Below are 57671 nucleotides of genomic sequence, written 5' to 3' on the forward strand. Positions count from 1 at the left end.
ACGTGTCGAGGGATCACGGGCGCCGGGTCCGTGCCAGGGAACCGTACTCATTCTATGTGACGTGTGCGGGCAAGCCGGGCAGGCACGGTTTGCACATCTGCGTCCGGCACTGAATTATGCTCGATGTGACGTCCATTACGTCAGCTTGCTGTTTTTGGTGCCCGCTCAGACACTGAAGGTTGATGCGGTCACTGGTTCCGTCCACTCGCAACGATGCAGGAGTGCAATGTTCTCGAAGATTCTGGTTGCCAACCGCGGCGAAATCGCCATTCGCGCCTTCCGGGCGGCCTATGAGCTCGGCGCGAAGACGGTGGCGGTATTTCCGCATGAGGACCGTAACTCAATCCACCGCCAAAAGGCGGACGAGGCGTACCTGATCGGCAGCGAAGGACATCCCGTCCGTGCCTACCTCGACGTAGACGAAATCATCCGGGTTGCCCGGGAAGCCGGCTGCGACGCCATCTATCCCGGATACGGTTTCCTGTCGGAGAACCCCCAGCTGGCACGTGCAGCCAAGGCTGCGGGCATCACCTTCATCGGTCCGGATGCGGACATTCTGGAGCTCGCCGGCCACAAGGTGCACGCCCTGAACGCCGCGCGGGAGGCGGGGATTCCGGTCCTGCGCTCCACTGCCCCCAGCTCCGACCCGGAGGAGCTCCTCGCCGAGGCCGAGGAGATCGGCTTCCCCATCTTCGTCAAAGCCGTGGCCGGCGGCGGCGGACGCGGCATGCGCCGGGTGGACACCGCCAGCGACCTGCCTGAAGCACTGAACGCCGCCATGCGGGAGGCTGACACGGCCTTCGGCGACCCCACGGTCTTCCTGGAGCAGGCGGTGCTGCGCCCGCGTCACATCGAGGTGCAGATCCTTGCCGACGGCGAAGGCAACATCATCCATCTCTTCGAACGGGACTGCTCCCTCCAGCGCCGTCACCAGAAAGTCATTGAGATCGCTCCTGCTCCGAACCTCGACGAAGAGATCCGGCAGGCACTCTACCGGGACGCCGTGAAGTTCGCGAAGGCGCTGAAGTACGTCAACGCCGGCACCGTCGAGTTCCTGGTGGACACTGTCGGGGAACGCGCCGGACAGCACGTGTTCATCGAAATGAACCCCCGCATCCAGGTGGAGCACACCGTCACCGAGGAAATCACCGACGTCGACCTGGTGCAGTCCCAGATGCGCATTGCGGCGGGGGAGACCCTGGCGGATCTTGGCCTGGCCCAGGACGAACTGCGGATCCGCGGCGCGGCCCTGCAGTGCCGTATTACCACCGAGGATCCGGCTAACGGCTTCCGGCCCGACGTCGGCAAGATCAGCGCCTACCGTTCCGCCGGCGGCGCCGGTGTCCGGCTGGACGGCGGCACCGTGTACGCGGGTGCGGACATCAGCCCGCACTTTGATTCGATGCTGGTCAAGCTCACCTGCCGGGGGAGGACCTACCCCGCAGCGGTGAACCGTGCCCGCCGGGCGCTGGCCGAGTTCCGGATCCGCGGGGTTTCGAGCAACATTTCCTTCCTGCAGGCTGTCCTGGAAGATCCGGACTTTGTGGCCGGGGATGTCGCGACATCCTTCATCGAGGAACGGCCCGAACTGCTGAACGCCCGCGGACCCGCTGACCGCGGCACCAAGCTGCTGAACTGGCTCGCCGACGTCACCGTGCACAAGCCGCATGGAGAGCCCGACGCGCAGATCGATCCCCGGGAGAAGCTTCCGCAGGACCTGCCCGAGCCTAAGCCGGGCTCACGGCAGCGGCTGCAGGAGCTGGGCCCCGAGCGGTTCGCCGCGGAACTGCGTGCCCAGCAGGCCCTCGCGGTGACGGACACAACCTTCCGCGACGCGCACCAGTCCCTCCTCGCCACGCGGGTACGCACCCGTGACCTGGTGGGTGCGGCACCCGCCGTGGCTGCCCTGACGCCGGAACTGCTGTCCGTGGAAGCCTGGGGCGGAGCTACCTACGACGTTGCGCTCCGCTTCCTGGGCGAAGACCCCTGGGAGCGGCTGGACGCGCTGCGCCAGGCCCTCCCGAACATCTGCATCCAGATGCTGCTCCGCGGCCGGAACACGGTGGGCTATACGCCTTATCCCACGGAAGTCACCGATGCCTTCGTCGAGGAAGCCGCTGCCGCCGGCGTCGACATTTTCCGTATCTTCGACGCGCTGAATGACGTGGAGCAGATGGCGCCCGCCATTGCGGCCGTGCGCCGGACCGGAACCGCCGTCGCCGAGGTCGCCCTCTGCTACACCGCGGACATGATGGATCCGGAGGAAAAGCTCTACACCCTGGACTATTACCTGGGTCTGGCCCAGAAGATGGTCGACGCCGGTGCCCACATCCTGGCAATCAAGGACATGGCCGGCCTGCTGCGTCCGGCGGCCGCCGCCAAGCTGGTTGCCGCACTGCGGGAACGCTTCGACCTGCCCGTCCACCTGCACACCCATGACACCGCAGGCGGCCAGCTGGCCACGCTCCTGGCAGCCGCCGAAGCCGGAGTCGATGCCGTGGACGTCGCCAGTGCCACGCTTGCCGGCACCACCAGCCAGCCCTCGGCGTCGTCGCTTGTCGCAGCCCTGGCCCACACCGAGCGGGACACCGGCCTCAGCCTGAAGGCGGTCAGCTCCCTGGAGCCGTACTGGGAAGCGGTCCGGCGGGTTTACGCACCGTTCGAATCCGGACTGGCCGGTCCTACGGGGCGTGTCTACAGCCACGAAATCCCCGGCGGACAGCTGTCGAACCTCCGCCAGCAGGCAATTGCGCTCGGCCTGGGCCAGCGGTTTGAAGCGATCGAGGACATGTACACGGCCGCTGACCGGATCCTGGGACGCCTGGTCAAGGTGACTCCCTCGTCCAAGGTGGTCGGGGACCTGGCCCTGCAGCTGGTGGGCGGGAACGTCTCTCCCGAAGACTTCGAGGAGAATCCGCAGAACTACGACATCCCGGATTCGGTGATCGGCTTCCTGAGCGGGGAACTGGGCGATCCGCCCGGAGGCTGGCCGGAACCCTTCCGCACCAAGGCGCTGCAGGGCCGCAAGCCCAAGCCCCGCCACGTGGAGCTCACCGAGGTAGATGAGCAGGGACTGGCCGGTGACTCCGCGACGCGCCGGGCCACCCTCAACCGTCTGCTCTTTGCGGGTCCTGCCCGCGAATTCGCCACTACGCGGGAGACCTTCGGGGACCTCTCGGTGCTGGATACCCGGGACTACCTGTACGGCCTTCGCCCCGGAGTGGAGCACGTCGTCGAGCTGGAGAAGGGCGTACGGCTGATCGCAACGCTCGAAGCCGTGTCGGAACCGGATGACAAGGGCATGCGCACGGTCATGGCGACCTTGAACGGTCAGATGCGTCCGGTCATGGTGCGTGACCGGAACGTCACCACGGACACGAAGGTGGCAGAGCGGGCCGATCCCTCGAAGCCGGGAGAGGTGGCGGCACCCTTCGCCGGCGCAGTGACGGTGACCGTTGAAGAAGGCGCTGACGTAGCGGCCGGGGAGACCGTTGCCACGATTGAAGCGATGAAGATGGAAGCCTCCATCACTGCCCCGGTCACCGGGAAGGTGAAGCGGCTGGCGGTCAGCGCCGTCCAGCAGGTTGACGGCGGGGACCTGCTGGTGGTGATCGAACCCAGCTAGCGTCCGGCCGCGGAGGAGGCCGGGGCCGGCGCCGATAGACTGGAGGGGTGACTCATTACGACCTCGCCATCATCGGCTCCGGCTCCGGCAACTCTGTCATCACTCCCGAATGGGACGACCGGAAGGTAGCCGTCATTGACGGCGGGACCTTTGGAGGCACGTGCCTCAATGTGGGTTGCATTCCCACGAAAATGTTTGTGTATCCGGCGCAGCTGGCAGCCCAGGCCTCAGAAGCGGCCCGGCTCGGCGTCGATTCGCGGCTCGAAGGCGTCCGCTGGCGCGAGATCCGGGACCGGATTTTCGGCCGGATCGACTCGATCTCCGAGGGCGGGAAACGCTACCGGGACGAGGAGCTGGAGAACGTCACCCTGTACAGCGAGTTCGTCCGGTTTACGGGACCGCACCGCCTGGAGACAGCGTCCGGAGCCGAAATCACAGCCGACCAGATCGTCATCGCCGCCGGATCCCGCCCCGTCCTTCCGGATATCCCCGGGATTGACCTGCCACAGGTACATACCTCCGACACCGTGATGCGCGTCGAAGAACTGCCCGAACGGGTCCTCATCCTGGGCGGCGGCTACATCGCGGCCGAGTTTGGCTTCGTCTTTTCTGCGTTCGGCTCCCGCGTGACCATGGCCGTCCGCTCCGGGGCCCTGCTGCGGGCCCAGGACGAAACCGTTTCGGAGCGTTTCACCGAGGCTGCCGCCGGCCAGTGGGATCTCCGGCTGAACACCACAGTCCAGTCCCTGGTGGAAAACCCCGACGGTTCCGTGCGGGCCATGCTGTCCGGACCCGCGGGCGCTTCAGCGCTCGACGTCGACCTGATCCTGGTGGCCACCGGACGCGTCCCCAATACCGACCGCCTGGACACGGCAGCTGCAGGCTTTGACCTGGAGCCGGACCGCCGCCTCGCCGTGGATGAGTACCAGCGGGTCCTGAGCCAGGGCGAGCCGGTGCCCGGCATCTGGGCGCTCGGTGATGTCAGCAGTGAGCACCAGCTCAAACACGTCGCCAACCTTGAGGCCCGCACGGTGACGCACAACCTGCTGCACCCCGATGACCTGCAGGCAGCCTCGCACCGCTTTGTCCCCGCAGCAGTCTTCAGCCATCCCCAGATCGCCTCGGTGGGCCTCACTGAAGCGCAGGCCAGGGCGTACGCCCTGGAGCACGGGATGGACCTGGTGATGGCAGTCCAGGAATACGGTTCGACGGCGTACGGCTGGGCCATGGAAGACGTCACGGGATTCGTGAAGCTGCTGGCGGACCGCACTTCCGGCCGGTTGCTGGGGGCCCACATCATGGGACATGAAGCTTCCATGCTGCTCCAGCCCCTGGTCCAGGCCATGGCCTTCGACCTGGACGCGTACACCATGGCCCGCGGACAGTACTGGATCCATCCGGCCCTGACTGAGGTAGTCGAAAATGCCCTGCTGTCTCTGGGCACCGACCCGCAGGACACGACTCTCCGGGCGTAGCGCGCAGAGTCCAGGAGCATACAAACGGGAGCCCGGCACCTGGCCGGGCTCCCGTTTGTGGTTTAACCGTGTGCTGCTAGACGCGCTGGCCTGAATAGATGTCCTCGACGACGTCCGAGTAGTCCTTGAGGACCTGGGCCCGCTTGATCTTCAAGGAGGGAGTGAGGTGTCCGCTGGCTTCGGTGAAGTCGGTGGTCACCACGCGGAACACCTTGATTGCCTCGGCCTGTGAAACGGCCTTGTTGGCCCGGTCCACCAGGGCCTGCAGCTCGTCCTGCAGTTTCTGGGACTGGGCTGCTTCAGCCACGCTCGTGCCGGCCGGCATGCCGTGCCGTTCCAGCCAGCCCGGAAGGGCTTCCTCATCGATGGTGATCAGGGCGGAGATGAACGGACGCTGGTCACCGACAACAACGCACTGGGAAACGATGGCGTCCGCGCGGATCGAGTCTTCGAGCATGGCGGGTACAACGTTCTTGCCGCCGGCGGTCACGATGATTTCCTTCTTGCGGCCCGTGATCCTCAGGTACCCGTCGGAATCGAGCTGGCCGATGTCACCGGTGCGGAACCAGCCGTCTATGAAGTTGTCCTCCGTGAGGTCCGGCCGCTTGAAGTAGCCCTTCATGACGGAGACGCCCTTGGTGAGGATTTCGCCGTCGTCCGCAATCTTGACCGAGTTGCCCGGAAGCGGTGCGCCAACGGTGCCGATCTTGATCAGTTTCGGGGTGTTGACGCTGATGGGGGCAGTGGTCTCGGTCAGGCCGTAGCCTTCCAGCACCACTACGCCGATGCCGTGGAAGAAGTGGCCAAGCCGGTCTCCCAGGGGTGCTCCGCCGGAGATGGCGTACTTCACCCGTCCGCCCATGGCGGTGCGGATCTTGGTGTAGAGCAGCTTGTCGAAGAGGGCATGCCGCAGCTTCAGTCCGAGCGGAATCTTGCCCGTTTCCGCAGCCTTAGACCACTCAATGGCGGTCTTGGCTCCGGCATGGAAGATCTTGCCCTTGCCGCCGTCTTCGGCCTTCAGCATGGATGAGTTGTAGACCTTTTCGAAGACGCGCGGAACTACCAGCAGGAAGGTCGGCTTGTAGCTCTGCAGATCCGGGAGCAGGTTCTTGACGTCCGCCGTGTGTGCGACGGTGGAGCCGGCGGCCACTGCCAGCACCGAGATGAACCGGGCGAAGACGTGAGCCAGCGGCAGGAACATGATGGTCTGGGCGCCTTCTTTGGCGACCTCGGGAAGGGCCATGGTGGAGTTCCGGGAGAGCTCAACGAAGTTGCTGTGCGTGAGTTCGCAGCCCTTGGGCTTGCCCGTGGTTCCGGAGGTGTAGATGATCGTGGCGGTGTCTTCGAGGTTGGCCGCGGAACGCCGGGCTTCAAGTTCCTCGTCGGAGACGTCCTTACCGGCTTCCCGGAGCGTGTCGAGGCCGCCGCCGTCCATCTGCCACACATGCTTGACGCCGGAGAGATCTTCGTCGGCAGCAGCCTGGCGCACGATGTTCTCATGGCGGGCAGCTTCCACGACCACGCCGGCTGCCTCCGAGTCGCCGAGGATCCAGGCGACCTGCGCGGGGGACGACGTTTCGTAGACCGGGACGGAAACGGCTCCGGCAAACCAGATGGCGAAGTCGACCAGGGTCCACTCGTAGCGGGTGCGGGCCATGATGCCCACGCGGTCGCCGGCGCCGATGCCGGAAGCAATCAGCCCTTTGGCAATCTTGGAGACATCGGCAAGGAACTCCGTCGCGGTGATGTTCTGCCAGGTGTCACCGGTTGAGCGCACGGCGAAAAGAGCGGGATTGGACGGCTTGGCTGCCTGTTCCAGCAGCAGATCCGTAGTGTTCGTCTCAGGCGGTGATTCCACCAGGACGGGAACGCTGTATTCGCGCACGATAGCTCCTTCGATATCTGTTCGGACGGCGGGATGTGATCCCTACCCTATAACCTGGATCACATTTTCGTACTGGAGGGTAACTTGCGAAAGGATAACGGTTGGCCCGCAGAGGGTTGCGCTTTGCCTAGAATAGGTTTTTGATGTCTCCCCTTAATCCAGCCCCCGTCCCCCCTTCCCCCGCAGCACGGTGGCCCCGGCGCCCTGCGGACCCGTTCCGGCCACGCCGGACGGTCCGGCTCTCCAGTCCCATGCGGCGGCGCGGACTGGCGATCGGGATCGACATCGGCGGAACAAAAGTCGCTGCCGGACTGGTTGACTCAAGCGGCCGGGTGCTGGCTGAGGTCCGCCGTTCCACTCCGGGGCAGGACCCGCGTGAGGTCGAACAGGTCATTGTCGAACTCGTCCATGAACTCTCCCGCGACAAGCACGTGTGGTCGGTGGGCATCGGCGCGGCCGGCTGGATGGACCTGGCCGGCAGCACTGTCCTCTTCAGTCCGCATCTGGCCTGGCGCAACGAACCGCTGCAGCAGAACCTGGAGCGGCTGCTGAAGCGGCGGGTGTATCTGGCCAATGACGCCGACGGCGCGGCCTGGGCCGAGTGGCGCTTTGGTGCCGGGGTGGGCGAGAGCCGGCTGGTCTGCATCACGCTCGGTACCGGAATCGGCGGCGCCATGATCATGGACGGGAGGCTGGAACGCGGCCGCTTTGGGGTGGCGGGGGAGTTCGGCCACCAGATCATCATGCCGCAGGGCCAGCGGTGCGAATGCGGCAACCGGGGCTGCTGGGAGCAGTACGCTTCCGGGAACGCGCTGGGCCGGGAGGCCCGGGAACTCGCTGCCGCAAATTCTCCGGTAGCCCAGGAACTGCTGCGGAGCGTCGAAGGCCGGATTCCCGATATCACCGGTGCAGTCGTGACACACCTGGCGCTGGAGGGTGACCGGACCGCCATCGAGCTTGTCGGTGAGGTGGGCGAGTGGCTCGGACTCGGCCTGGCCAACCTGGCGGCAGCCCTGGACCCCGGAATGTTTGTTATCGGCGGCGGTCTCAGTTCCGCCGGTGAACTGCTGCTGGAACCCGCCCGCCGAGCGTATTCACGCAACCTGACGGGCAGGGGGTTCCGTCCCGAAGCGAGAATCGAGCAGGCGGCCCTGGGCCCTGCCGCCGGCATGATCGGCGCCGCTGACCTGTCCCGGGTTGCTGCCCGGCACTGAGGTTCCCTGCCGCGGTTATACGGCAGCGCCGTCGTCGTCCTCATCCCGGTTCTGCGGCAGGCGGAACAGGAGATAGCCGGAGGAGGCGATGAAGATGGTGACGATTCCCAGGACTACCGGCAGCGGGGCGCTCCGCCAGAACATGGCGAAGAGCAGAAGCATCAGCGGCCCGCCTGCGGCGCCAAGCCAGGCCAGGATGACCAGCGGTTCACCGCTGCCCAGGGGAGGCGGCTCCTCGGGGATGAAGCGGCCGTCGGACTCGTCGTCGGCCGGCGAGTAGTCGCGCGGGCCTGGTTCCGGGGGCTGGGTCCTGTGCAGCGGCTGGTTCTCGAATATTGCCCGGGTGCGTTCGGCAGGCGTCCGGGGGTCCGCAGCGCCGCTGTCCTCCGGAGACGCCGGAGCCGGTCCCGCAGCAGGCTTTCCAGTTTCCCGGCCGGGTGCCCCGTCGCCGTCACCCCGCGGGTCGGCGTCGGGAGTCTCCTGGAGGCGTGCCACCAGATCCAGCCACGTGGCCTCGTCGGTGGAATCATTGCGGTCCGGTTCGCGGTCGCTCATGCCGGCGTACCTGCACTCAACCGCTGGATGAATTCGTGGGAACGGGCAAAGATCAGCGGCGCGTCGTGGTCCATGGTCGCCACATGGTAGCTGTTGGGGAGGGGGACAACTTCCAGCTCGCGACACAACCGCCGGAGCACATCCATGCTCGACTCGGGGACCACCGGGTCAACGGCAGAGCGGAAAGCGATGACCGGGGCGCTGAGAAGGGGCAGGAGGTCCGTGGTGTCCTTGAAGAGCTTCAGCACTTCGGCGACGGCGCCTACAGGCGTGCGTGAGTACGCGCCTTCGTCCTGTCCCTGGAGCTTGATGTTGTTCCCAATCGCGGGAACTGAGGGCAAAACGTACTTGAGCAGGTGCGCATAGCGGGCCCGCGGGTCCGCCACGGTGAGTCCGGGGTTTACGACGGCGACACCGGCAACCGGCTGCTTCGCTGCCAACCGCAGAGCCAGGGTTCCGCCCATTGAGAGGCCGGCCGCAAAAACCCTCTCGGTACGGCCGGCGAGTTCGGTGTACGCATCTTCATAACCCCGGTACCAGTGCTCCCAGGGCGTGCGTGCCAGATCCTGCCAGGTCGTCCCGTGGCCGGGAAGCAAAGGGAGGCTGACCGCATAGCCGGCGTCCGCGAGGTACCGGGCCCAGCCCAGAAGGCTCATGGTCGACCCGGTGAAGCCATGGCTGAGCAGTACGCCGGTGGAGGCGTTCGGCCCACTGCCGGGGCTCGAAAAGGGAGCCGGAGGCGCGGAGAAAGTCATGAGTCAATAGTTGCATTTAGCCGCCGATTTTCCACCCCGAGGGAAACAAAGTCTCCGTCCGTGCCGCGGCAGAAACTTTGCCCTGCCGCCGGGGCGCATAGAGTAGTACCTAGGGGAGCCAAACAGGTTCCCCGCATTGTTTGTCCGACGGGAGAGCTGGCCGCGTGTTCTATTGGGTGATGAAGACGATTTTCATCGGACCGGTGGTGAATCTTCTGTTCCGGCCGTGGGTCAAAGGCATGGATAACGTGCCGACCACAGGGCCGGCGATCCTCGTGAGCAACCACCTCTCGTTTTCCGATTCGATCTTCCTCCCGCTGGCGGTTCCCCGGCCCGTCAGCTTCCTGGCCAAGTCGGAGTACTTCACCGGACGCGGCCTCAAAGGCAAGCTCACGGCCGCTTTCTTCCGCTTGACCAACCAGCTGCCGATCGACCGTTCCGGCGGGGCGGCTTCTGAAGCAGCGCTGCGGGCGGGCGTCAAGGTCCTGGAATCAGGGAACCTGCTGGGCATCTATCCCGAGGGGACACGCAGCCCTGACGGACGGCTGTACCGCGGCAAGACCGGCGTGGCCAAGATGGCGCTCCAGACCGGTGTTCCGGTGATTCCGGTAGCCATGATCGGGACGGACAAGGTCCAGCCCATCGGACGGCGCATCCCCAACATCCGGCGTATCGGAATCATCGTCGGTGAGCCGCTGGACTTTTCGCGTTACGCCGGACTGGAAAACGACCGCTTCGTACAGCGCTCGGTTACTGACGAGATCATGTATGAACTGATGCGTCTTTCCGGACAGGAATACGTAGACGTATATGCCAGCACCGTAAAGGACAAGATGTCCGCGGCGCGCAAGATGTCCAAGGCAGCGGAGAACCGCAGTGCTGCGGTCCGGCTCCCTCAATCCGAGTCGCCCGAGCCCGGCGTCGGACCTTCCGCCGGCCGACGCGGCGGCCATAAGGAACCGGGCGAAATCACGGTGATCGGCGCCCCGGGAACGGCCGCGCCCAAGGAACCGGCCGCAGGCCAGGACCGGGCCGGTTCAGCGACTGACGCTGACGGACAGCAGGAGACTCCGCACAGCGCCTAGTGTCGGGCGGGCCGGCGGCCGGTGTGAAGTACGTAACAGGACGCATTGGATCGCCGGGTTGGTCCGGCTGGACGTAGGCTTTAATCGTGAGCCAAAAACGTGCTGAACTCGATCCCAGTTTCCCGCCATCTTCCGGTGCAGCCGTCTACCCTGGACTCGATGACTGGCGGGACCTTCCTGTCTCCCAGCAACCGGTCTGGCATGACGATCCCGGTTATGAGGCCGCCGTCGCGGAACTGTCGATGGTTCCGCCGCTCGTTTTTGCCGGCGAAGTGGACATTCTCCGTGACCGGCTGGCACAGGCCGCCCAGGGCAAAGCCTTCCTGCTCCAGGGCGGGGACTGCGCCGAGACGTTCGAAGCCGCCACTGCCGACAAGATCAGCGCCCGCGTGCGCACCATCCTGCAGATGTCCGTGGTGCTCACCTACGGTGCCTCGCTGCCCGTGATCAAAATGGGCCGCATGGCCGGACAGTTTGCGAAGCCCCGCTCCTCGAACGAGGAAACCCGCAACGGCGTGACTCTTCCGGCCTACCGCGGGGACATGGTCAACGGCTTCGAATTCACTCCCGAGTCGCGGCGGCACGACCCGGCACGCATGGTCCGGGCCTACCACACCTCCGCTTCCACGCTAAACCTGATCCGCGCCTTCACGCAGGGTGGTTTTGCAGACCTGCGCCTGGTGCATCACTGGAACCGCGGCTTCACTGCCAACCCCGCCCATTCACGCTATGAATCCCTGGCCCGGGACATTGACCGGGCAGTGCGTTTCATGGACGTCTGCGGCGCGGACTTCGAGGCGCTGAAACGGGTGGAGTTCTTTGCGAGCCACGAAGCCCTTCTCCTGGACTACGAGCGCGCGCTGACCCGGATCGACTCCCGCACCGGGTATCCCTACGACACCTCCGCGCATTTCCTCTGGATCGGTGAGCGGACGCGGAACCTCGATTCCGCCCACGTTGATTTCCTGTCCCGCGTCCGCAACCCCATCGGCGTGAAGCTCGGCCCGAACACCACCCCGGAAGATGCCCTGGCGCTGATCGAGAAGCTGGACCCCAACCGGGAACCCGGACGCCTGACTTTCATCACCCGGATGGGTGCGCAGAACATCCGCACGAAGCTGCCGAACCTGGTGGAAAAAGTCACGGCCTCCGGTGCCCAGGTCCTGTGGGTCACGGATCCAATGCACGGAAACACGGTGACGTCTCCCAACGGGTACAAGACGCGCAATTTCGACGATGTCATGGACGAGGTTCGCGGATTCTTTGAGGTGCACAACTCCCTGGGCACCTTCCCCGGCGGCCTGCACGTGGAAATGACCGGCGACGACGTCGCCGAGTGCCTGGGCGGTGCCGACCCCGTGGACCAGGAGGCCTTCGTGGAAGGCTACGAGTCGGTCTGCGACCCGCGGCTGAACCACATGCAGTCCCTGGAGATGGCTTTCCTGGTCGCGGGTGCGCTGGCTGAAAAGAGCTAGACGACCGTCAAGGTGATGACCGCGCCTTCGGGCGCGGTCCCGCCGGACGGATCCTGCGCGCGGACGGTTCCAAAGAACCCGCCCAGGATTTCGTTGACCTGCACTTCGAAGCCGAGGTCTTCCAGCTCCTTGCGTGCGGTGTCTGCCTGTTTCCCCACGTAGCTGGGGACCTGGACCATCCGCGGCCCGTCCGAGATGGTCAGCGTGACCGTCCCGCCGCGCTCCAGCAGTCCGCCCTCAGGGGACTGGACGGCCACGGAGCCTTTGGCGATGTCACGGCTGTTGACCCGCTCCGGCTCGACGGCGGCTTCCAGGCCGGCGGCTTCGATGCGCTTGACTGCCTCGTCCTGGGAAAGTCCTGCCACCGCTGGAACCTCGACAGGCGCCGGACCCTTCGAGACCGTGAGGTCCACAGGGGTTCCGCGGCGAAGCTCCGCATCGGCGGCCGGAACCTGGGCAAGAACTTGCCCTGCCGGGATGTCCTCGCTGAATTCCTCGGTGACGGTTCCGACGGCGAGCCCGGCATCCGTGAGCTGCTCCCCGGCGTCTTCCTGGGTCCGCTGGATGACGTTCGGTACGGCAAAGAGCTCCGGGCCGCGGGAAACGAGCAGTGTCACCGGCTGAAACCGGCGGATCTCCTCAGCGGCACCGGGTTCGGTGCCGATTGCCAGTCCGGCGGCCACCACCTCGTCATACACCTCGTCCGTGGTGTACCTCAGTCCTTCTTCCCCGAGGCGTGCGCCGGCGGCCTCCACCGACGTGTTGGAAACATCGGGGACGGCTACCAGGGCTCCGGGCCCCGCCCCGAAGAACCAGCCGGCGAAGGCAGCGGCGGCAATCAGCAGCGTCAGCAGCAGTGCCAGCAGTACTCCGCGCCTGCGCGGACGTCCTGAGCGAAGCGAAACCTCGGGGCGCTGGGCATCCCTGCTGGACTGTTTCTGGCGCGCCTTGAAGTCCCTGCGCGCCTGCCGCCGCCCCGCCCGGGGCGAAACATAGTCCTCGTCTCCCTCGTCGTCATAGCCGGCGTCCTGGTCCTGTTCCTGGTGCCCCGCTGTGGAAAGGACCGTCGTGGCGTTGTCGGCGCGCTGGAGTATTTCAGTGGCGTTGGGTTCGGTCCGTCCCACGGCTTCGGTGCGGCGGAGAACCTCCGTAGCGCCGGACGGCGGACGGATCACGGTGGTGGCATCGGTCTGTCCGGGCAGCTGCGGCGCCGTGGTCCCGGGCGCGTGGAAGTCGAGTTGTTCGTCGGTGAGGGAGGTGCGGATATGCCGCAGTTCCCCCAGCAGGGCACTGCCGTCCACCGGACGTTCTTCCGGATCCTGGGCCGTGCACCACTGGACCAGTTCGTCGAGGTCCTGGGCAAGGCCGGGGCAGAGGGCAGACGGAGCCGGCACCGTCGAGTGGACATGGGCAAAGGCCACTTGGATGGGGACCTCACCGGTGAAGGGCTGCACGCCGGTAAGCATTTCGTACAGCATGATGCCGGCCGAGTAGATGTCGCTGCGGGCGTCCGCCCCGGCCCCGGTGACGAGCTCCGGCGCCAGGTAGGCCACAGTGCCGACCAAGGTTCCGGTATTCGTGCTGGTGGTGACGGCCCGGGCCAGGCCGAAGTCGGCGATCTTGATCGCTCCGCTGCCCGCCAGCAGCACGTTTTCGGGCTTGACGTCGCGGTGCACCAAACCAGCTTCGTGCGCTGCAGCCAATCCGTCGACCACCGCGTCCATCATGGCCAGCGCCAGCCGCGGCGTGAGGACAGTGCGCTCGTTCAGCACATCACGCAGTGTCCGGCCCGGGACATATTCCATGACCAGATAGGCAAGCGAACCCTCAATGCCCTGGTCCAGTACGCCAACGACATGGGGGTGGGAGAGCCTGGCCGCAGACTTCGCTTCCCGCTCGAACCTGTCCAGGAATCCGCGGTCGGCCGCGAGGTGGGGATAGAGGACCTTCAGCGCCACGTCCCGGTCCAGGCGTGTGTCAGTGGCGAGGTAGACCGTGGACATGCCGCCGCGGGCAATGCGGGAGCGCACCTGGTAGCGGCCATCTACCAAGGTCTCCAGAAGTGGGTCATTCACGGGCTCATGCACCCTTTGATCCTATAAGCGGAAGCGGGCAGGAGGCGGATCGACACCCGATCCGCCTCCTGCCCGCTGGTGTGGTGGAGCCTAGAAAGTGGCCCGGTGCGCCAGCACGGAGGCTACGTAACGCTCCGTATCGGGGTACATGCCCTGGGTCGTTACCGAGTACTGGCCCTGGTAGTAGGAGGCAATCGCGACCTCAAGGCTCGGGCTGGTGCGGACCAGTGCACGGATGATGGCGACGCCGGCCGTGACGTTGTCCTGCGGGTCCAGCAGGTTCAGCTGGCGGCCCACAAGGTCCGAAGCCCACTCGCCGGAGGAGGGGATGACCTGCATGGTTCCGATGGCGTTGGCGGGGGAGACGGCACGCTGGTCGAACCCGGACTCCTGCAGGGCGAATGCCTGGGCCAGTGCCGGATCCACGCCCATGGAAGCGGCGGTCTCGGCAACCAGCTGCTGCATCTGGGCACGGGAAGGAACATTCATCCCGTTCAGTGCCTGCTTGTTGAGGTTGGCGTTGGCCACAACGTGCTGCGGGTAGGTGTAGTGCAGGAAGGTGCTTGGCACCAGGTCGGTCGGAGCCTCGGCCGGTGCGGCGGGCGCTGCGGGTGCGGCGGGGGTGGCCAGGGTGGTGACGCCGGATCCGGAACCCAGGGCAATGCTCTGGCCGGGCCGGATAACGGAGGTCATGCTCAGGTTGTTTGCCTCAAGTACTGACTTCAGCGACACGCCATGCTTGGCTGCAATGGCTCCGAGGGTGTCGCCGGGGACGACGGTGTAGCTTCCGGCCGCCTCAGGGGCAGCGGCCGGCGCTGCGGGTGCCGGTGCAGCGGGCGCGGGAGCGCTCGAGGCCGTGGTGACCGGGGCATCCGATCCCGAACCGACGGAGATCTTCTGTCCCGGGTGAATGATCGAGGACATGCCCAGGTTGTTCTGCTCCAGCACCGATGCCAGGGAGACGCCGTGCTTTGCGGCAATGGCGCTGAGTGTGTCGCCCGGAACCACGGTATAGGTGCCGGTGGCCGGCGCAGGTGCTGCGGAAGGTGCCGCAGGGGCTTCCGGAGCCTTCGCGGATCCGGTGAGGACCAGTTCCTTGCCGGCGTAGATGATCGAGCTCAGCTGAAGGTTGTTGATGCGCAGGAGTTCATTCATATCCAGCCCGTAGCGGGCGGCAATCGAGCTGACCGTGTCGCCGGGCACGATCCGGTGCTTCTCCGGAACCGCAGACTCGGCTGCAACGGTGGCGGGGACCTGAGCGGCCAGCTGGGCTGCGGGAATGGACCCTCCCGCAGGGAAGTTCTTCTTGGCCTGCAGCGGCATCTGGGGGAACAGCGCCTTAGCCGGAGCCTGGGGCGCTGCTTCTGCCGGCTCGGCAAGGGCGAGGGAAGACATCATGACGGCAGGAATCGCTGCCGTAGTGACAGCGACGCTCAGTTTGCGGGGCATGCCCGCGGAGGCGGAACGCACCCGCGGTTTGGGCTGCACGGTCATAACGTGTTGTTTCCTCATCTGTAAGCGTTGCGGCCTCTACCGCAATCCGTGTGACAAAAAACAAGTAGAGATACGAGTGTTACACATGTGAATAGTGTGACTAATGAGAATTTACACGAGAATGTGCATTCTGCAATACCAAGTAGCGACTTAGGGGCTGCCGGGGCCCCTGCTGGCAGTGCCGACTGGCTTGGTCCGTGTAATACGTGGCAACCTTGGGAACGTGAATGAACTCGAGGAACTGGTTTCCGACTGGCTGACCCTGCCCGATGTGGCTGAACAATTGGATCTATCAATCAGCAAGGTGCACAGCCTGCTGGAAGAACGTGCGCTCCTGGCCGTGAGGCTCGGGGAGCGGAAGATACGCAGCGTGCCTGCCGCGTTTATTAACGACGGCGCGATCCTCGACAGCCTCAAGGGGACAATCTCGGTGCTGACTGACGCCGGGTTTACCGATGAGGAAATGATCCGCTGGCTCTTTACAGCGGATGAGACCCTGCCGGGCCGGCCCGTGGATGCGTTGAAGGAAGGGCGCAAGACCGAGATTCGGCGCCGCGCCCAGGCACTGGCCTGGTAGGAAGCTCTTCCTAGGCCGTCCTGGTGACGGCTGCATGCGCCAGGGAGCCCAGCGCCGAGCGGGTCGTTTCATCCACTGCCAGTTTGGCCAGTGTATTGAAGGCCTGCTCGGTATGCTCGGCGATCAGCGCCTCCGTGGTGGCCAGCGCACCGCTGTCCGCAATAACCCCGCGGAGTGAGGCCACTGCGTCGTCGTCCAGGTCGGGCCGTCCCAGCGCGGCCGTGATCTCCTGCCGGGCAGCCGCAGAACCCGAGCTGAGCGCATAGGCGATCAGCACGGTGCGCTTGCCTTCGCGCAGGTCATCGCCTGCAGGCTTCCCGGTAAGTGCCGGGTCCCCGAATACCCCCAGCACGTCGTCGCGCAGCTGGAAGGCTTCCCCCAGGGGAAGCGAGAACTCCGAATAGGAGGCCAGGAGCTCCTCGGATGCTCCTGCCAGTGCTCCTCCGATGGCCAGCGGGTGTTCGATGCTGTATTTCGCCGACTTGTAGCGCAGGATATTCCGGGCCCGCACCACGGCGCGCTCGGGCTCATGCCCGGGACCCACCACTTCTTCCAGGATGTCCAGGTACTGTCCCGCCATGACCTCGGTACGCATGCGGTTGAATACCGCCCGGGCCCGCGTATCGTAACCGGCACGCGCGCCCACCGAGGTGAAAGCCTCCTCGCTCAGGGACAGGCAAAGGTCCCCGGCGAGGATTGCTGCCGAGGAACCGAAGTGCGTCCCGTCCAGGAACCAGGCGGCCTCCGCATGCCGGTTGCTGAAGTGGCGGTGGACGCTCGGTGCCCCGCGGCGGGTATCCGAGCGGTCAATGATGTCGTCATGGATCAGCGCGGCGCTCTGGAAAAGCTCCAGGGCGACTCCGGCGCGAACCGGGGCAAGCCCGTGCGCTTCGCCTCCGGCGCCCCGCCAGCCCCAGTAGTTCAGGAGTGCCCGGAGCCGCTTGCCGCCCTGGGCCAGGGCATGGACCGCACTGAGCAGGGGAACGGATTCTTCCGAGACCTCCAGCAGGACCTCCCGCTGCCGGCCCAGGAAATCCTCCAGGTCGGAGGAGAGGCGTGCCCGGTAGCTTGCCTGTTCCCGGGCCGCCGGGTCCGCATCCGATGCTGCGTTCACGGGTGCCTGGCTCATGATGCTGTCCTACTCTGCGGTCGCGGGAAGCACATTGGCCCCGACGGTGTAGACGGATTCACCGTCGCGCGTCACGACCGACACGTTGACGGTTTCGGTTTCTTCTCCAGTGGTACGGGCCAGGTCCTTGGTGGGGGTTGAGTCCACGGACTCGCCTTCGAGTGCGGTGAATCCCTTCGCCTCGAAGTGGGCAACATAGAAGGAGATAATTTCCTCCGGGGCAGCCGTCGACGTCGCTGTGAGCGAGGCAGTCAGCAGCTCGCTGTCTTCGGCAAAGCTCGACGCCGTGGCTTCGGAGCCTGCATAGAGCGGAAGAAGGGCTTCGGGGAAGCCTTCCGCGATGGCCGGAGTCTCGGATGGTGCGGCGGCGGGTGACGCCGTCGTGGCCGGCGCAGCGGGGGAGGAGGCAGAGCTGGAGCTCTGTGTAGCCGACGGAGTGGATCCCGGCGATGTTCCGTCTCCGGAACCGCATCCGGCGACAGCCGCCAAAACGGCAGCACTGCAGGCGAGGGCAAGGAGTTTCTTCATGAGAATCCGCATCGACGAAGGGTCAGGGCCTGTTTCCAGTCTAGGTGACCGGCAAGGAGGCCCCGGTGGTGTCTACGATGAAGACGTGGGAACAGAGCCGGAAGCAGTTCAGGCACACCGCGACTGCACCATCATGCACGTGGACATGGATGCCTTCTACGTCTCCGTCGAACTGCTCCGGCGCCCGGACCTTGTTGGTGTTCCGGTCATAGTCGGCGGTCTCGGCGGACGGTCGGTCGTGCTCTCAGCTTCCTATGAGGCCCGGCGGTACGGGGTGCGCTCTGCCATGCCCATGGCCACGGCCCGCCGCCTGTGTCCCCAGGCGCAGGTCCTCGAGCCGCACCAGGACGTCTACCGCCGCGTCTCCGCGCGGCTGATGGAGATCTTCGAATCCATCACACCGCTGGTCGAACCCCTCAGTGTGGACGAGGCGTTCCTGGACATAGCCGGTTCCATGCGGCGTCTTGGACCGCCGCGTACGATCGGCGAACTCATCAGGACGCGGGTCCGCACGGAACTTGGCATCACGGCAAGCGTAGGGATCGCCTCGACAAAGTTCGTTGCCAAGATAGCCTCCACGCGTTCCAAGCCGGACGGGCTGCTGCTGGTTCCCAAGGACGGGACCATTTCCTTCCTGCATGCCCTCGACGTGTCAGCGCTGTGGGGCGTCGGCACCAAGACCCGGGAAGCACTGGCCCGGGTGGGCATTTCGACCGTGGCCGACGTCGCGAACACGCCCCCGGCAGTCCTCCAGCGTCTCCTGGGTGCAACGGGCCTGCACGTCCATGAGCTGTCCTGGGGGCGCGACCCGCGCGCCGTGACACCCGTCCGCGTAGAGAAGAGCATTGGCGCTGAGGAGACATTCGCGACCGACGTCGACGACGACGAGGCCCTGGAAACCGAACTCCTCAGGCTGGCGCACCGCACCGCCGCCCGGATGCGCAGCGCAGGCCTGCAGTGCCGTTCCGTGTCGCTGAAGCTGCGCTACGCGGATTTCTCCACGCTCACCCGCACCCGCACGCTTGCCGAACCTGTCGACAGTGCACAGCTGCTCTACGAGGCGGTCCGGGGTCTGCTTGCCGGACTGGGCCGGCGTCCCATGAGCGTCCGCCTGGTGGGGCTGAGGGCTGAGCACCTGGAGTCTGCGGAAGGCGCGGCGCAGCAACTGACCCTGGATGGCAGGGACGACAACTGGCGCTCCGCGGAAGACGCACTGGACCGGATCAACCGGCGCTTTGGAAACGGCGGGATCATGCCTGCGCGGCTGCTGCGGCCGGAGAACCAGGAGACCAGGCGTACCGGGGACAAGCATGCGTAGGCGCGGCTTTCCCCCGGCCCGAATGCAATCTATCCTTGTCCTAAGTGCAGATCAGCGTCGAAACCTCCGCGGGAACCACCACCACGCCGGGTTCGTTGCTAGGTTTACAGGGCACATTTGGATCCCAAGGAGACAGTAATGGCACTCTCAGAACACGAGCAGCGCTTGCTTGACCAGCTGGAGCAGCAATTACACGCCGAAGACCCGAAATTCGCCAACTCCATGGCGTCATCGGGCGGCCGTGGAGTGTCGACCCGGCGCATCGTGCTGGGCGCGCTCGTGGCAGTCGCGGGAATAGCAGTACTGATCCTGGGGATATCACTGCAGAGTCCGTTCAACATCCTGGTCGGCATCCTCGGATTCGTCGTCATGGGTGCCGGCATGTACTACGCGACCACCAAGGGCAAAAAGGCCGAGTCGTCGCCGGTTCCCACAGGAAGAAAAGAACGTGAAGCTGCTCCGCGCGGGTTCATGAGCAATCTCGAGAACAAATGGGACGAGCGCAAGCGGGACCAGCCCTAGGGGCCCCACTTTCCTCCCCGAGGTTCCCCAAGAACCGGAAAAGACCCGCTGAGGCGGGTCTTTTTTTGTGTCCAGGGTCCGGCGGCCGCCGTTTCCCTCCACCGGGTCTCCCCGCCCGGCATCCCTCGGCAGTGCTGGGAACCCGGGGTGCGACGCGCCCAAAAACGTTATCGAATTGCGTTGACTGTGGAGGGAAGTGGAGTAAAGTGGGGGGCGTAAGAGGGTAGGGGCAGTGCAGGAGGGGACAATCTCCCGAATCGGACAGGTGGTGGCTGGTGTTCCTCGGAACTCATTCACCGCGCCTGGACGAGAAGGGCAGGCTCATCCTTCCCGCCAAGTTCCGTGACGAGCTGGCCGACGGGCTGGTTCTGACGCGGGGCCAGGAACGCTGTATCTACGTCTTCAGCCAGAAAGAGTTCGAAAAGGTCCACGAGCAGATGAGGCAGGCACCCCTGTCTTCACGCCAGGCCCGTGACTACATTCGCGTTTTCCTGTCTGGAGCCTCAGACGAAGTTCCGGACAAGCAGGGACGGGTCACCATTCCGCCGGCCCTGCGCTCGTATGCCGGGCTCGGTCGTGAACTCGCCGTCATTGGCGCTGGCACCCGGGCCGAGATCTGGGACGCCGCAGCATGGCAGGAGTACCTGGAGGAGAAGGAAAACGCATTCTCGGAGACGGATGAAGACGCGTTTCCCGGATTCCTCTGACCGTTGCACAGCAGGAAAATAAGTACAGCACCACCAAGGAAGACCCAGACCGGGAAGCCGGCGGGATCTTGAACGAGATCTCCAGCCGCCCCGCGGAGTCCTCCTGGCTCACCTTCCCCGGAGCCAGGCTGACAACGTGAGGCGCGGATGGGGATCTGGTCCAAGAACCCGCCGCATCCTGCCAGCAGCGGAAGGAGAGACCACATGACTGAAGAACGACCCACAGAAGACCGGCATATCCCGGTCCTGCGTGACCGCTGCATCAACCTCCTGGCTCCCGCTATCGAAGCGGCGGAAGCCGCGGGCCGCACCGCCGTCGTCGTTGATGCCACCTTGGGCATGGGTGGACACACCGAGTCCATGCTGGAGCGCTTCCCCAAGCTCCATGTCATCGGCATTGACCGCGACCAGCAGGCCCTTGCGCTGGCAGGGGAGCGCCTTGCCGCCTACCAGGACCGCACTGACCTGGTCCACGCGGTCTATGACGAAATCGCCGACGTTGTCGAGGACCTTGGCTTCGCTTCAATCGACGGGGCACTGTTCGACCTCGGCGTGTCTTCCATGCAGCTTGACGAGCGTGACCGCGGATTTGCCTATTCATATGACGCGCCGCTGGACATGCGGATGGACACCAGCCGCGGCCGCACCGCTGCGGAAATCGTCAATACCTATGGCGAAGCGGAACTGGTCTCGATCATCCGCCGCTGGGGCGAGGAAAAGTTCGCGGGCCGCATCGCGTCCGCCATCGTTGCAGCACGGGCAAAGCAGCCTTTCACCACGACCGGCGAACTGGTCGAGGCGATCCGCTCCGTCGTCCCCGCTGCGGCAGCGCGCACCGGGGGGCATCCTGCCAAGCGCACCTTCCAGGCGCTGCGCATCGAGGTCAACGAGGAACTGGACGTCCTTGAACGCGCCATTCCTTCTGCGTTGTCCGTCCTGGGTGTTGGCGGGCGCATCGTCGTGATGTCCTACCACTCGCTGGAGGACCGCATTGTCAAAGACATTTTCGCAGCCGGCTCACGGTCCTCAGCTCCCAAGGGATTCCCCGTGGAGCTTGAGGAGCACAAAGCCCAGCTGAAGCGGCTGACCAAGGGGACAGAGGTTCCCACGGAGCAGGAAATTGCAGAGAACCCGCGGGCGGCTTCGGCCAAGCTGCGGGCTGTTGAACGGATTCGCGCAACCATGGATGGGGCACGGTCATGACCGAACGCACAGGCCGGCGGCGTCCGGCCATGCCGCTGCAGGCGGTCCAGGGCAACCTGGCACGGAAGGTCCAGTGGGAAGCTCCGCAGCCGGAAGCCCCCGCTCCGCGCCGCCGTACTCCGCTGGCACTGGTGCCGGCCGCAGCCCGCCGACGCCGGGTTCCGGTAGCAGCCCTGTGCTTTGCCGCGCTGGTCGTGGGTCTGGCAGCCGTGCTGGTGCTGAACATCTCCGTCTCCAGCGGCCAGTACCAGCTGGTGCAGCTGCAGAACCAGCGCACCGAGCTGGCGCAGAAGAACGAGGCACTGACCCAGCAGGTCGAGAACCACATGGCACCCCAGGTGCTGGCGGCTGCCGCGTCCGACCTCGGCATGGTTGTTTCACCCTCGTTCGGTACTATCGACCTGCAGACGCTGGCAGTGGACGGAAGCCCTGAACCGGCCAAGGACGGCGCCAGGCCCGAGTCGCTTCTGGGTCTGCCGCAGGTGCTGACCCAGCCGGTGACACCGGCCCAGCCTGCTGCGGCTGAACCGGAGAAGAATGTCCGGGCGGCCGAGGAGAAGGCAGATAACACCCCTGCTGCAGCTGAGTCCGCCGAGGAAGCGGTCCCGGCTCCGGCGCCTGCGGAAGAAGACCTAAACGGCGGCACCATACCGGCGCCAAGCCAGAGAAGCGGCCAGTAGCCCACTTACCACCTACGAGGAAACGTTGTGGCAAAAGCACAGACTCCGGCCCCGGAGGACCACAGGGTGTCCCTCGTCAGCCGGCGGCTCCGCGCCGGCATGATCATTGCGCTGGCTCTGCTCATGGTCCTCGGCGTCCGCCTCTTCCAGGTCCAGGGCCTGGATCCCGGGGGTATGGCCGACGCCGCTGTCGCCAACCGGCTGGTAACAGTCGGGGTTCCGGCCCTTCGCGGCGGAATCCTTGACGCGAACGGCAATTACCTGGCACGCAGCGTCGAACGTTTCGACATAGTGGTGGACCAGCGGCTTTCCCTTGCCTACGACGAGGAGGAGTACCAGCGCCGGACTCCTGAAGGGGATTGGGAGGACGTCACCTTCGACGAAGCTTTCCGTGAACTCTCCGCCATCCTGGGCCAGGACGCCGCCACCCTGCGGGGTTCGATCCTGGGTGAGAAGGGATTCAACTTCGTTGCCAAGACCGTAACCCCCGAAGTGCGGGACAAAGTGCTTGCCGTCAAGTTCCCCGGTGTCTACGCGGACCGGACCACCCTGAGGACCTACCCCTCCGGTGCCGTCGCAGGTTCAATCGTCGGCTTCCTCGGCACGGAAGGTCCCCAGGAGGGCCTGGAACTCACCCAGGACGGGATTCTGGCAGGCAAAGCCGGAAGCAAGACCTACGAAATCGGCGGCGACGGCATCCGGATTCCGTATGCGACCCATGAGGACGAACCCGTTCAGGACGGTGAGTCGATCAAGCTCACCATTGACCAGGACCTGCAGTGGTTCTCCCAGCAGGCCATTGCTGCCCAGGTCCGGGACTACAACGCGGACTGGGGCAACGTCGTCGTGGTGGAAGTAGAGACCGGCAACGTGATCGCCATGGCCGAATCCACCACCGTCGATCCGAACAACCCGGGCGCCACGGAGGCCGAGTCCCGCAAGGCCCGTTCCGTCACGGACTTCTTCGAACCGGGTTCCACGACCAAGGTCATCACCATGGCAGCAGCCATCGAAGAGGGCCTCATCACCCCCACCTCGCAGTTCAAGATTGACTCCACGTACACGATCGACGGACAGACCTTCAAAGATGCCTTCGACCACGGAACGGTGCAGATGACTGCGTCCGGCATTCTGGCGAAGTCCATGAACACCGGAACCGTCATGGTCGGGCAGCAGCTCACACCGCAGCAGCGCTACGACTGGCTTCGCAAGTTCGGGATCGGCACCGCACTGAATACCGGGCTCAACGGCGAGACACCGGGCCTGCTGCCCAAGCCGGAGAACTGGGACACCCGCCAGCAGTACACCGTCCTGTTTGGGCAGGGCCTGACCCAGACAGCACTGCACACGGCAATGGTGTACCAGACCATCGCCAACGACGGCGTCCGGCTGCCGCCGCGGCTGGTGGATTCGCGGATAGACGCCGAAGGCGTGGAGCATCCCGTGGAACGCGGCTCCGGAACCCGGGTGGTCTCCGAGAAGACTGCCGCCGAGGTCCAGCGCATGCTGGAAACCGTCACGGTGGAAGGCTCCGGTGCCTCCGGTGCGCTGGAGAAGTACCGGGTGGGTGCCAAGACCGGAACGGCAGAGGCCCCCGGGCCCAACGGAGGTTACGACGGCTACACGGTCTCCTATGCTGGAATTGCACCAATGGATGACCCGAAGTACGTCGCGGTGGTAACCCTGCAGCGGCCCAAGGGCGACCTTTTCTACATTGAACCCGGCAAGACTTTCCAGAAGGTCATGGAACAGGTCCTGACAACCAACAACGTCGCTCCCTCCACCGGGGAGCCGGATATCTACCCCATCGAGTACTAAAAGCTGGAGCAGTGCAGTGCCACAAAGCAAAATTCAGCGCGCCGGAAACGGCATGCGCCCTGAGCGGGTCAGTCCGGTCACCCTGGGCGATGCCGCGGCAGCGCTTCCCCCGGGTGCGCCGGCCATCACGGCTGCGCCCGGAACGGGCACTGAGGCCTGGGGCACCAGGGTCACCGGGATCAGCATCAATTCCCGCGAGATTGCCCCGGGGGACCTCTACCTCGCCTTGCCCGGTGCCCGCCACCACGGTGCGGCTTTCGCCTCGAAGGCGGCCGTTGCCGGCGCCGCTGCCGTCCTGACGGACCCCGCCGGGCTCTCCCAGCTGGGCAAGTCCGGGGTGCCGGTCTTTGTGGCTGAAGATATCCGGCGGCTGGTCGGCCCGTTGTCCGCGGCGGTGTTCAACAGCCAGCCCCGGGACGGATCCGCGCCGGTGCTCTTCGGCGTCACGGGAACCAACGGCAAGACCACCACTACGTACTTCATCAACTCACTGCTCCAGGCACTCGGCCAGAGAACCGGCCTGATCGGAACCATCGAGATCCTGGCCGGAGGCGAAGCCATCCCCAGCGTCCTGACCACGCCGGAGTCCCCGCAGGTCCATGGCCTGCTGGCCCTGATGCGTGAGCGGAAGCTGGATGCCGCCGCCATGGAGGTCTCCTCCCATGCCATTTCCTACCGCAGGGTGGACGGCGTGGTCTTCGACGTCGCCGGCTTTACCAACCTCACCCAGGACCACCTGGACCTTCACGGGTCCATGGAGGACTACTTCGACGCCAAAGCCGCTCTCTTCCATGCTGACCGGTGCAGGCGCGCCGTGGTCACTGTCGACGACGGCTGGGGCCGCCAAATGGCGGCCGCTGCGGGGGAGCGCGGGGTGACCCTGCTGACTACCGGAGAGGCAGGCAGCGCCGACTGGCAGGTCCGCGGGATAACCCGCGAGGGGCTGGGACATGCCTTCGAGCTCGTGCCGGCGGAGGGCAATCCGCTGCGGGTCCGCACCGGATTGCCCGGTGCCTTCAACGTCTCCAACGCCGCGCTGGCGCTGACCATGGTCCTCCAAACGGGAATCCCGGCCGAAACGATGCAGCGCGTGCTGGACGAGCATGATCCGTTCACCGTTGAGGTTCCCGGGCGCATGCAGCTCATCAGCGAGGCACCGGCGGCCATTGTGGACTTTGCCCACAACCCTGACGCGCTCACCCGCACGCTGGAATCCGTGCGGCGCCCCCAGGGCCGCGTGATCGTGGTCTTTGGTGCCACCGGTGAACGCGACCAGACCAAGCGCCCCCTGATGGGAGCCATAGCCGCCCGCCTGGCCGACGTGGTGATTGTCACGGACGACGACCCCCACGACGAGGATGAAGCCGCGATTCGGGCCGATGTCCTGCGGGGTGCGCGCGGCGCAGCGGAGACTGGCCAGGGAGGGTGCGAAGTCCTTGAGGTTGCGCCGCGTGCCGCCGCCATTGCCCGCGCCGTAGAGCTTGCCCGCCCGGAAGACACCGTGCTGGTGGCCGGCCGCGGACACGAGGTCTGGCAGGAAGTCAAGGGAGTGAACCTGGCCCTGGATGACAGGGTGGAACTGCGCACTGCACTGGAAACTGCCGGATTCACGGTGCTTTCCGGGGACGGGGTAGAGTCCTAATTCGTCATGATTGAACTTAATGCAGCCGAAATAGCGGCAATCACGGGCGGTGAGCTGGTGGGGGCCGCAGCGGCCGACCCTTCCATCACAGTGACATCAGCCACGACCGACTCCCGCGAGGTGACAGCCGGATCGCTGTTCATTGCCAAACCCGGAGAATTCTCCGACGGACACCGTTTTGTGGGCCGGGCGTTCGAATCCGGTGCCACGCTGGCGCTGACGGAACGTCCGGTAACTGACGGCGACGGCACAGTCCATCCCGCCGTCGTGGTACCCGACGCAGTGCTCGCCATGGGCGCCCTTGCCGCGGAAATCGTCCGCCGGCTGCGTGCCGACGGACCGCTCACGGTCATTGGCATCACCGGCTCGGCCGGCAAGACCACCACGAAGGACCTGCTCGCCGGCCTGCTGCGCGCACACGGCGAGACCGTGGCTCCGGTGGGCTCGTACAACGGCGAAGTCGGCGTGCCGCTGACGATTTTTTCGGCCGGGTACGGCACCCGCTACCTCGTAGTGGAGATGGGTGCCACCGGCGTCGGGCACATCACCTACCTGGCGGATATGGTCCGCCCGGACATAGGCGTCGTGCTCTGCGTGGGCAGCGCCCACGCCGGCGAGTTCGGCGGGGTGGAGAACATCGCCCGTGCCAAGGGCGAACTTGCTGAGGCCGTTCCTCCCGGCGGGACAGTCGTGCTCAACGGCGACGACATCCGCGTTGCCGCCATGGACAAGCGCACCACAGCCGACGTCCTGCTCTTCACCTCTTCCACCGACCAGCTCCCCGGTAACCACAGGGAGCTGCGTGCGGTTGACGCAGAAACCGATTCCCAGGGCCGCCCGGTCTTCACCCTGCGGTTCCCGAACGGGGAGGAACACCGGGTGGAATCAGGCCTGATCGGTGCCCACCACACGGCGAACCTGCTTGCCGCTGCCGGCGCTGCTTTTGCCGCCGGGATCGCGCCGGCGGACATCGCCGCCGGCCTCTCCGGGCAAAAGGCTGCCAGCCGCTGGCGGATGGAACGCACCGACCGGCCCGACGGCGTCACAGTGATCAACGACGCCTACAACGCCAACCCTGAGTCCATGCGTGCCGCACTGCGCACGCTGGCCGAACTGGGCCAGGGGCACCGCACCTGGGCTGTACTCGGCGAAATGCTCGAACTCGGGGCCGACTCGGTGACCGAACACGACGCGATCGGCCGCTACGCCGTCCGCCTGAACATCTCCAAACTGATCGTCGTCGGAACCGGCGCCCGTGCCCTGCACACCGGCGCCGTCATGGAGGGGTCGTGGGGCGACGAATCGCAGTTCGTCCAGACTCCCGACGAAGCGCAGGCCATTCTTGAAGCGTCGCTCCAACCCGGCGACGTCGTCCTCTTTAAGTCTTCCAACGGAGCCGGACTGCGGTTCCTCGGAGATCGGATTGCCTTGAAAACCCCACTCGAAACTGCTGCCGCCACGGAGCTGTCCGCCGAGAACGCAACGCGGGGTGAGAGCAAGTGATTTCCCTCCTGATCGGGTCTTCCCTGGGGCTGGTCCTGGCTTTTGCCGGAACCCCGCTGTTCATCCGTTTCCTGGTCCGCAAGGGCTACGGACAGTTCGTCCGTGATGATGGCCCGACGTCGCACCACACCAAGCGCGGTACGCCCACCATGGGCGGGGCGGTAATCGTCGCTTCCGTTGTGGCCTCCTACTTCATCACCCATCTCATCAGCAATGCCATCAACCCCACCGGCTTCGGCCCATCGGCGTCCGGCCTGCTGGTGCTGTTCCTGATGGTGGGAATGGGCCTGGTCGGCTTCATTGACGACTACACCAAGATTTCCCGGCAGCGCTCCCTGGGCCTGAACGCAAAAGCCAAGATCACGCTGCAGGGACTGGTGGGCGTGGTCTTCGCAGTCCTGGCACTGCAGTTCCCCGATGAGCGCGGCCTAACCCCGGCGTCGACGAACATTTCCTTTGTCCGCGACACTGCGATCGACCTGGCATTCGCCGGAACCATCATTGGCGCGGTTCTCTTCATCCTCTGGTCCAGCGTGATCATCACCGGTGCCACGAACGGCGTGAACCTGGCCGATGGCCTGGACGGGCTCGCCGCCGGTGCCTCGGTGCTGGTATTCGGTGCCTATTTCCTGATCGGCATCTGGCAGTCCAACCAGAGCTGCTTTGGCGCCGCGGCCGACAGCGGTGTCTGTTATGAGGTCCGTGACCCGCTGGACCTGGCGCTCCTGGCCGGCGCCCTGGCGGGAGCCCTCATCGGGTTCCTCTGGTGGAACACCTCTCCGGCGAAGATCTTCATGGGCGACACCGGATCCCTGGCCCTGGGCGGCGCCATCGCAGCGTTCGCCATCCTCTCCCGGACCGAACTGCTTCTGGTGATCCTCGCCGGCCTGTTCGTCATCATCTCCGCCTCGGTCATCATCCAGGTGGGATACTTCAAGTTGAGCGGCGGCAAACGGGTGTTCAAGATGGCACCGCTCCAGCACCACTTCGAACTCAAGGGCTGGGCAGAGGTGACCGTGGTGGTCCGCTTCTGGATCATCGGCGGGCTGTGCGTCGCCCTTGCCCTCGGACTCTTCTACGCCGATTGGGTGGCCGGACAATGAGCGATGCCTACACCGACACCCCGCGGCTGGCGTCCCTGACCACGTGGGACTCGGACTGGCGCGGCCTGCGGGTCGTCGTCACCGGAATCGGACTGTCCGGGTTTTCCGCTGCCGATACCCTCATCGAACTCGGTGCCCGGGTAGTAGTGGTGGACGGCCAGGATTCGGAAGAGACCCGCGCCAAGGCCGACACCCTGAGAATCGTCGGGGCCGCCTCCGTCCTCCTGGGAGCCGATGCGGCTGCCGCGCTGCCCCTGGTTGACGGCGAGCAGCCCGAACTCGTGGTGACTTCACCGGGCTTCAGCCCGGAGCATCCGGTCCTGGCGCAGGCCGCGGCTGCGGGCATCCCCGTCTGGGGTGACGTCGAACTGGCCTGGCGGGTCCGGATCCGCGAAGGCAGGCCCACCGCACCCTGGCTGGCGATCACCGGGACCAACGGGAAAACGACCACGGTGTCGATGACCGAAAGCATGCTCCTGGCTGCCGGTCTCCGTGCAGTTGCCGCCGGCAACGTCGGGACCCCGATCCTGGATGCGATCCGTGATCCGCAGGGCTGGGACGTCATCGCCGTCGAACTCTCCAGCTTCCAGCTGCACTGGACCCACACAATGTCACCCCTTGCCAGCGTGTGCCTGAACATCGCCGAGGACCATGTGGACTGGCACGGCGGCTACGACGGGTATCGGGCTGCCAAGGCCAAAGTCTACGAAAACACGCAGGTAGCCTGCATCTACAACGCCGAACAGGCCGAGACCGAACACATGGTCGAGGAAGCGGACGTGGTGGAAGGCTGCCGGGCCATTGGCTTCACCACCGGCATGCCGGCCATCAGCATGCTCGGCATCGTGGAAGGCCTGCTCGTGGACCGCGCCTTCATTGAACAGCGCCGCGACTCCGCTGCAGAGCTGGCCTCCCTTGATGACCTGGGTGACCGCGCACCGCGGCATCTGGCCGCCAACGCCCTCGCGGCAGCGGCACTGGTGCGCGCATTCGGCGTGGAGCCCGTCGCAGTGCGTGACGGTCTGCGCAACTATGCTCCGGGCGGCCACCGGATCGAACCCGTAGCCAAGCTGAACGACATCCTCTGGGTCAACGATTCCAAGGCGACCAATCCGCACGCGGCAGCGGCTTCGCTGGCTGCCTTTCCGTCCGTGGTCTGGATCGCAGGCGGGCTGTCCAAGGGCGTCACTTATGACGATCTGGTGCAGGCCCACGCGCCGCGCCTGCGCGCCGTCGTGCTGATCGGAACCGATTCCAGCGAGCTGCGCGGCGCATTGACCCGACACGCCCCGGATGTCCCGGTAATCGAGGCAGCGGCGGCGGACACTGGAGGGGAAATCCCGTCCACGGGCGAAGCGGTCATGGTGCAAGCCGTCACGGCTGCGGCTGCTGCGGCGGAGCCCGGGGACACGGTCCTGATGGCGCCGGCGTCGGCGTCAATGGACCAGTTCCGCTCCTACGCCCACCGGGGCGAGGCATTTATTGAAGCTGTCCGCGGATACGTGGAAGGGCAGGCGCAGACCACCGAGGAGCCGTAGATGGTGACCACGCCCACGGGCAAGGCGCGAAAGCCGGCAGCGCGGAAGCGTCCGGCAGGAGCAGGCGCCCAGAGAACCCCGGCCAGGACGCCTGGAGCGCGCACCGGGGGGCAGGCGGCACCGAAAGCGGTGCCTGCGCGGCAGAAGCCAGGGAAGTCCTCCCCGGGCGGCCTGAAGCTGCGGGAGCGCTGGGAAGCCTTCATGGTCCTGCTGGAGGGCAGCGGTTCCCAGGCGACCGGATCCAGCTACTACATGATCCTCGGTTCGACCCTGGGACTCACCGTCATTGGACTCATGATGGTCCTCTCCGCCTCTTCCGTCGAAGCCATAGCGAATGCGGCAGGGTCCGGAGCGAACGTCGCAAACACCTTCGACCTGTTCGTCAAGCAGCTGGGCTTCGCAGCCCTCGGTGTCTTCGCCATGGTCCTGTTCTCAAAGTTCGGACCGCGTTTTTACCGCGTCATGGCATGGCCGGCGCTCATCCTGGCAGTTTTCCTGCTGGTGCTGGTGCTGGTCATCGGCGAGGAAGTGAACGGCAACAAGAACTGGCTGACGTTCGGTCCGGTGACCGGACAGCCCTCGGAAGCCGCCAAGCTGGCCATGGCCATGTGGCTGGCGATGGTTCTTGCCCGCAAGAAGGGCCTGATTGCCAAGCCCATCCATGCGCTGGTCCCGGCAGTGCCCGGAGCCGGAATCCTGATCGGACTGGTCTTGCTGGGGCATGACCTCGGTACCGTGATCATCATGGGCCTGATCATGCTGGCGGCCCTTTTCTTTGCGGGCGTCCGCCTGAAGATCCTGTTCCTGCTAGGAGCCGCCGCCGGCGTGCTGGCAGCCGTAATGTCCGCGTTCAGCGGCAACCGCACCAGCCGCATCAGCGCCTGGCTGCAGCTGGACTGCTCCGGCGGGCTCTGCGACCAGGCCAACGCCGGAATGTATGCACTGGCTTCCGGCGGGTGGCTGGGGCTGGGGATCGGCCAGAGCCGGCAGAAATGGAACTGGATTCCCGAGGCGCACAACGACTTCATTTTCGCCATCATCGGCGAGGAGTTCGGGCTGCTCGGCACGCTGGTGGTGCTCGTTCTTTTCGGTATCCTTGCAGTGGCCACGGTGCGCGTCACCATGCGCCATACCCAGCCGTTCATCCGAATAGTCTGCGGCTGCATCCTGGTGTGGATCATTGGCCAGGCTGCCGTAAACATCGCCATGGTCACCGGCCTGCTTCCGGTGATCGGGGTGCCGCTGCCCTTCATTTCCTACGGCGGATCCTCGCTGACGTTCACCCTGGCCGCCGTCGGCGTCCTCTTGTCCTTTGCCCGCACCATCCCTGAAAGGGAACCCGCAGCTACATGACGCAGTCCCCACTTTCCGCAGTCCTCGCCGGAGGCGGCACGGCCGGGCACATCAGCCCGCTGCTGGCGATCGCCGACGCCGTTCGACGCGAGCGTCCCGGTGCCCGCATCAAAGTCGTGGGAACCTCCGCCGGCATGGAAACACGCCTGGTGCCGGCTGCCGGCTATGATCTCGCGGTGATCGACCGGGTACCCATGCCGCGCAGGCCCAGCGGTGACCTTGCGAGGCTTCCGGCACGGCTGGCACGCGCCGTACGGCAGGCGGGCGACATCCTGGACGAGGCGGGGGCCGACGTCGTTGTGGGCGTTGGCGGATACGTCTCCACACCGGTGTACCTCGCCGCCCGGAAACGCAAGGTGCCGATCGTTGTGCATGAAGCGAACGCACGGCCCGGCCTGGCGAACCGTGTCGGCGCCCGGAATGCCGCAGTAGTGGGCGTTGCCTTCGAAGAGACCAAGCTCCCCGGAGCCCGCTGGGTCGGCATGCCGATGCGCCGGGAAATCTCCCAGCTGGACCGGGCGGCATCCCGGTCCTCCGCCCGTGCGGCCCTGGGCCTGGAACAGGACCTGCCTACCCTCGTCGTTACGGGAGGCTCTTCCGGTGCCGCCAGCATCAATGCCGCTGTGACAGCGGCGCTGCCTGTCCTCGCCGCTGCCGGTATCCAGACCCTGCACGTGACCGGCAGGGGCAAAGCCGCAGCAGACGCCGAAGGCAAAGCGCTGACCGCACCGCTCTACCGCCAGGTGGAGTACGTGGACGGGATGGAACAGGCGTATGCGGCGGCGGACCTGCTGCTGGCGCGTTCCGGTGCCGGGACGGTCAGCGAGATTGCGGCCGTGAGACTTCCCGCCGTGCTGGTGCCGCTGCCGCACGGCAACGGCGAACAGGCACTCAACGCTGCGGGCCTGGTCCAGGCCGGGGGAGCGCTGCTGGTGCGGGATTCCCTCTTCACCCCCGAATGGATTACCGAAAACGTTGTTCCGCTGCTGCAGGACGCCACAGCCCTGCAGCGGATGGCTGAAGCGTCTGCGGCCCGGGGAATCCGGGACGCAGACGCACAAATGGCAGCCATGATCCTTGAGGCAGCGGAACGGAAAGAAGCATGAGCACGGAACTCACGGCCCTTGGCAGGGTCCACTTCATTGGACTCGGCGGCGCCGGCATGTCGGCGGTTGCGAGGGTGATGATTGGACGGGGTGTCCGGGTCTCCGGCTCCGATGCCCGCGACTCCGCCGGGCTCCGCGCACTCGAAGCCCTGGGTGCCAGGGTCTCCGTGGGCCACGGCGCCGCCAACGTGCAGGACGTGGACACGGTGGTCATCTCCACGGCGATCCGCCCCGACAACCCCGAACTCGCGGCCGCGGAATCCGCCGGCCTGAGGATCATCCACCGTTCCGTGGCCCTGGCCGCGGCGATGGGCGGGCAGGACCTCGTGGCGGTGGCGGGAACGCACGGCAAGACTACGACGACGGCGATGATTACCGTGGCCCTGCGCGAGGCGGGCCTGGATCCGTCCTTCGCGATCGGCGGGGACGTCGCTGCGCTGGGCGTCAACGCCGAGGCCGGCTCCGGGCGCGTCTTCGTTGCGGAGGCTGACGAGTCGGACGGGTCCTTCCTGAACTACTCGCCGCGGATCAGTGTGGTTACCAACGTCGAAGCCGACCACCTGGACCACTACGGCACGGCCGAGGCTGTCTTTGCCAGCTTCGACAGCTTTGTGGGCCTGCTCCCGGACGACGGGCTGCTGGTGGCCTGCGCCGACGACCAGGGCGCGAGGGACCTGCTGCAGCGCAGCTCACCGGCGCGGGCACGCACCTACGGTTACGCAGCGGATGCCGATGTCCGAATTTCAGACACGCACGCGGACGGCCGGAGCACCACCAGCGTGCTGCATTTCCGCCATGACTACCGCGACCATGAACAGGTCCTCCGGCTGCAGGTGCCCGGACGGCACAACATTCTGAACGCCGCGGCTGCCTTCGCTGTTGCGGTGGAACTGGGTGTCCCGCCGGAGAGTGCCGTGCAGGGCCTGGCAACGTTCTCCGGTGCTGCCCGCCGTTTTGAAGCCAAGGGTTCCGCGCGCGGCGTCCGGGTCTTTGACGATTACGCCCACCATCCGACCGAGGTGGCCGCCGCCCTGCAGGCAGCACGTGCCGTGGCGGGGGGCCATGCGGTCCACGTGCTCTTCCAGCCGCATCTGTTCAGCCGCACCAGGAACTTCGCGGCCGAGTTTGCCTCCGCCCTGGACCAGGCGGATTCCGTCACCGTCCTGGACATCTATCCGGCACGGGAAGACCCCATTCCCGGTGTGACCAGCGAACTGATCACCGAGAGGCTCCGCGTTCCCGGAACGGCGGCCCCGGACGCCCTGGCCGCTGTCCGGAGCATCGCCGCCCGCGCCGCGGAAGGCGACATCATTCTCACCGTTGGTGCCGGTGACGTCACCCAGTACGGTCCCGTCATCGTCGAGGCCCTGGCTTCGGCAGGATCGGGCGCTGCCGCCGGCGGCCCGGAGAGCGGTCCGGATGCCAGGTAGGAAGCCGCGGCAACCGGCCCCCGCGGCCGGCCGGACACGCCGGTCCGTGGCCGGGTCAGCCGGCGGCGTCGGCGCTGCTGAGGCTTCTTCAGGGTCATCCGGTGCCGCGAATCCTGCAGCCGAAGACTCCTTCCCAACGAAGGCGGCCAAGCCGGCAGGGACATCCGCGGCGAATTCCGCCAAGGTGCAGGTGCTTCCCGCCGAAGGGGCGCAGGTCCACGAGCTGCGTCCGGAGACGTGGCCTGCCGGGGTCCGTACCGGCGATCCCGTGATCACGGCGACCCGGGAGGCCCCTGGAACGCCGGACAGAACGCAGGACCGCGCAGCGGGCAGCGCGACCCCTGGCGGTTCTTCTGCCGCCGGCAGCATCTCCGCCGAAAAGACCCCGGACGCGGATGCAAGCATTCTCGCGTTTCCTGAGCCCCCTGCCCGGCGCAGGCGGCGCTATGTGCTCGCTGGAGCCGGAACCGCCGTCGTCCTGCTGGCAGCACTGTTTGCCGTGCTGTTCTTCTCCCCGGCCCTGGCGCTGAAGAACCTCCAGGTGCAGGGAAACTCGCTGCTCAGCTCCGAAGAAGCCCAAAGTGCGCTTTCACCCCTCATGGGCCAGCCGCTGACCCTGATTTCCGACGCCGATGCGGCAGAGCTCCTTGCAGACCGTCCCGAGGTGGAAAGCGTGGAGGTCGCGGCGGTGCCGCCGTCGGACCTGGTAGTGACCATCAGGGAACGGACACCTGTTGCCGTCCTGCAGAATGGGCGCGAGTTCCTGCTCATTGACGAATCCGGCCGGCAGCTGGCTGCCGTAGGGGAGCGCGGAGCCGTGGCCCTGCCCCTGATCGACGGCGGCACCGAGGCCGTGAACAGCGAAGTCTTTCCCACTGTGGCCGCAGTGCTTGCGGCCCTTCCCGCCAACGTACTGGCACTGCTTGACCACGCGTCGGCGGAAACCGTTGATTCGGTTGAGCTTAAGCTGGCCAACGGCCAGACCGTGTTCTGGGGGAGCGCCGAGGCCAGTGTGGCCAAGGCCAGGGCGCTGGAAGCCCTGCTGCTGATGCCTCCCGCGGATCCGCCGGTAACGGTGTTCGACGTCAGTACGCCCAACCGTCCGGTCACACGATGAAGCTCACGGACAATTCACAGCAAGATTCTCACCGACACGCGCGGGGCGGTAATTGCGGAAGCTACCGCCGCCCCATAGCGTCGGGAGTAGAGCATTACTTGACATAACTATAACCCTCAACTCGAGGGTTAAGGTTGTTCGGTTGAAGGTTTGGCCGGGGGAAGTCCCGGCCGCATAAATCAGTTGCACAGATTTCGAACAAGGGACACAGGACGTGGCAGCACCGCAGAATTACTTGGCCGTCATCAAGGTCGTCGGCATCGGCGGCGGCGGCGTGAATGCCGTCAACCGAATGATCGACGTTGGACTCCGCGGAGTCGAGTTCATCGCCATCAATACGGACGCCCAGGCGCTCCTGATGAGCGACGCCGACGTGAAGCTTGACGTCGGACGGGAACTGACCCGCGGCCTCGGTGCCGGTGCTGATCCCGAGGTTGGCCGCAAGGCTGCAGAGGACCACGCCGAGGAAATCGAAGAGGTGCTCCGCGGGGCGGACATGGTCTTCGTAACCGCAGGCGAGGGCGGCGGTACAGGCACCGGCGGCGCGCCCGTGGTAGCCCGCATTGCACGCTCCCTCGGCGCCTTGACCATCGGCGTCGTCACCCGTCCGTTCACCTTCGAAGGCCGCCGGCGGTCGAACCAGGCCGAATCGGGCATCGACACCCTCCGGGACGAAGTCGACACCCTGATCGTCATCCCGAACGACCGGCTGCTCTCCATCAGCGACCGCAACGTCTCCATGCTGGACGCCTTCCGTTCCGCTGACCAGGTGCTGCTCTCAGGCGTACAGGGCATCACCGACCTGATCACCACCCCGGGCCTGATCAACCTCGACTTCGCTGACGTGAAGTCCGTCATGCAGGGTGCCGGCTCGGCCCTCATGGGCATCGGCTCCGCCCGCGGCGAGGACCGTGCCGTCAAGGCAGCGGAACTGGCTATCGCCTCTCCGCTGCTTGAGGCCTCGATCGACGGCGCCCACGGCGTCCTGCTGTCCATTCAGGGCGGTTCGGACCTGGGACTGTTCGAGATCAACGAGGCTGCCCGCCTTGTACAGGAAGTGGCACACCCCGAAGCCAACATCATCTTCGGTGCCGTCATTGATGACGCCCTGGGTGACGAGGCACGCGTCACGGTGATTGCAGCAGGGTTCGACCAGGTGGACGTCACGTCACAGCCGGTCTCGGCAAAGCCGGCCGAACAGCCTTCCGCCCCCGCCGCTGCAGTTGCTGCCGGTGTCGGAAACTCGGCCTGGGCCCAGCGCCCGCAGGCCTCCGACGTTCCTGCGGACGCAGGGTTCGACATCGACCTTCCTGCCGTCGTGGAGCCCGACCTCAGTGCCGGACGCCAGGATGACCTGGATGTTCCGGATTTCCTGAAGTAAGACCCAAGCAGTACCGGCGCGGGGTTGGCTGAACGGTGTTTTGGTGGGAAGGGCGCGGCCCAGGCGGGCTGCGGGTAGCTTTCACTGACACAGCGGCAGGCAACCTCGCGCTTCACGTTGGCGACGATCCGGGGGTGGTCCTGGGCCGGCGGCGGGCCCTGGAGGAACACATGGGTGTCCGGCCGGGCGGGCTGCGGTTCATGGAGCAGGTGCATTCCGCGATCGTGGCCAGCGTTCCGGATCCTGCGGCGCCGGCTGGCGTCCCCACCGCCGATGCGCTGCTGAGCACGGACGGGTCCACGCCCCTGGCCGTAATGGTTGCCGACTGCCTGCCCGTGCTTTTTGCCGGCACTGCCCCCGGCGGGAAGCTGGTCACGGCCGCTGCACACGCAGGGCGCCGCGGCCTGCTGGACGGGATCCTCCTCAACACGGTCCACGCCCTGCGGGATGCCGGAGCTGCTGATATCTCGGCCTGGATTGGCCCCGGCGTGTGCGGCAGGTGCTACGAAGTTCCCGCCTCCATGCTGGACGAGGCAGTCCACCTCCCCGGCGCGGTCTCCCGTACCAGCTGGGGAACCCCGGCCCTGGACCTTCCGGCGGCCGCCGCAGCGCAGCTGGCAACCCTGTCGGTGGACACCGAACGGGTGCCCGGATGCACCATGGAGGAGAAGGATCTCTTCTCCCACCGCAGGGATGCTCCCACCGGCCGCTTTGCCGGCGTCATCTGGTAAATCCCTTTTACGCAACACAAGGAAGTCATGAGCAGTACATCTCCCGACCGGGCGCTCGAGCTGGCGCAGCGGCTCGCCGCCGTGAAAACCCGGATTTCCGACGCCGCCGCATCGGCCGGCCGGCCGGCTCCGCAGTTGATTGTGGTCACCAAGTACTTCCCCGCCTCTGACGTTGAGGCCCTCTGGAACCTTGGGGTCCGGGACGTCGGGGAGAACAAGGCGCAGGAAGCGGAGGCCAAGGCAGCCGATTGTGCGTGTGCCGGGCTGAACTGGCATTTCATCGGGCAGCTGCAGACAAACAAGGCCAAGTCCGTGGCCAAGTATGCCCACGCGGTGCATTCCGTGGACCGTCCCGGACTTGTTTCGGCGCTGGCCAAGGCAATGGCCGGGGAAAACCTGCGCCGGGCGGAAGCCGGGGTGCCGGGACGCGGCCCGCTGGAGTGTTTCGTGCAGCTCGATCTCCGCCCTGCAGCAGACGCGGCACCGGGCAGGGGAGGGGCAAAGCCGGCGGACCTGACTGCCCTGGCAGATGCAGTCTCGCAGCACCCTGAACTGCGCCTGGCCGGGGTCATGGCAGTCGCACCGCTGGGAGAAGACCCCGGGGCTGCCTTTGGCCGCCTGCAGGAGCTGTCCCGTGTGCTGGTCTCACGCTATCCCGGCGCCAACGCAATCTCTGCGGGCATGAGCCAGGACCTTGAAGCCGCTGTGCAGCACGGCGCGACACACCTGCGGATTGGTTCAGATGTTCTCGGTCCCCGCCCCGCCGTGGGGTAGCGTCAAACATGGCAGGTTCCAGCATGCGGAACCGGCGACACTGGCAGGGGCAACTCAATGCCAACACTGGATAACGCGGGACGCTGAAGGACTGAAGGAGCAACCATGGCTGGCGCAATGCGCAGGACGATGATCTACCTTGGGCTCGCCGATGGCGATGAGCTGTACGAGGACGAGCAGAAGCCCGTGCGCGAGAGCTCTGCCAGGGACGAAGAGTACGCGCCGGAGAACGATCGGAGCGACCGTGAGCCGGCCGCCCAGTCGCAGCCGGCCCGTTCCACCGCGGTAGAGGAATACCGCGCTCCGGTAACACCCATCAAGCGCGCCCCCTCATCGGCAAAGGAAGACGTGGCAGGCTTGCGGCAGATCACTACCGTCCATCCCCGTTCCTACAATGACGCCAAGATCATCGGCGAGAGCTTCCGTGATGGAATCCCGGTGATCATGAACGTCACTGACATGGGAGAGTCCGATGCGAAGCGCCTCGTGGACTTCTCGGCGGGACTCGTCTTCGGTTTGCGCGGTACGATCGAAAGGGTGACCAACAAGGTCTTCCTGCTCTCGCCGTCCTACGTCGAGGTGCTGGGAGACGACAAGAAGGTCAGCGAGTCCCAGTCCACCTTCTTCAACCAGAGCTAACCGCCGTCCCTGTCCCGGGGACCGTGCGGGCAGTCCTGAACCTACGGCGGAAACGAAAACACGCGTGAGTATTATTTTTGCCCTGTTGTATCTGGTGCTGATGCTTTTCCAGCTGGCACTGATACTGCGCATCGTGTACGACGCGGTCCAGATGTTCGCCCGTCAGTGGCGTCCCAAGGGGCCTGCCCTTGTTCTGGCCACGGCCGTCTACGGTGCCACTGACCCACCCGTTCGGGCCCTGCGGCGGATTATCCCTCCGCTGCGTCTGGGCGGGGTTTCCCTGGACCTTGCGTTCCTGGTGCTTTTCATCGTCGTAGGCATTGCCATGCAGATCGTGGCTGCCGCCGGCACGTAGTACCTGCGGCCCGGAGTTCCGGTTCGTAACGGGAACGCAAAAGATATAATGTGAAAATTATATTGATTTGATCCCTGATTTTATGTTCGAGTTCTGTAACTAGGCTCACCTGCCAGACAGCAGGTGGAGTCTGATAACCAGTATGAGGTGACCAGATGGCTCTGACGCCAGAAGATGTTGTCAACAAGCGGTTCCAGCCGACTAAGTTCCGTGAAGGCTACGACCAGGATGAGGTGGATGACTTCCTCGACGAAATCGTCGTGGAACTCCGCCGCCTGAATGCCGAGAACGAAGACCTGCGCCGGCAGCTCGCCGAAGCAGTGGCAGGTGCCCCCGCAGGCAACCAGGTCCCTGCACCGGTGTCCGCAGCTTCGAAGACCGAACAGGTTTCCCAGCCGGTCAAGGAAGAGAAGAAGCCCGAGCCCAAGCCGGAGCCGAAGGTCGAGGCCCCGAAGGTTGAGGCTCCGCGTGCCCAGGAGGCACCCTCTTCCGCAGCCAATCCGGCTGAGTCCGCCGCAGGCATTCTGGCAATGGCCCAGAAGATGCACGACGACTATGTCAGCGCAGGCGTTGAGCAGCGCGACAAGATCATCGCCGAGGCTCAGATCGAAGCCAGCGGACTCGTCACTGAGGCACAGGAGAAGAGCCGCAAGATCCTCAGCTCCCTGGAACAGCAGAAGGCACTCCTGGAGCGCAAGGTGGAGCAGCTGCGCGGCTTCGAGCGTGACTACCGCACCCGTCTGAAGGCCTACATCGAAGGCCAGCTGCGCGACCTCGATTCCCGCGGTTCCGTAGCTTCGGAGACGGCTGACGCGTAAGCGAACGCCCCTGTCCGTCTGGACGGATATAAATCAGGATTAGACTGGTTACAGAACCACGGGCCGGTGGCCGGGACCTCCCGGCCGCCGGCCCGTGGCGTTTTGGCCCTGTACCGGGCCGCCCAGGTCCCGAAAACGAAAGCATCATGACTGACTCTCCGAACGCACCTGCCGAGCAGCCCCAGCCCCCCGTGCGGCCCAAAGCTGCCCTGACCCGCTACGCCCTGATCATGGCCTGCTGCGCCTTGGCCGCGTGGGTGCTGGACCAGCTCACGAAGATCTGGGTCGTCTCCACCATGACCGAGGGCCAGGTCACTGACGTTTTGGGCTCCGTGCTGCGCTGGCACTTCATCCGGAATCCCGGAGCGGCGTTTTCCATCGGGACGGATTACACCTGGGTCTTCACCATCATCATGGTGGTGGTCTCCGGCTTCCTCATCTACCTCATGTTCCGGCTGCGTTCCCTGGGCTGGTCCATCGCCCTCGGGCTCGTGCTGGGCGGGGCGCTGGGCAACCTGACCGACCGCCTTTTCCGCGAGCCTTCGTTCGGCCAGGGACACGTCGTCGACTTTATTGCCCTCCCCAACTTCGCCATCTTCAACATTGCAGACTCCTGTGTGGTCTCGGGCGTGATCCTGGTGTGCCTGCTGACGCTGCGCGGAATCAATATGGACGGCACCCGGGCCACCAGCAGCAAGGACGCTGCAGATGCCTGAGATCCACGCCAAGTTCACTATCGGCGAGGAGCACGACGGCGGCAGGGCCGACGCCGTGCTGGGCACCCTGCTGGACATTTCCCGTTCCACCGCTGCCAGCTGGTGTGCCGAGGGATGGCTGACCCGTGCAGGCAAACCCGTGGCCAAGTCTGACCGCCTGCGGACCGGCGACATCGTAGCCGCCGACGTGCCGGAACTGCCGGATCCGCTGGCCGTCGTCGTCGAACCCATCGATGACCTGAAAATCCTTGGTGACGATGAGCACTTCGTCGTCATCGACAAGCCGGTGGGCGTTGCGGCGCACCCCTCGCCGGGCTGGGTTGGCCCCACCGTCGTGGGCGGCCTCGCCGCCGCCGGCTACCGCATCTCCACCTCCGGTGCGGGGGAGCGGCAGGGAATTGTGCACCGCCTCGACGTCGGGACCTCCGGCGTGATGGTGGTGGCCAAGACCGAACACGCCTACAACGTGCTGAAGCAGGCGTTCCGGGACCGCACGGTGGAGAAGGAATACCATGCCCTGGTGCAGGGGCTGCCGGATCCGCTTGAAGGAACCATCGACGCGCCCATCGGCCGCCACCCCGGACACGACTGGCGCTTTGCCGTCATCGATGACGGACGGGACTCGGTCACGCACTACAAGGTCCTTGAGGCCTTCGGCCGCGCATCGCTGGTGGAAGTGCACCTCGAAACCGGCCGGACACACCAGATCCGCGTGCACTTTTCCGCCCTGCGCCACCCCTGCGCGGGTGACCTCACGTATGGTGCCGATCCCCGTCTTGCCGCGGAACTGGGCCTGACCAGGCAGTGGCTGCATGCCCGGAAGCTGGGCTTCACGCATCCCGGAACCGGGAACTGGGTCGAGTATGAATCGGCCTACCCCCAGGACCTGCAGTATGCGCTCGACGCGCTGGAACGCGGGGACGTCTAGGCGGACGCCGCGCGCCCCTAGAATGGTTAGGTGGCTTCAGCAACTAGTTCGTCCAAATCGTTTGTCCATCTTCACAACCACACCGAGTATTCGATGCTGGACGGTGCCGCCAGGCTGACCGACCTCTTCAGCCATGCCGACGAACTGGGCATGAATGCCCTGGCAACGACGGACCACGGGTTCGTCTTCGGGGCCTTCGACTTCTGGAACAAGGCACGCAACTCCGGGATCAAGCCGATCATCGGCGTCGAGGCCTACCTGACTCCGGGGACGGCGCGCCAGGACAAGACCCGTGTGAAGTGGGGCGACGGCGGCCGGAACGACGTCTCCGGCGCCGGTGCCTACACGCACATGACGATGTGGGCCGAGACTACCGAGGGCATGCACAACCTCTTCCGGATGTCCTCCCTGGCCTCCCTGGAGGGCTACCTCTACAAACCGCGGATGGACCGGGACCTGCTGCAGACCTACGGCAAGGGCCTGATCGCCACGACGGGCTGCCCGTCCGGGGAAGTACAGACGAAGCTCAGGCTGGGCCTCTACAAGGAAGCCGTCCAGGCGGCGTCCGATTTCCGGGACATCTTCGGCAAGGACAACTTCTTCTGCGAGCTGATGGACCACGGCTTGGATATTGAGCGCAATATCCAGGCTGACCTGATCAAGCTCGCCAAGGAGCTGGGCCTGCCGCTGGTAGCCACGAATGACCTGCACTACACCCACGCCGAAGACGCTTCCGCGCACGCGGCGCTGCTCTGCGTGCAGTCCGGTTCCTCCCTGGCGGATCCGAAGCGGTTCAAGTTCGACGCCGACGAGTTCTACCTCAAGTCTCCTGACGAGATGCGCTCGATCTTCCGCGACCACCCGGACGCCTGCGACAACACGCTGCTCATTGCCGAGCGCTGTGACGTCGAGTTCAACACCAAGGCCAACTACATGCCGCGGTTCCCCACCCCGGAGGGGGAAAACGAGGAATCCTGGTTCGTCAAGGAAGTCGAGAAGGGGCTGCAGAAGCGCTACCCGGGCGGCATCTCGGACGCCGTGCGCAAGCGTGCCGACTATGAGGTCGGCATCATCGCCCAGATGGGCTTCCCGGGATACTTCCTGGTGGTGGCCGACTTCATCAACTGGGCGAAGAAGAACGGCATCCGGGTTGGCCCCGGACGAGGCTCCGGCGCCGGCTCCATGGCCGCCTACGCCATGGGGATCACCGACCTGGACCCGCTGCAGCACGGCCTGATTTTCGAGCGGTTCCTCAACCCGGACCGTGTGTCCATGCCCGACTTCGACGTCGACTTCGATGATCGGCGCCGCTCCGAGGTGATCCATTACGTCACGGAGAAGTACGGTGATGAGCGTGTTGCCATGATCGTTACGTACGGCACCATCAAGGCCAAGCAGGCTTTGAAGGATTCCTCCCGCGTGATGGGCTACCCCTTCTCTGTCGGAGAACGCCTGACCAAGGCGATGCCGCCGGACGTGATGGGCAAGGGCCTGTCTCTGGCCGACGTGCACAACAAGGAAGCCAAACGCTACGGCGAGGCAGAGGAACTGCGCGAACTGCTGCGCACTGATCCCGATTCCCAGCGCGTGTTCGACACCGCCCTGGGGCTTGAAGGCCTGAAGCGCCAGTGGGGGGTCCACGCCGCCGGCGTGATCATGTCCTCCGACCCCCTGATCGACATCATCCCGATCATGCGGCGCGAGCAGGACGGGCAGGTTATTACGCAGTTCGATTACCCCACCTGCGAAGGCCTGGGGCTGATCAAGATGGACTTCCTCGGCCTGCGGAACCTGACGATCGTCTCCGACGCAGTGGAGAACATCAAGAACAACCGCGGCGAGGACCTGGTCCTGGAAGACCTTCCGCTGGATCTGAAGGAAGCCTACGACCTCCTGGCCAGCGGTGACACACTGGGTGTGTTCCAGCTCGACGGCGGTCCCATGCGGTCACTGCTCAAGAGCATGCGGCCGGACAACTTCGAAGACATCTCCGCTGTCATCGCCCTGTACCGCCCCGGGCCCATGGGTGCGAACTCGCACACGAACTACGCCCTGCGCAAGACCGGCCAGCAGGAAATCACCCCGATCCACCCGGAGCTCGAGGAACCGCTCGCGGAAATCCTGAACACCACCTACGGCCTGATTGTCTATCAGGAGCAGGTTATGGCCATCGCCCAGAAGGTGGCAGGATTCAGCCTCGGCCAGGCAGATATCCTCCGCCGCGCCATGGGCAAAAAGAAGAAATCCGAGCTGGACAAGCAGTACGCCGGCTTCCACCAGGGCATGGTGGACCGCGGCTACTCGGAAGCAGCCATCAAGGCGCTTTGGGACATCCTGCTCCCGTTCTCCGACTACGCCTTCAACAAGGCGCACTCCGCTGCCTACGGCGTGGTGTCGTACTGGACCGCGTACCTCAAGGCCAAGTACCCGGCCGAATACATGGCTGCCCTCCTGACCTCGGTCGGAGATGACAAGGACAAGCTGGCCATGTACCTGAACGAGTGCCGGAAGATGGGCATCACGGTGCTGCCGCCGGACGTCAACGAATCCTCCGTGAACTTCACCCCTGTGGGCAAGGACATCCGCTTCGGCATGGGAGCGATCCGCAACGTGGGCACCAACGTTGTCCAGGCCATGGTGGGCGCCCGCGAAGAAAAGGGAGCGTTCACCAACTTCAAGGACTTCCTCATGAAGGTCCCTGCGGTGGTCTGCAACAAGCGGACTATCGAGTCCCTCATCAAGGCCGGCGCGTTCGACTCAATGGGCCATGCCCGCCGTCCGCTGGCCATGATCCATGAAGAGGCCATCGATTCCGTGGTGGTCCTCAAGCGCAACGAAGCCGTAGGCCAGTTCGACCTGTTCGCCGGCATCGGGGACGCGGAACCGGAAGCCTCCATTTCCATCGACATCCCGGACCTGCCCGAGTGGGAGAAGAAGGACAAGCTGTCCTTTGAACGGGACATGCTGGGCCTGTACGTCTCCGACCACCCGCTTCAGGGCCTGGAAGGCATCCTCAGCCAGCACGCCGACTCCTCGATCACCTCGATCGTCAGCGAGGAAGGTCCGGCGGACGGTTCCATCGTCACCATCGCAGGAATGATCACATCCCTGCAGCGCCGCATCGCCAAGAACAGCGGCAACGCGTACGCGCGCTGTGAGATCGAGGACCTGGCCGGGTCCATGGAAGTCATGTTCTTTGGCCAGGTCTACGGGCCGATCGCCGCTGTCCTCGCTGAGGACCTGATCGTCGTCGTCCGCGGCCGGTTGCAGCGGCGCGACGACGGTGCCGTCACCTTGAACGCGCAGGAGCTGACCGTCCCGGACCTCAGCGAGGGACATTCGGGTCCAGTCGTTATTTCGATGGCGACCTATAAGGCCACCGAAACCGTGGTGACGCAGCTCCGCGATGTGCTCCGCACCCACCCCGGAACCTCGGAGGTCCAGATCCGGCTCAACGGCAGCCGCACCGTGGAGGTCATGAAACTGGGCGTGGACATGCGGGTCAACCCGACGCCGTCGCTCTTTGGTGACTTGAAGGTGCTTCTGGGCCCCGCATGCCTCGATGCCTAGGTAGAATAGATTCGTGACTTCTTCCACTCCTGATGTTCGTCCTGACCTGCTGTTTCCTGCCCTCCGCACGCTGGACCTGCGCGGCCGGAAGCTCTCTGCCGCAGAACTGAAAGCGGTCATGCCGCGTGCCGAGACCACAACCGACGTCGCGTCGGATGCTGTCGCCGCGATCATCGGCGATGTGCGCGCCCGCGGGTTTGCCGCGCTCTCGGAACTTGCGGCAAAGTTTGACGGCGTTGAGCTCGCCCATCCGCTGGTTCCCCGCGAGGCCCTTCGCACGGCACTGAAGGAACTCGATCCGGCCGTACGGGCCGGCCTCGAAGAGTCGATCCGCCGTGCCCGCATCTTTGCCGAAGCGCACCGCCCGGCCGACGTGGAAGTCGATATTGCCGACGGCGCGAAGGTCACCCACCGCTGGGTTCCGGTCAACCGGGTGGGACTCTACGTTCCGGGCGGACTGGCCGTCTACCCGTCCTCCGTGGTCATGAATGTGGTGCCGGCACAGGCCGCCGGGGTTGCTTCCCTGGCCCTGACGTCGCCGCCGCAGAAGGAATTCGGCGGCCTGCCGCACCCCACCATCCTTGCGGCTGCCGAACTGCTGGGGATCGAAGAGGTGTACGCCGTTGGCGGTGCCCAGGCGATCGCCGCGTTTGCCTACGGTATTCCCGCCGGAGACGCCGGTCCCGCACTGGAACCGGTGGATGTCGTCACCGGCCCGGGCAACGTCTTCGTGGCCACGGCCAAGCGGCTGGTCAAGGGCGTCGTCGGGATTGACGCCGAAGCCGGCCCCACCGAGATTGCCGTGCTTGCGGACGGGTCTGCCGATCCCAGGCTGGTAGCCGCGGACCTGATCAGCCAGGCCGAGCACGATCCCAACGCTGCATCCGTCCTCGTGACGGATTCCGAAGAGCTTGCCGGGTCCGTCCGTGCCGCCCTGGAGGACCAGGTGGCCTCCACCAAGCACTCAGAGCGGGTCCGCACCGCACTCTCCGGCGCCCAGTCCGCCGTCGTCCTGGTTGATGGACTGGAGCAGGGTATTGCGGTCTGCAACGCCTACGGCGCAGAGCACCTGGAAATCCAGACCGCCGATGCACAGGCGGTGGCCGGCCGGATCACGAGCGCCGGAGCCATTTTCGTGGGCAACTACAGCCCGGTCAGCCTGGGTGACTACTGCTCCGGTTCAAACCACGTGCTGCCGACCGCGGGCACCGCTGCGTTCTCGTCCGGCCTGAACGTCACGACGTTCATGCGGGCGATCCAGGTCATCGACTACAGCCGGGATGCCCTGGCCGAGGTCAGCGCACACGTCGTGGCACTCTCACGCGCCGAGGACCTGCCCGCACACGGTGATGCCGTCAGTATCCGGTTCGCCGGGTAAGCTCCCGCGGGAGACCTCCTACAACGGGGTGCCAAGCCCTCACCGCTTGTGCGTGAAAGGACCGAGGAATGTACTGTCCGTACTGCCGGAACGCCGACTCGCGGGTCGTCGACAGCCGCCTCGCTGACGACGGTTCCGCCATCCGGCGCAGACGCCAGTGTCCCGAATGCGGGCGCCGTTTCAGCACGGTGGAAACCACCAGCCTCAGCGTGATCAAGCGTTCCGGAGTGGCCGAGCCCTTTAGCCGCAGCAAGGTCATCAACGGTGCCCGCAAGGCGTGCCAGGGACGGCCGGTAAGCGAGGACGACCTGGCGCTGCTGGCGCAGGAGGTTGAGGAGACTATCCGTGCCTCCGGCGTCGCTGAAATCCAGGCTCATGAAGTGGGGCTGGCCATCCTGCAGCCGCTGCAGAAACTGGACCAGGTGGCCTACCTCCGCTTCGCCAGCGTCTACCAGTCCTTCGAGTCGCTTGAAGACTTCGAGACGGCTATTGCCGCGCTGCGGGCCGATTCCGCCCGCGCCGGCAGCGTGCCCGCCGGAGCGCAGCGTCCTCTGACAGCCCAGTAGCCGCCTCGCAAAACGAGATGGCAGAAACTGCTGGTTTGGAAGCCCTAACCAGCAGTTTCTGCCATCAAGACGGGGTTACTTGACGTAGTTGAAGTGCAGTGCAGCCTGGAGCGCCCCACCCACGATTCCCGCATTGTTCTTCAGGTTGGCGGTGACCACGGGGGTTCGCAGGTCGAGCATCGGCAGGAAGTCCTCGCTGCGCTTGGAGATGCCGCCGCCGATCACGAACAGGTCGGGGGAGAAGAGGAACTCCACGTGGGAGAAGTACCGCTGGAGGCGGTGGGCGTACTCTTCCCAGCTGATGTTGTCCCGCTCCCGGGCGGAGGCGGAGGCGCGGGACTCGGCGTCCACGCCGTCGATCTCGAGGTGGCCAAGCTCGGCGTTGGGAACCAGCGCACCGTTGGAGATCAGCGCGGATCCGATGCCGGTGCCGAGGGTGATGACCAGGACCGTTCCGCCCACCCCCTTGCCGGCGCCGTAGCGGGCTTCAGCCAGGCCGGCTGCATCGGCGTCGTTCATCACCTGGACTTCCCGGTTGAGCGCCTTGGTGAGCAGGGCGTCGACGTCGGTGTCCACCCAGCTCTTGTCCACGTTCGCTGCGGAACGGGCTACACCGTGCTGGATGATGGCCGGGAAGGTCACGCCAACAGGGACCTCGGTTCCCGGGCCCTCGGGGCGTGAAGAGAGCTCGGCAACGATCTGCCCGACGACGCCGGCCACAGCCTCAGGCGTGGCAGGCTGCGGGGTGGGGATCCGGAAGCGGTCGCCGATGAGCTTGCCCTTGTTCAGGTCGACGATGCCGCCCTTGATGCCCGTGCCGCCGATGTCGATGCCAATGACGGCATCGTGCTTGTTCTTCTGCTTCTTGGCCATGGTTCTCCAGTGCTAGGCGTTGCGCTACGGCAGGGTCAGGATTTCGGCGCCGTTGTCCGTGACAAGCAGCGTGTGTTCGAACTGGGCGGTTCGCTTGCGGTCTTTGGTCAGGACGGTCCAGTTGTCCTCCCACATGTCCCACTCGATGGTCCCGAGTGTGAGCATAGGCTCAATGGTAAACACCATTCCGGTTTCGATGAGCCGGCTGTACGCCGGTGCGGCGTCGTAGTGCGGGATGATCAGGCCCGTGTGGAAGGCCTCGCCGACGCCGTGGCCCGTGAAGTCGCGGACCACGCCGTAGCCGAACCGCTTGGCGTAGGACTCGATGGCCCGGCCGATCACGTTGATTTCGCGGCCCGGCATGACGGCCTTGATGGCGCGCCGCAGCGACTCCGCCGTGCGCTCCACGAGCAGGCGGGACTCTTCGTCGACGTCGCCGGCCAGGAAGGTGTAGTTGGTGTCGCCGTGGACCCCGTTGATGTAGGCGGTGATGTCGACGTTGACGATGTCGCCGTCCTGGATGACCGTGGAATCGGGGATGCCGTGGCAGATGACTTCATTGACCGAGGTGCAGACGGACTTCGGGAAGCCCCGGTAGCCAAGCGTCGACGGGTAGGCCTTGTGGTCCAGCAGGAATTCATGCGCGACGACGTCCAGCTCATCAGTGGTGACGCCGGGCTGGATGTGGTTGCCGACCTCGACGATGGCCTGGGCCGCGATGCGGCTGGCAATGCGGATCTTCTCGATCGTCTCCGCCGACTTCACCTCTGAGCCCGTGAACTTTGCCGGCGCCTCCCTGTCTACATACTCGGGACGGGGAATCGACGCCGGCACGGGGCGGCGGGGAGAGACCCGTCCCGGCTGCAGGCGTCCAAGGGGTGCAGTGGCAATATTCTGGGGCATAGTATCGATCTTATCGCCAGCGCTCCGTGCCAACGCATGGGGCCGGCAATGTCCACTGTCCAGCCGCTTAAACGGCGCGGACGCACAACCCTGAGGAGGGCCCATGGCCGAGTTCTGGTTCAACGTGCAGACCCACGAAGTCGAAGTTGGCCCGCAGTCCGACTGGACCAAGCTGATCGGACCCTACCCCAGCCGTGAGGAAGCGGAACGCGCGCTGCAGAAGGTCCAGGCCCGCAACGAGGCCTGGGACCGGCAGGACGAGGACTGAGCTTCGTGCCGGAGCTCGAAGCTGGGCTCCGGGCTAGAAGCTGTGCTCCGGACCTGGGAACGTTCCGCTGCGGACTTCCTCGGCATACTCGCGGGCCGCGGTTGAAAGGACAGTCCGGACGTCGGCGAAAGCCTTGACGAAGCGCGGTGCCTTGCCGCCGCGCATACCCGCCATGTCCTGCCAGACCAGCACCTGTCCGGTCGTCGCGTTTCCGGCGCCAATGCCGATCGTGGGTACCGGCACGGCCGCGTCAACGGCGGCGGCGACGTCGGCGGGAACCATTTCCATCAGCACGCAGAACGCGCCGGCTTCGGCCAGGGCGACGGCGTCGTCGATAACTGCCTGCGCGGCATCTCCGCGGCCCTGCACCTTGTAACCTCCCAGCGCATGCTCGCTCTGGGGAGTGAAGCCAACATGGGCCATGACGGGGATTCCGGCAGCCGTCATCGCCCGGACGTGACCGGCGTAGTGCGCGCCGCCCTCCATCTTGACTGCCTGGACCCCTGCCTCCTTCATGAGCCGGACCGAGGACTCAATGGCCTGGGCGGGGGAGACCTCGTAGGAACCAAAGGGCAGGTCGCACACGATCAGGGCGCGCTTGGCTCCGGCAGCCACTGACTTGGCGAAGACGATCATTTCGTCCAGCGTGATGGGCAGCGTCGTGTCATGGCCCATGACGTTGTTGGCTGCGGAATCACCGATCAGCAGGGCCTCGATGCCGGCTTCGTCAAAGATCGCCGCGGTGTACTGGTCGTAGGCGGTCAGCATGGCGAACTTGCCGCCGGAATCCTTGAGCTGCTGGAGGTAGGACGTACGCACGCGCTTCGGCAGGGCAGGGGCCTGTGCCGGGTCGGTACCGTACGGTTTGGGCTGTTCAGCGCTGGTCATGATGTGAGCCTACTAAATATTGGCGCATACGGCCGGGCCCCGCGGAGCCCGGCCGGCACGTAATCTCCGGCCACACGCGGGCCGCGGACCGAAAAACCGGTTCCGGCTGGGTAGAGTATTTGCAGGCCGCGCACACCACCGGCCCCATCCCGGTCCGGGCGCTTCCTTGCCGCAGGGGACGGGCAGAAGGGTTTCAGATCAGGACCCGCCACAGCGAACCACAGCGAAAGAGGTAAGCATGAACCGCCAGCAGGAATTCGTTCTGCGCACGATCGAAGAACGCGATGTGCGGTTTGTCCGGCTCTGGTTTACCGACGTTGTGGGGTCCATGAAGTCCGTGGCCCTGGCCCCTGCCGAAGTTGAAGGGGCTTTCGAGGAAGGCCTCGGGTTCGACGGTTCCTCGATCGAGGGCCTGGCCCGCATCTTTGAATCCGACATGCTGGCCCAGCCGGACCCGTCCACCTTCCAGATCCTTCCCTGGCGCGGCGACGCGGAGCAGACCTCCCGGATGTTCTGCGACATCCTGACCCCTGACGGCCAGCCGTCTGCAGCGGACCCCCGCAACGTGCTCAAGCGCCAGCTGGCCAAGGCGGCCGACATGGGCTTCACCTGCTACACCCACCCGGAGATCGAGTTCTACCTCCTGAAGTCGGACCAGCCTGGTCCTGACGGCGAACCCGTTCCCGTTGACCGCGCCGGGTACTTCGACCACGTTCCCGGCGGCGTGGCCCAAGACTTCCGGCGTACTGCCGTGTCCATGCTTGAAGCAGTGGGCATCTCCGTGGAGTTCAGCCATCACGAAGCCGGTCCCGGCCAGAACGAAATTGACCTGCGCTACGCGGATGCCCTGCAGACCGCGGACAACATCATGACCTTCCGGACGGTCGTGAAAGAGGTCGCACTGATGACGGACTGCTACGCAACCTTCATGCCGAAGCCGTTCTCCGACCACCCCGGTTCCGGCATGCACACCCACTTCTCGCTCTTTGAAGGCGACTCCAACGCGTTCTTCGAGGCCGGCGCCGAGTTCCAGCTTTCGACGACGGCCCGCCAGTTCATGGCCGGCATCCTGCGCCATGCCCCGGAATTCACCGCCGTGACCAACCAGTTCGTGAACTCCTACAAGCGGCTGTGGGGCGGCGGCGAGGCTCCGAGCTATCTCTCCTGGGGCCACAACAACCGTTCTGCGCTGCTGCGCGTACCGCTGTACAAGCCGGGCAAGGGACAGTCCGCCCGGATCGAGTACCGCGGCATCGACTCCGCAGCCAACCCGTACCTGTCCTACGCCGTGCTGCTCGGTGCCGGCCTGAAGGGCATCGAAGAAGGCTACGATCTGCCCCCGGGTGCTGAGGACGACATCGAGTCGCTGAGCGCCGCCGAGCGCCGCGCCATGGGCCACTCTCCGCTGCCTTCGAGCCTCCACGACGCCATCCGTGTGATGGAGGAATCCGAACTGGTGGCCGGCATCCTGGGCGAGCAGGTCTTCGAGAATTTCCTGAGGAACAAGCAGGCCGACTGGAACGAGTACCGCCAGCAGGTCACGGCCTTCGAGCTGAAGAAGAACCTGAGCATCCTCTAGCGAAAGCGCCGGTGAGCTGATGAGCCTGACCAGACGCATGATTGCCACCGGGTTCACGGACCTGGAGAAGAGTGAACGCTTCCTCGCTGCCCCCGAGCTGTCGGGGATAGACGAGGAGAGGCTCTTCGCCGGATTTGCCCGGGCGGCAAACCCGGACATGGCACTGCAGTCACTGGTCAGGCTCCTGAGCCGCATCCCGTCGCTCGCTGAGCTGGTCAATGCGGAACCGGACGACGCCGAGGCGCTGTTCCGGGTGCTGGGCGCCTCGGAGGCGCTGGCGGAGTTTGTCATGCGCCACCCGGAGAACGCGGACCTGCTGGCTTCGGAGCTGCGCGCGGAACCTGGTGCGGTACCGGGCCGGATACTGCGCGCATCGCTGCTGGAATCCGTGGGAGCTGCCTCAGGCCCGAATTCGGTGGCAGCGGTGACGGGCACACAGGCCTATGTCAGCCTGCGCGCCCGGTACAGGCGCCACCTGCTGGACCTGGCCATCCGGGACCTCGGCGCGGCGTCGCCGGAAGATACGATGCCCGCGGTGGGCCGGGAACTGGCAGACCTTGCGGCGGCGGCACTGGAAGCGGCCCTGGCAGTGTCCCGGGCGGAACTTGCCGCGGCCTTTGACCCGGCAGACGTCGCAGCCGTCCGTCTGGCCATCATCGGCATGGGCAAGTGCGGTGCCAGCGAGCTCAACTACATTTCCGACGTCGACGTCATCTATGTCATCGAAGCGCCGGGTCTGGATGAACCGCTGGCGAACCGCATTGGCACTGCCATGGCCGCCGGAGTTTCCCGTGCCATCAACGCCTCAGCCATGGAGCCGGGCCTGTGGGACGTTGACGCAAACCTGCGCCCGGAGGGCAAGGACGGACCCCTGGTCCGGACGCTGGAGTCGCACCTGAACTACTACCAGCGCTGGGCACACACCTGGGAATTCCAGGCGCTGCTCAAGGCACGCGCCATCGCCGGTGACCCGGATCTGGGCCGGCGGTACGAGGACGCGGTCGCGCCGCTGATCTGGTCCAGTTCCGAGCGGGAGGGGTTTGTGGAGTCCGTCCAGGCCATGCGCCGGCGGGTCACCGACCATATCCCCGCCCATGAGGAAGCCCGGCAGATCAAACTTGGCAAGGGCGGGCTGCGGGACGTGGAGTTCACCGTCCAGCTGCTTCAGCTGGTCCACGGCCGGATCGATGAAACCCTGCGGGTCCGCACCACGACGTCGGCAATCGCGGCACTCAGCGAAGGCGGCTACATCGGCCGCGGAGATGCGGCGGACCTGGATGCGGCGTACCGGTACCTGCGTGTCCTGGAACACCGCATCCAGATGGTCCACATGCGCCGCACGCACCTGATGCCGGAGTCGGATCCGGCGCTGCGTGCCCTGTCAAAGTCCTCCGCCGGTTCCCTGGCCCTCATCCGGCCGAGCGCCGAGCGTCTGCTGGAAACCTGGCAGCGGACCAAGCGGCTGGTCCGCCGGCTGCACGAATCGATCTTCTACCGTCCGCTGCTGAACACTGCCTCCAACCTGTCCGAGGACGAGGTCCGGCTGACGCCGGAAGCCGCGCAGGCCAGGCTGGCTGCCCTGGGCTATGCGGACCCCAAGGGCGCCATGCGGCACATTGAGGCGCTGACCAACGGCATCAGCCGCCGGGCGGCCCTGCAGCGGCAGCTGCTTCCCGTGCTGCTGGCCTGGCTGGCAGACGGTGTGGACCCCGACGCCGGCCTGCTTGGCTTCCGCCGGCTCAGCGAGTCCCTCGGAGACAGCCACTGGTACCTGGGCATGCTGCGCGATTCCTCCGCGGCGGGGGAGCGCCTGTGCCACATCCTCTCCTCCTCCCGCTTCATCAGCGACCTGCTGGAAGTTTCCCCCGAATCCACCGCGTGGCTGGGCACGGACAAGGATCTGTCCCCGCTGGGCTTCGACGCCCTCTGGCAGGAAATACGGGCCAAAATGTCCCGCCACCCCCGGTCCGGAGAGGCTGCACGCCTGATCCGCCTGATCCGTCGCCGCGAAATGCTCCGGATCGCGGTGGCGGACAGTGCCGGCCTGCTCTCGCAGGAAGAAGTCGGCCGGGCGCTCTCGGACAATGACCGCGCCGCCGTGCTGGGCATGCTGCATACCGCGGAAAACGAGGTCTACAGCTCGGAAGAGCAGCTGACGGACATGCTGGTGGTTGCCATGGGACGGCAGGGCGGCCGAGAGATCGGCTACGGCTCAGACGCCGACGTCCTGTACGTGCACCGCCCGCTTCCCGGCGCAGATCCGCAGGCGGCGCAGAAGCAGGCCGAGCGGATTGTCGGGCTCATCTCATCCCTCCTGCAGCAGCCCTGCCAGCCCGCCGTCCTGGCTGAACGGGTCCTGGAGCTGGACGCCGGGCTGCGCCCCGAGGGCAGACAGGGGCCGCTGGTGCGGACCCTCGATTCATACCGGGGCTACTATGAACGCTGGTCCCTGGCCTGGGAGGCACAGGCGCTGCTCCGTGCGCGGCCCATGGCAGGCGATGACAGGCTGGGAGAGGATTTCCTGGCCCTGGTTGACCCCATCCGGTATCCGGAATCCCTCGACAAGGCAGATATCCGGGAGATCCGGCGCATCAAGGCACGCGTCGAAGCTGAACGCCTGCCACGGGGCGCCGATCCCTCCCGCCACGTCAAGCTGGGCCGCGGCGGCCTCAGCGACGTCGAGTGGCTGGTGCAGCTGCTGCAGTTGCAGCATGCCCATTCCTACCCGGCCCTGCGCACCACGGCGACGCTGGCAGCGCTGGACGCGATCAGCGACGCCGGGTTCCTGCCGGACGCCGACGTACAGATCCTCCGGGAGAGCTGGCTGCTGGCCAGCCGGATCCGTTGTGCAAACGTGATCCGCGGCGGAAGGAACGCCGACGTGCTTCCTTCCTCGCGGCGTGAACTCGAAGCCGTGGCCCGCTGGTGCGGTTACCCTGCAGGTCAGGGCGGCGTGTTGGAAGAACACTACCTCCGGATCACGCGCCGGGCGCGGGGTGTTTTCGAACGCTGGTTCTACGGCTACGGGCTCGAAGGGACCTGAGCCCGGACCCCGCGGTAAATTGGGTGCCCGCATTCCTAGTAGTCTTTTTGGTGGCGTTTGCTGCGCATCGCCGCGAACCATTAGCTAGGAGACGTTTACTTTGCACAGTGGCAAACGGGCGCTGAAAAGCCCCGCCTCACTCGCGGTTCCCCTCACCTCCCTGCTTGCAGCGCTGGCGCTGCTGCTGGGCATCCCCGCAACCGGGGCCTTCGCGGCCACCTCACCGGCACCGGACAGCGTGGCGGGCAAAACCTACACCATCGGTACTGATACCACCTTCGCTCCCTTCGAGTTCCGTGAAAACGGCGAGCTCGTCGGTATCGACATCGACCTGATGAACGCGATTGCGGAGGACCAGGGCTTTGCGGTGGAAATCCGTTCCCTCGGGTTCGACGCCGCCCTTCAGGCGCTGCAGTCCAACCAGGTCGACGGCGTCATCGCCGGCATGTCCATCACCGAGGAACGGCAAAAGGTCTTCGACTTCTCTGACCCGTACTTCGAATCCGGCATCCAGATGGCCGTGGCGGAAAACAACAACGACGTGGCCGGGTACGAAGACCTGGAAGGCAAGCGCGTTGCCGTCAAGACCGGCACGGAAGGCCAGGCCTTCGCCGAGTCCATCAAGGACGAGTATGGCTTCGACGTCATCGCTTTCGCCCAGTCGGCCCAGATGTACGACGACGTCAAGGCCGGTTCCTCGGTCGCCGTGTTCGACGACTACCCGGTCCTTGCCTACGGCATCAAGTCAGGCAACGGGCTGAAGACCGTCACGGACAAGGAAGTTGGCTCCTCCTACGGCTTTGCCGTGAATGCGGAGACCAACCCGGAACTCCTGGAAGCGTTCAACGCGGGCCTTGCGAACCTGCAGGAGTCCGGCGAATACGACGAGATCCTGGACCGCTACCTGGATGCCGGCGCCGCCGACTCCAGCTTCTGGTCCCTGGTCACCGACAACGCACCCGCCTTCGCCAAGGGCTTGGGCCTGACGCTGCTGGCGACCGCGCTGTCACTGTTCTTCGCGCTGATCCTCGGTGTGATTTTCGGTTTCTTCAAGGTCAGCTCCAAGATCGTGCTGCGCGGCATCGCCACCACCTACGTGAGCATCTTCCGCGGGACCCCTGTTTTGGTGCAGGCCTTCTTCTTCTACTTCGGCCTGCCCCAGCTCATCGGCCAGCCGGTCGACGTCCTCACTGCCGGCGTGCTGACACTGAGCCTGAACGCCGGTGCCTACATGACCGAGATCGTGCGCGGCGGCATCCAGTCCGTGGATCCGGGCCAGATGGAAGCGGCGCGCAGCCTGGGCCTTGGCTACGGCAAGACGATGCAGAAGATCATCATTCCGCAGGCCGTGAAGATCATGACGCCGTCCTTCATTAACCAGTTCGTGATCACCCTGAAGGACACGTCGCTGCTTGCCGTCATCGGCTTCGCCGAGCTGACCTACCAGGCACAGCAGGTCTACGCGGTGAACTTCCGCACCGCAGAGGTGCTGATCATCGTCGCAGCCCTGTACTTCATCGTGATCACGCTGCTGACCAAGCTGGCGGACGTCCTGGATAAGAGGTTCAACAAGTGAGCAAGATCCAAACCATCGGCCTGCGCAAGTCCTACGGTCCGGTCGAGGTCCTGAAGGGACTGGACGTCGCCGTCGCCGAGGGCGAAGTGGTCTGCGTGATCGGCCCGTCCGGCTCCGGCAAGTCGACTTTCCTGCGCTGCCTGAACAAGCTTGAAGACATCACGGCCGGCAAGGTCGTGATCGACGGCTTCGACCTCACCGACCCGAAGGTGGACCTGAACAAGGTCCGCCAGCACATCGGCATGGTCTTCCAGCACTTCAACCTGTTCCCGCACATGACCGTGCTGCAGAACATCATGCTGGCACCGGTGGAACTGAAGAAGGGTTCCAAGGCCGAGGTCCGTGCCAACGCCCTGGCGCTGCTGGACCGCGTTGGGCTGGCCGACAAGGCCGATGCCCGCCCGGCGCAGCTCTCCGGCGGCCAGAAGCAGCGTGTGGCCATTGCCCGTGCGCTGGCCATGAAGCCGGACGTGATGCTCTTCGACGAGGCCACTTCGGCCCTCGACCCCGAAATGGTCGGCGAAGTGCTCCAGGTCATCCGCGACCTCGCCAAGGACGGCATGACCATGGTCGTGGTCACGCACGAAATGGGCTTTGCCCGCGAAGTGGCCGACCGGGTTGTCTTTATGGCTGACGGGCTCATTGTGGAGGAAAACTCCCCGGAGGAACTCTTCGGCAACCCGCAGTCGTCCCGGCTGCAGGACTTCCTGGCCAAGGTCCTCTAAGGCCGAAGCTGACGACGACGGCGGTGCGGTGCCCGGCTGGGTGCAGCACCGCCGTCGTGCGTTGAGCCTTTCAGCCGAAGGCTGCTTGGCTGCGCGCCTGGCCGAACGGCGCCCAGAACCAGTCGAAGTTCTCATCCGGCCCGGCCATGAAGCGCTGGGTGAAGACCACCCCGATGTCCCCGTTCGGATAGACGGCGGCGCTGGTGCCGGAACCTCCTGCCCAGCCCCACATGCCGGGTTCGGACCAGCTCGCCCCCGGACCGGTCTGTACCGCACTCATAAAGCCCCAGGATTCCTCCGGCCCGGCCAGTTCGGCAAATCCGGGCCGCTGGGCGTCCGTGAGCTGGTCGGAGGTCATCTGGGCACCCAGCCCGGCCGGAAGCAGGACATCATCGGCCAGCGCCGCCAAGAACGCCACGAAGTCCGGAACAGTGGAGACAAGGCCGCCGGCCAGGGACTCGAAGACCGGCGGTGACGCGAACGCGTCCTGGTAGGCTGCAGCCTCGAGAAGACCGCCGGCGGTGGCTTCATAGGCCGCCGGAAACTCCTCCTGCCCTGTCGGGAAATCCGTTCCAGCAAGTCCCAGGGGGCCGGTGATGCGTTCCGCCAGCAGATCCCTCAGCGGTATGCCGGCCACTTTCGGCAGGAGCGCGGAGAGCACGTCGGCACCTGCGTGGTACATCCACCGGTCACCGGGCTGCGCAGCGAGCGGAAGGCTTCCCAGCCGGGCCATGTACTCGTCGGGGGCCAGGGCCGGGGGAGTGGGGCCCCACAGCAGGTCGCGTGTAGCTGCGGCGTAGGGCGTCGGTCCGAAATCGATTCCAAAGCCTGCGGTCATGGTCAGGAGGTGGCGGAGCGTCATCGGTCCCCGCGCCGGGCCCGTCACGGCCAGCGGCGCGTCAGGCGTGGCCAGCACCCGGAGTTCGGCCAGGTCGGGAAGCCAGCGGGAGACGTCGTCGTCCAGGTCCAGCGTCCCGTCCGCAACCAGCGACAGGGCCAGTGCGCCTCCCACCAGTTTGCTGAGGGAGGAGATCCGGAACGGCGTTGC

47 protein-coding genes (1 of these 47 cut by a window edge) are annotated in these 57671 nt (G+C 65.6%); 36 read left to right on the forward strand and 11 right to left on the reverse strand.

Annotated elements, in window-relative coordinates:
• The first annotated feature begins 226 nt into the window (after positions 1-226).
• Together LOC59_RS05565 and LOC59_RS05570 are read left to right on the forward strand one after the other, a co-directional pair.
• Positions 227-3625: a pyruvate carboxylase gene (locus LOC59_RS05565; protein WP_227917178.1), complete on the forward strand. Its 3399-nt coding sequence runs from the start codon at positions 227-229 to the stop codon at positions 3623-3625.
• Between the two features lie 47 nt (positions 3626-3672).
• Complete coding sequence (locus tag LOC59_RS05570) at positions 3673-5100, forward strand: mycothione reductase (RefSeq protein ID WP_229970962.1); 1428 nt, start codon at positions 3673-3675, stop codon at positions 5098-5100.
• 76 nt (positions 5101-5176) lie between these two features.
• On the opposite strand, the gene LOC59_RS05575 is transcribed toward LOC59_RS05570, so the two are convergent.
• Positions 5177-6985, reverse strand: coding sequence for an AMP-dependent synthetase/ligase (locus LOC59_RS05575; RefSeq protein ID WP_227917181.1), 1809 nt, complete (start codon positions 6983-6985; stop codon positions 5177-5179).
• Between the two features lie 143 nt (positions 6986-7128).
• Between LOC59_RS05575 and LOC59_RS05580 the strand changes: the two genes are divergently transcribed.
• The gene (locus LOC59_RS05580; protein WP_423723957.1) at positions 7129-8199 is read left to right on the forward strand and encodes an ROK family glucokinase; all 1071 of its coding nucleotides are present in this window, start codon (positions 7129-7131) and stop codon (positions 8197-8199) included.
• 15 nt (positions 8200-8214) lie between these two features.
• Here the strand turns inward: LOC59_RS05580 and LOC59_RS05585 are convergent, their stop codons facing one another.
• Both LOC59_RS05585 and LOC59_RS05590 read right to left on the reverse strand, forming a co-directional pair.
• Positions 8215-8754 carry a hypothetical protein gene (locus LOC59_RS05585; RefSeq protein ID WP_227897151.1) on the reverse strand — a complete coding sequence of 180 codons (540 nt, stop codon included), beginning with the start codon at positions 8752-8754 and terminating at the stop codon, positions 8215-8217.
• The gene (locus tag LOC59_RS05590) at positions 8751-9509 is read right to left on the reverse strand and encodes an alpha/beta hydrolase (RefSeq protein WP_227897150.1); all 759 of its coding nucleotides are present in this window, start codon (positions 9507-9509) and stop codon (positions 8751-8753) included. Before LOC59_RS05590 ends, LOC59_RS05585 begins: the two co-directional genes overlap by 4 nt.
• A gap of 164 nt (positions 9510-9673) precedes the next feature.
• Between LOC59_RS05590 and LOC59_RS05595 the strand changes: the two genes are divergently transcribed.
• The gene (locus LOC59_RS05595; RefSeq protein ID WP_227917183.1) at positions 9674-10594 is read left to right on the forward strand and encodes a lysophospholipid acyltransferase family protein; all 921 of its coding nucleotides are present in this window, start codon (positions 9674-9676) and stop codon (positions 10592-10594) included.
• A gap of 86 nt (positions 10595-10680) precedes the next feature.
• Positions 10681-12069 (forward strand): class II 3-deoxy-7-phosphoheptulonate synthase, encoded by a 1389-nt coding sequence (locus LOC59_RS05600; protein WP_423722286.1) that lies wholly within the window; start codon positions 10681-10683, stop codon positions 12067-12069.
• On the opposite strand, the gene pknB is transcribed toward LOC59_RS05600, so the two are convergent.
• Both pknB and LOC59_RS05610 read right to left on the reverse strand, forming a co-directional pair.
• Entirely contained in the window at positions 12066-14144 is a 2079-nt protein-coding gene (gene pknB / locus LOC59_RS05605) for a Stk1 family PASTA domain-containing Ser/Thr kinase (RefSeq protein WP_229970964.1), read from the reverse strand. The genes LOC59_RS05600 and pknB overlap by 4 nt on opposite strands.
• Before the next feature lie 90 nt (positions 14145-14234).
• The gene (locus LOC59_RS05610) at positions 14235-15638 is read right to left on the reverse strand and encodes a LysM peptidoglycan-binding domain-containing protein (protein WP_442860571.1); all 1404 of its coding nucleotides are present in this window, start codon (positions 15636-15638) and stop codon (positions 14235-14237) included.
• Positions 15639-15861: 223 nt separating this feature from the next.
• Between LOC59_RS05610 and LOC59_RS05615 the strand changes: the two genes are divergently transcribed.
• A complete protein-coding gene (locus tag LOC59_RS05615) occupies positions 15862-16215 on the forward strand; it encodes an Rv2175c family DNA-binding protein (protein WP_227897146.1) in 354 nt (117 codons plus the stop codon).
• A gap of 10 nt (positions 16216-16225) precedes the next feature.
• On the opposite strand, the gene LOC59_RS05620 is transcribed toward LOC59_RS05615, so the two are convergent.
• Positions 16226-17344: a polyprenyl synthetase family protein gene (locus tag LOC59_RS05620; RefSeq protein ID WP_227897145.1), complete on the reverse strand. Its 1119-nt coding sequence runs from the start codon at positions 17342-17344 to the stop codon at positions 16226-16228.
• Positions 17345-17353: 9 nt separating this feature from the next.
• Positions 17354-17872, reverse strand: coding sequence for a hypothetical protein (locus LOC59_RS05625; RefSeq protein ID WP_229970966.1), 519 nt, complete (start codon positions 17870-17872; stop codon positions 17354-17356).
• Positions 17873-17957: 85 nt separating this feature from the next.
• On the opposite strand from LOC59_RS05625, the gene dinB reads away from it, so the two are divergent.
• From dinB to nrdR, 25 genes are all read left to right on the forward strand, one after another.
• Entirely contained in the window at positions 17958-19190 is a 1233-nt protein-coding gene (gene dinB, locus LOC59_RS05630) for a DNA polymerase IV (RefSeq protein ID WP_331460406.1), read from the forward strand.
• A 138-nt stretch (positions 19191-19328) separates the two neighbouring features.
• A complete protein-coding gene (locus LOC59_RS05635; protein ID WP_229970969.1) occupies positions 19329-19712 on the forward strand; it encodes a DUF3040 domain-containing protein in 384 nt (127 codons plus the stop codon).
• 275 nt (positions 19713-19987) lie between these two features.
• Entirely contained in the window at positions 19988-20419 is a 432-nt protein-coding gene (mraZ, locus tag LOC59_RS05640; protein WP_227897141.1) for a division/cell wall cluster transcriptional repressor MraZ, read from the forward strand.
• A gap of 204 nt (positions 20420-20623) precedes the next feature.
• The gene (gene rsmH / locus LOC59_RS05645) at positions 20624-21622 is read left to right on the forward strand and encodes a 16S rRNA (cytosine(1402)-N(4))-methyltransferase RsmH (protein ID WP_227897140.1); all 999 of its coding nucleotides are present in this window, start codon (positions 20624-20626) and stop codon (positions 21620-21622) included.
• Positions 21619-22302, forward strand: a complete 684-nt coding sequence (locus LOC59_RS05650) for a hypothetical protein (protein ID WP_229970971.1) — start codon at positions 21619-21621, stop codon at positions 22300-22302. Before rsmH ends, LOC59_RS05650 begins: the two co-directional genes overlap by 4 nt.
• A 27-nt stretch (positions 22303-22329) precedes the next feature.
• Positions 22330-24120 carry a peptidoglycan D,D-transpeptidase FtsI family protein gene (locus LOC59_RS05655; protein ID WP_331460407.1) on the forward strand — a complete coding sequence of 597 codons (1791 nt, stop codon included), beginning with the start codon at positions 22330-22332 and terminating at the stop codon, positions 24118-24120.
• Positions 24121-24172: 52 nt separating this feature from the next.
• A complete protein-coding gene (locus LOC59_RS05660) occupies positions 24173-25762 on the forward strand; it encodes a UDP-N-acetylmuramoyl-L-alanyl-D-glutamate--2,6-diaminopimelate ligase (RefSeq protein WP_229971203.1) in 1590 nt (529 codons plus the stop codon).
• A 6-nt stretch (positions 25763-25768) separates the two neighbouring features.
• Positions 25769-27265 (forward strand): UDP-N-acetylmuramoyl-tripeptide--D-alanyl-D-alanine ligase, encoded by a 1497-nt coding sequence (locus LOC59_RS05665; RefSeq protein ID WP_229970973.1) that lies wholly within the window; start codon positions 25769-25771, stop codon positions 27263-27265.
• Positions 27262-28368: a phospho-N-acetylmuramoyl-pentapeptide-transferase gene (gene mraY / locus LOC59_RS05670; protein WP_227917192.1), complete on the forward strand. Its 1107-nt coding sequence runs from the start codon at positions 27262-27264 to the stop codon at positions 28366-28368. Before LOC59_RS05665 ends, mraY begins: the two co-directional genes overlap by 4 nt.
• On the forward strand, positions 28365-29906 hold the full coding sequence (gene murD / locus LOC59_RS05675) for a UDP-N-acetylmuramoyl-L-alanine--D-glutamate ligase (protein WP_227897136.1): 1542 nt from the start codon (positions 28365-28367) through the stop codon (positions 29904-29906). Before mraY ends, murD begins: the two co-directional genes overlap by 4 nt.
• Positions 29907-31259 (forward strand): FtsW/RodA/SpoVE family cell cycle protein, encoded by a 1353-nt coding sequence (locus LOC59_RS05680; RefSeq protein ID WP_227917193.1) that lies wholly within the window; start codon positions 29907-29909, stop codon positions 31257-31259.
• Entirely contained in the window at positions 31256-32365 is a 1110-nt protein-coding gene (gene murG / locus LOC59_RS05685) for an undecaprenyldiphospho-muramoylpentapeptide beta-N-acetylglucosaminyltransferase (protein ID WP_229970975.1), read from the forward strand. The genes LOC59_RS05680 and murG overlap by 4 nt, the downstream gene beginning before the upstream one ends.
• Positions 32362-33795 (forward strand): UDP-N-acetylmuramate--L-alanine ligase, encoded by a 1434-nt coding sequence (gene murC / locus LOC59_RS05690; RefSeq protein WP_229970977.1) that lies wholly within the window; start codon positions 32362-32364, stop codon positions 33793-33795. Before murG ends, murC begins: the two co-directional genes overlap by 4 nt.
• A gap of 46 nt (positions 33796-33841) precedes the next feature.
• Positions 33842-34912 carry a cell division protein FtsQ/DivIB gene (locus LOC59_RS05695; RefSeq protein ID WP_229970978.1) on the forward strand — a complete coding sequence of 357 codons (1071 nt, stop codon included), beginning with the start codon at positions 33842-33844 and terminating at the stop codon, positions 34910-34912.
• A 214-nt stretch (positions 34913-35126) separates the two neighbouring features.
• The gene (gene ftsZ, locus LOC59_RS05700) at positions 35127-36293 is read left to right on the forward strand and encodes a cell division protein FtsZ (RefSeq protein ID WP_227897131.1); all 1167 of its coding nucleotides are present in this window, start codon (positions 35127-35129) and stop codon (positions 36291-36293) included.
• 35 nt (positions 36294-36328) lie between these two features.
• On the forward strand, positions 36329-37024 hold the full coding sequence (locus LOC59_RS05705; protein ID WP_227917200.1) for a polyphenol oxidase family protein: 696 nt from the start codon (positions 36329-36331) through the stop codon (positions 37022-37024).
• Positions 37025-37051: 27 nt separating this feature from the next.
• Positions 37052-37798, forward strand: a complete 747-nt coding sequence (locus LOC59_RS05710; RefSeq protein WP_227897129.1) for a YggS family pyridoxal phosphate-dependent enzyme — start codon at positions 37052-37054, stop codon at positions 37796-37798.
• Between the two features lie 105 nt (positions 37799-37903).
• Positions 37904-38437 (forward strand): cell division protein SepF, encoded by a 534-nt coding sequence (locus LOC59_RS05715; RefSeq protein ID WP_227917201.1) that lies wholly within the window; start codon positions 37904-37906, stop codon positions 38435-38437.
• A 64-nt stretch (positions 38438-38501) separates the two neighbouring features.
• Positions 38502-38792, forward strand: a complete 291-nt coding sequence (locus LOC59_RS05720; RefSeq protein ID WP_227897127.1) for a YggT family protein — start codon at positions 38502-38504, stop codon at positions 38790-38792.
• Between the two features lie 155 nt (positions 38793-38947).
• A complete protein-coding gene (locus LOC59_RS05725) occupies positions 38948-39610 on the forward strand; it encodes a DivIVA domain-containing protein (protein WP_227897126.1) in 663 nt (220 codons plus the stop codon).
• Between the two features lie 146 nt (positions 39611-39756).
• Positions 39757-40326 (forward strand): signal peptidase II, encoded by a 570-nt coding sequence (gene lspA / locus LOC59_RS05730; protein ID WP_227897125.1) that lies wholly within the window; start codon positions 39757-39759, stop codon positions 40324-40326.
• A complete protein-coding gene (locus LOC59_RS05735; RefSeq protein WP_227897124.1) occupies positions 40319-41254 on the forward strand; it encodes an RluA family pseudouridine synthase in 936 nt (311 codons plus the stop codon). The genes lspA and LOC59_RS05735 overlap by 8 nt, the downstream gene beginning before the upstream one ends.
• Positions 41255-41284: 30 nt before the next feature.
• On the forward strand, positions 41285-44824 hold the full coding sequence (gene dnaE / locus LOC59_RS05740) for a DNA polymerase III subunit alpha (protein WP_227917204.1): 3540 nt from the start codon (positions 41285-41287) through the stop codon (positions 44822-44824).
• A 13-nt stretch (positions 44825-44837) separates the two neighbouring features.
• The gene (gene hisD, locus LOC59_RS05745) at positions 44838-46202 is read left to right on the forward strand and encodes a histidinol dehydrogenase (RefSeq protein ID WP_227897122.1); all 1365 of its coding nucleotides are present in this window, start codon (positions 44838-44840) and stop codon (positions 46200-46202) included.
• A 68-nt stretch (positions 46203-46270) separates the two neighbouring features.
• Positions 46271-46768 carry a transcriptional regulator NrdR gene (gene nrdR, locus LOC59_RS05750; RefSeq protein WP_227897121.1) on the forward strand — a complete coding sequence of 166 codons (498 nt, stop codon included), beginning with the start codon at positions 46271-46273 and terminating at the stop codon, positions 46766-46768.
• 75 nt (positions 46769-46843) lie between these two features.
• Here the strand turns inward: nrdR and ppgK are convergent, their stop codons facing one another.
• Complete coding sequence (gene ppgK / locus LOC59_RS05755) at positions 46844-47641, reverse strand: polyphosphate--glucose phosphotransferase (RefSeq protein WP_227897120.1); 798 nt, start codon at positions 47639-47641, stop codon at positions 46844-46846.
• A gap of 24 nt (positions 47642-47665) precedes the next feature.
• The gene (gene map, locus LOC59_RS05760) at positions 47666-48544 is read right to left on the reverse strand and encodes a type I methionyl aminopeptidase (protein WP_227897119.1); all 879 of its coding nucleotides are present in this window, start codon (positions 48542-48544) and stop codon (positions 47666-47668) included.
• Positions 48545-48647: 103 nt separating this feature from the next.
• Between map and LOC59_RS05765 the strand changes: the two genes are divergently transcribed.
• The gene (locus tag LOC59_RS05765) at positions 48648-48812 is read left to right on the forward strand and encodes an SPOR domain-containing protein (protein WP_227897118.1); all 165 of its coding nucleotides are present in this window, start codon (positions 48648-48650) and stop codon (positions 48810-48812) included.
• Between the two features lie 33 nt (positions 48813-48845).
• Here the strand turns inward: LOC59_RS05765 and panB are convergent, their stop codons facing one another.
• Positions 48846-49700, reverse strand: coding sequence for a 3-methyl-2-oxobutanoate hydroxymethyltransferase (gene panB / locus LOC59_RS05770; protein ID WP_227897117.1), 855 nt, complete (start codon positions 49698-49700; stop codon positions 48846-48848).
• A gap of 238 nt (positions 49701-49938) precedes the next feature.
• Between panB and LOC59_RS05775 the strand changes: the two genes are divergently transcribed.
• The 4 genes from LOC59_RS05775 to LOC59_RS05790 all read left to right on the forward strand — a co-directional run bounded on the left by LOC59_RS05775 (position 49939) and on the right by LOC59_RS05790 (position 56623).
• Complete coding sequence (locus LOC59_RS05775; RefSeq protein WP_227897116.1) at positions 49939-51279, forward strand: glutamine synthetase family protein; 1341 nt, start codon at positions 49939-49941, stop codon at positions 51277-51279.
• A 19-nt stretch (positions 51280-51298) separates the two neighbouring features.
• Entirely contained in the window at positions 51299-54322 is a 3024-nt protein-coding gene (locus LOC59_RS05780; protein ID WP_229970981.1) for a bifunctional [glutamine synthetase] adenylyltransferase/[glutamine synthetase]-adenylyl-L-tyrosine phosphorylase, read from the forward strand.
• A 100-nt stretch (positions 54323-54422) separates the two neighbouring features.
• The gene (locus tag LOC59_RS05785; protein ID WP_227917207.1) at positions 54423-55898 is read left to right on the forward strand and encodes an amino acid ABC transporter substrate-binding protein/permease; all 1476 of its coding nucleotides are present in this window, start codon (positions 54423-54425) and stop codon (positions 55896-55898) included.
• Complete coding sequence (locus tag LOC59_RS05790) at positions 55895-56623, forward strand: amino acid ABC transporter ATP-binding protein (protein ID WP_229970983.1); 729 nt, start codon at positions 55895-55897, stop codon at positions 56621-56623. The genes LOC59_RS05785 and LOC59_RS05790 overlap by 4 nt, the downstream gene beginning before the upstream one ends.
• A gap of 70 nt (positions 56624-56693) precedes the next feature.
• On the opposite strand, the gene LOC59_RS05795 is transcribed toward LOC59_RS05790, so the two are convergent.
• Positions 56694-57671, reverse strand: the 3' portion of a protein-coding gene (locus tag LOC59_RS05795) for a serine hydrolase domain-containing protein (protein ID WP_229970985.1). 156 nt of this gene lie beyond the right edge of the window; 978 of the gene's 1134 nt are visible here — the last part of the coding sequence; the start codon falls outside the window, past its right edge — the gene reads right to left on this strand; the stop codon is at positions 56694-56696.

The organism is Arthrobacter sp. zg-Y916 (assembly GCF_020907385.1).
GTDB lineage: Bacteria > Actinomycetota > Actinomycetes > Actinomycetales > Micrococcaceae > Arthrobacter_B > Arthrobacter_B caoxuetaonis.

Bases quoted from the DNA above. Each gene is read 5' to 3' on its own strand.
- LOC59_RS05565 (WP_227917178.1), top strand. From the start codon at position 227: ATGTTCTCGAAGATTCTGGTTGCCAACCGCGGCGAAATCGCCATTCGC.
- LOC59_RS05580 (WP_423723957.1), top strand. From the start codon at position 7,129: ATGTCTCCCCTTAATCCAGCCCCCGTCCCCCCTTCCCCCGCAGCACGG.
- LOC59_RS05585 (WP_227897151.1), bottom strand. From the start codon at position 8,754: ATGAGCGACCGCGAACCGGACCGCAATGATTCCACCGACGAGGCCACG.
- LOC59_RS05590 (WP_227897150.1), bottom strand. From the start codon at position 9,509: ATGACTTTCTCCGCGCCTCCGGCTCCCTTTTCGAGCCCCGGCAGTGGG.
- LOC59_RS05610 (WP_442860571.1), bottom strand. From the start codon at position 15,638: ATGACCGTGCAGCCCAAACCGCGGGTGCGTTCCGCCTCCGCGGGCATG.
- LOC59_RS05620 (WP_227897145.1), bottom strand. From the start codon at position 17,344: ATGAGCCAGGCACCCGTGAACGCAGCATCGGATGCGGACCCGGCGGCC.
- LOC59_RS05625 (WP_229970966.1), bottom strand. From the start codon at position 17,872: ATGAAGAAACTCCTTGCCCTCGCCTGCAGTGCTGCCGTTTTGGCGGCT.
- LOC59_RS05635 (WP_229970969.1), top strand. From the start codon at position 19,329: ATGGCACTCTCAGAACACGAGCAGCGCTTGCTTGACCAGCTGGAGCAG.
- rsmH (WP_227897140.1), top strand. From the start codon at position 20,624: ATGACTGAAGAACGACCCACAGAAGACCGGCATATCCCGGTCCTGCGT.
- LOC59_RS05650 (WP_229970971.1), top strand. From the start codon at position 21,619: ATGACCGAACGCACAGGCCGGCGGCGTCCGGCCATGCCGCTGCAGGCG.
- LOC59_RS05660 (WP_229971203.1), top strand. From the start codon at position 24,173: ATGCGCCCTGAGCGGGTCAGTCCGGTCACCCTGGGCGATGCCGCGGCA.
- LOC59_RS05665 (WP_229970973.1), top strand. From the start codon at position 25,769: ATGATTGAACTTAATGCAGCCGAAATAGCGGCAATCACGGGCGGTGAG.
- murD (WP_227897136.1), top strand. From the start codon at position 28,365: ATGAGCGATGCCTACACCGACACCCCGCGGCTGGCGTCCCTGACCACG.
- LOC59_RS05680 (WP_227917193.1), top strand. From the start codon at position 29,907: ATGGTGACCACGCCCACGGGCAAGGCGCGAAAGCCGGCAGCGCGGAAG.
- murG (WP_229970975.1), top strand. From the start codon at position 31,256: ATGACGCAGTCCCCACTTTCCGCAGTCCTCGCCGGAGGCGGCACGGCC.
- murC (WP_229970977.1), top strand. From the start codon at position 32,362: ATGAGCACGGAACTCACGGCCCTTGGCAGGGTCCACTTCATTGGACTC.
- LOC59_RS05710 (WP_227897129.1), top strand. From the start codon at position 37,052: ATGAGCAGTACATCTCCCGACCGGGCGCTCGAGCTGGCGCAGCGGCTC.
- LOC59_RS05715 (WP_227917201.1), top strand. From the start codon at position 37,904: ATGGCTGGCGCAATGCGCAGGACGATGATCTACCTTGGGCTCGCCGAT.
- LOC59_RS05725 (WP_227897126.1), top strand. From the start codon at position 38,948: ATGGCTCTGACGCCAGAAGATGTTGTCAACAAGCGGTTCCAGCCGACT.
- lspA (WP_227897125.1), top strand. From the start codon at position 39,757: ATGACTGACTCTCCGAACGCACCTGCCGAGCAGCCCCAGCCCCCCGTG.
- LOC59_RS05735 (WP_227897124.1), top strand. From the start codon at position 40,319: ATGCCTGAGATCCACGCCAAGTTCACTATCGGCGAGGAGCACGACGGC.
- nrdR (WP_227897121.1), top strand. From the start codon at position 46,271: ATGTACTGTCCGTACTGCCGGAACGCCGACTCGCGGGTCGTCGACAGC.
- ppgK (WP_227897120.1), bottom strand. From the start codon at position 47,641: ATGGCCAAGAAGCAGAAGAACAAGCACGATGCCGTCATTGGCATCGAC.
- map (WP_227897119.1), bottom strand. From the start codon at position 48,544: ATGCCCCAGAATATTGCCACTGCACCCCTTGGACGCCTGCAGCCGGGA.
- LOC59_RS05765 (WP_227897118.1), top strand. From the start codon at position 48,648: ATGGCCGAGTTCTGGTTCAACGTGCAGACCCACGAAGTCGAAGTTGGC.
- panB (WP_227897117.1), bottom strand. From the start codon at position 49,700: ATGACCAGCGCTGAACAGCCCAAACCGTACGGTACCGACCCGGCACAG.
- LOC59_RS05775 (WP_227897116.1), top strand. From the start codon at position 49,939: ATGAACCGCCAGCAGGAATTCGTTCTGCGCACGATCGAAGAACGCGAT.
- LOC59_RS05780 (WP_229970981.1), top strand. From the start codon at position 51,299: ATGAGCCTGACCAGACGCATGATTGCCACCGGGTTCACGGACCTGGAG.